A 56,874-nucleotide genomic window follows, 5' to 3' on the forward strand; every position below is an offset into this window, starting at 1 on the left:
CTGGGGCCATCCCCCGCGCAACAATAACCTGCGCCGAGGGAGCCCAAAGGAAAAATGACCATGCCGACCGGAACCGTTCGACTTCATCGGGTGTTGCGCACCAAACCGGAAAAAATCTACCGGGCGTTCTCGGACGCCGACGCCCTGGCCAAATGGCTCCCCCCTTACGGGTTTACTTGCAAAACCCACCATCTGGACCCCAAAGTGGGAGGCACGTTTAAGATGTCCTTTACGAACTTTTCGACGGGGAACAGCCATTCCTTTGGCGGCGAATTCCTGGAGCTCGTTCCGAACACGCTGATTCGCTACACCGACCGCTTCGACGACCCTCATTTGCCAGGCGAATTGCGGGTCACGGTGTCCCTCAAAGCGGTTTCCTGCGGCACGGACGTGACGATCGTTCAAGAGGGCATTCCGGAGGCCCTCCCCGTGGAGATGTGCTATTTGGGCTGGCAGGAGTCCCTCGCTCAATTGGCGAACTTGGTGGAACCGGAAATCCCAGGCTGAATGGAAGGGACGGCTTGAAAAAACCGTGGCTCGCTTTCACCTTGAGTTTCCTCCTGCCGGGGGCCGGACTGGCTTACCTCGGCCAATGGAAGTGGGCGGCGGTCAATTTGGGCTTCGTTCTCTCCATCGGCGTTTTGGCGGAATGTTTTTATCCGAAGACTTATCAAATCACTACGCCCGATTCATCGCCATTGGATTGGGGGCCGGCTCCGCCGGTTGGGCTCAATCCCTGGCCGATCAAATGAACAAAAAAATCAGAACCACCCAACAAAAACCCGCCGAACCACAACCCTGAATCCCCATCCAAAATCGCCGGAAAATGAAACTCTTTCTTAACCTCCATCATTCCCTGAAGGAAGTTGCTTCGATGGTCGGCAAAATCGCCCTGCCGGATTACCAACTTCAACAGCGGGAGGGCCTGAATTTGGGAGGCGGCGATTATTTTACTTTCACCAAGGAGGGCTCGACGGTCCTTCTTGTTTGCAACGACGACCGGCACGCTGAAGTTTATATCGAGTCCCAAAAGGCTTTTCCTTATTACCTTTACGTTTATAAGGGCGCGAACAACGTTCTTGAAAAAGCCCATGCGGCCCTTTCAATGAGTCGGGTTGAAGGTCGCCTTGAAAAAGAAGCGTTTTAGAGCCTTGGGCCCAACGGCGGCCGCGGCGAAAGGGCCCGGACGCGGGCCTTCGTTTTCAGCTATTCTTAATAAGCGGGAATCAAAGGGGGAGGGCCTGACGTGGATCTCGTCAGAAACTTAACGGCGGACAATAAAAAAAGACTCGAAGGCGACGTTTTCTTCCCTTTGTTCAACGGCTATATCCGATTGAGGGCCGAAGCCGCCGCGCCCCTGGATTACATCCATCGATGCGCGGAATATTTGAATTCCCTGAACCCGACCCTTATTGAGGAACTCTGTCGATCGTCCATCCGGTATTGCCACACCTTCCGAAACGCGGTGGGGGAACCGAAATGGGCTTTCCAACAACCGCGGGAGGTTCTCAAGCTCATCACGCCCCGACGCTTGCTTGTTCCATTGCCCATGAACGGACCCCAACCGGTCCTTCATATGGAACTGGACTGCGCCTGGGAAGAGGAGCACGGCCTGGAATGGATCGTCCGGGACGATCGGGTGATTTACACCGGAGGGTTCGGAAGCCACAATCCATGGCGGGACCACAAGGAATCCTGGAATTACGCTTAGACCCAGGGGGTTCGATCTCCACAACGCCGCTCCCCGTATTAAATGATCTGGAAAGATTTCGAGAACCGGATAAGCTTAAGGACAAAAACAACCCCGGAGGATCCCATGGACGTAAAAAGTCTTTTTGAAAACGACGACACCGTTGTGCCTTTTCGGGCCGGTTCCTCCATTTTCGAGGAAGGCAAAACCGGGACGGTGATGTACGTCGTCCTGGATGGCCAGGTGGAGATCCGAAAAGGGGCCAGGGTCATCGAGACGCTGGGCCCCGGGTCCATTTTGGGCGAGATGTCCCTGATCGCCGGGCCCAAACGAAGCGCCTCCGCCGTGGCCGCCTCCGACTGTCGGCTGGCTTCCGTGGACGAGCGGCGGTTTCTCGCCCTGGTTCGCGAATACCCCTTCTTCGCCCTGCACATCATGCGCGCCCTGGCCGAACGCTTGCGCCGGATGAACGACCTATTGACGTCGTAATCCCCGGGCGGAAGAAAAATCCGAATCTGAAGAAACCGTGAACTTTTCCCTGTCCATCAACGATTTCACGTTACGGGAAAAGAAGGTCGAGGTCCTCAAGTCCTGGGTGGATCCCGATTTTCTCCGTGAGCAAATGGCGGCGGGCAACGTCCGTCCCCCCAGAAAAGAATCCATCGTTCGACGAAGAATCGCCGCCTGGGTCTTTCACGGCCACTCCGTGGAGGTGTCCTTCGATCCGGAATCCAACGATGAAACCGACGCCCTCGAACGTATCAACGTCTTCTTAAACAGCCTGGAATCCGGCATCGGGGGGTTAAAGGGGGCTATCGCGGATCGGCTCCTCGACGCCCACAACACCGAATGGGCGGAGGGCCGACAGCGGTTGACCCGCGAGGAATTCCTGGGGACCTTGGGCCCATTGAAAAACATCGAATATTCAAAATCCCGCACCACGCTCCATTGGGACGACAACGGCCTGTTTGATGGGCACGCCATCGAAGTTCGGATGAAAAACGACAAGGTCAACGAAGTCTTGTTGTGCGGCTAAATGAGCCCGAGACATCCCATGAAACGTTTTCTGGCCCTGGGCCTTTTGTGTCTGCCCGCCACCGCCTTCGCGGAGATAACCCGTTACGTCCTGAGCGACGACGGGACCGGCTTGCGATACGAAACGTCCGACGGCAGGACCGTCTCCGTGGAGCCCCTGGTCGATCAAGTCGGTTTTACCCAGGCCCGGTTGTCCACGGATCGAAAACGCCTGGGGTGGGTGGCGCTGTTTCCGAATTGCTGTACCTCGTACCCCGCGCCTCTTAAACTTGTTATTACGTCCGAAAACGGTTCGATTGTTTCCTTTTCCGGATCCCAAGCCATTTTCAAATGGTGTTTTGCCAAAGGCTCAAAAGCGGTTGTTTATCGGCAAGAAGCCCTGCACGGCCCGGCGTTCGCCACCTACACCCTCGGTCGGCTGAAGGATGGAAAAATTCAGAAAACGTTCTTCAAGTCCCCGATGGAACCTTCGGACACCGCCCCCGCCGCGCCCCCGCCCCCGTGGACGGCTTGCGCTTCCGACCAACCCTGATTTTGAGACCCCGAAAGCGAGAAATCCATGAGTGAAAAAACGCCCCCAACGCCCGACAACACCGCCGTGCGGGTCGCCCTGTGGCGGGCGCTCCACGTGGAAGCCGATCCGCCCCCCCACGTGCTGGAGGACGTCGTGGGACTGCAATTGGCGGCCCCGCGCGCCGATTGGCGCAGCCGCCCGGACATGAGCCCCTTCACCCGCCCCTTCCGGGCTTCCATCCTGGCTCGCGCCCGATTTGTGGAGGACCTCGTGGCGGACCAAGCGGCCCGGGGCGTTGGGCAGTACGTCATTTTAGGCGCGGGGCTCGACACCTTCGCCCAACGTCGGAAGGATTTGGTTTCCGGTTTGACCGTCTTTGAGATCGATCGCCCGGGACCGCAAGCGTGGAAGCGACAGCGACTGAACGACTTGGGCTTCGGGGTTCCCCCCTTTCTGCGGCTGGTGCCGGTCGATTTCGAGGCCGGCGAATCCTGGGAGGAGAAGCTGGCGGCCGCGGGGTTTGATTCCCGGCGACCCGCCGTCCTGGCGTCCACCGGGGTGAGCATGTATCTCACCCGGGAGGCAAACCAAGCCACCCTGCGGCGGATCGCCGGCTTCGCCCCGGGATCCACTCTGGTCCTGTCTTTCATGCTCCCCATCGAAATGGCGGACCCCGAACTGCGCCCCGGGATGGAACGGGCGGCCGCGGGGGCCCGGGCCAACGGCACCCCCTTCCTGAGCTTTTTCACCCCACCGGACCTCTTGGCGCTGGCCCGCGACGCGGGTTTTAAAGAAGTCCGCCACGTTTCGGCCGCCGCCCTGGCCGAACAATATTTCAACGGTCGAACCGACGGTCTTCGCCCCCCGAACAACGCCGAAGAACTGCTGGTCGCGACGACCTGATTCGGCCCCCGCCCGCCAAAAGATTTGGCGGGCTTTCCCCCGGGGGGATGATAAAATGGGAAAACCGCCCAAAAGCAGCCGGCCGGCTGGATTTTAAGGAGCATCAATTCCATGGCTTTCCAGAATTCACGCAAAATCGCCGCTTCGCCCGAAAAAATCTTTGCCGCCTTCGCGGACGGCGCGCGCCTGGCCCGATGGTGGGGACCGGCCGGATTCACCAACACTTTCACGACCTTTGAATTCAAACCCGGCGGGAAGTGGTCCTTCACGATGCACGGGCCCGACGGAAAGAATTACCCCAATGAAATGGTCGTGACGATCATCGAGCGGCCCCGGAAAATCGTCCTCCATCACGTCTGCGCCCCGCTGTTTCTCCTGACGACGAGCCTGGAACCCACCGACGACGGGGGAACCATGGTGCACTGGAACCAGGAATTCGAAGACCCGGAATTCGGGCGCCGCATGGCGCACATTTTAGTCCCGGCCAATGAGCAAAACCTGGACCGGTTGGCGGCGGAAGTCATGGGCCCCCGTGGCGGTCGCTAACCCTCCCCGCCTTGCCGCCCCCGGTCAGGCGGTCCAACCCGAGGCGGCGCCTTGGCGGACCTGGGCGCTCGGCTTTTCCCCCCGTAAACCCGAAAGGCGCATTTGGTAAAACCATGGAAAAAATTGTTTTTGTGAAAACCCCCGCGGGCCCCCGGCCCCTCGTCGAATTCATCGCCACCCAGCCGCCCTGGGTTCGAAAACCCCTGGAGGCCGCGGCGCGGGAACTGGCCGCCACCCATCAAATCCAAAGCGTCCGCGCCCACGAGCACAAAAACGGCGAGTGGTCCGTCTGGTTGGAGGACGCCAAGGCCGACCGTCACAATTTTGTTCTTTATTTGAGCCCCTTGGCGCTCAAAAGTCCTCCCGAGCCCGTTTCCTCCGCCGGGAAAACTCCGCGGTTGGGCGTCTATCGGGAATACGGCCACGCCCAGGGGAGCGGCGTGGAATTCGTGGAGGCGGGCGACTTTATACGCGGCCAATTCACCGGCGACGTCCAGCGACGGCTGTTGGCCGCCCTCCAACGGGCCCGGGAAAAGCTCCCCGCTTTTGATGGATCCATTGAATGGACCCGAACCGGGGTCGTCCTCCGGGCGGTTAACGACAACCAGCAGGCCCGGGCCTTCGACGCCGAATTGCGCTTGGAATGGGAACAATGACGCCGACCGACGCCATCCGTTTTGAAGACGGAGCGGCCTACGAACGCTACATGGGAAAATGGAGCCAATCGGTGGCCGAACTCTTTCTCGACTGGCTGTCCCCGCCCCCGGCTTGGCATTGGCTGGACGTGGGTTGCGGCAATGGCGCCTTTACCGAAATCGTGAGGGAACGGTGCGCCCCGGCGACGCTGCACGGGATCGACCCCTCCGAAGCCCAGCTGGCCTTCGCCCGGACGCGGCCCGTGTCCCGTTTCGCCCAATTTACCGCCGGCGACGCCATGGCCCTTCCTTTCCCGAACGATCGCTTCGACGCGGCGGTGATGCCCTTGGTGATCTCTTTTCTCCCGAGGCCGGCCGCGGGGGTCGCTGAAATGGCCCGGGTGGTTCGCCCGGGGGGTCTGGTGGCGGCCTATATATGGGACATGGCGGGCGGCGGGTTCCCGTACGATTTGCTTCACAACGAGTTGCGGGCCCTGGGGGTGGCCGTTCCCGCGCCGCCCAGCCCCGACGCCGCGCGACGGAACGCCCTGGGCGCCTTATGGACGGAGGCGGGCCTCGCGGGCGTTGAAACCCGGGAGATCGAGGTCCAACGGACCTTCGACCATTTTGAAGATTATTGGAAAACGATTTTCGGGGCGCCCAGCGTGGGCTCGACACTTTCGGGGATGGGGGCCGAGGAACTCGCCCGGCTTAAAGGGCGTTTGCGAGAGAAACGGCCGGCCCGCCACGACGGTCGTTTGATTTTTAATGCCAAGGCCAACGCGGTTCGGGGGTACGTGCTCGGGGGATCGCCCTCCCGAGCGACCGGCGGGCCGTCCGTCGACTGAATTCCCCCCTTTCCAAAGTTGGTAACATTTTTTATCGGGCCGCCTCCCTTCGACAACAAAGGGGGCGGACGACGGCGGGGCAGGGGAAAACAAGACGGAGCGCGTTTTGAAAAATTTCCCGGCGTCCCTTCCGGAGCAAAGCGGACGAAGGGCGCCCGCGGCTATTTTTTAAAAATCCGCAATTCTGAGGTCTAAAACGGCGATGATGAAACGGGAGGTTCGGATCGTTCTTTCCACCGGTTGGATCGTCCCCCTCTTCCTGGGGGTTCAGGCGGTATTTTCTTTTCTTCGGAACGACGTGCTTCCGCGATTGTTCGGCCAAACGCCCCTCAACAGTTTCCTCGACCTCCCCTTCTCAAAACGCCGGGGGACCATCGGTTTTGACTGGTTGTTCCTGGTGGTCGTTTTTTGGGCCATGGCCTTGACCCGCCGCAACGGTCCGACGAGCGCGCGCCCCGTCGCTTCCGACACGGGCCAACGGCGGGCCTAAACCTTCCCCGTGCGAGAATCACCGACCATGAAGTTTTCCTGGAAAGCCCTGATCACGGCCCCTTTGCCCGTTCCTTTCCTCTGCGCGGCCTGGTTCGCGGCGTCCTCCCCGGGCCGAAACCCGCTCTTTTCTTTCCTGTTTTTCTTCGCTCTCGGGTGTGTTTTGAGTTACGCCGGGACTCTGGGTCTTTTTTTGCCGGTCCTTTTTTGGGCCTCCCGGCGAAACCGTCCCCTGACCGCCCGACGGACAGGCCTTCTGGGCGCGGCCTTGGGCGGCGTTGCGTGGCTCTGCGTCCTTTGGCCCTCCCATCGCTCCAGCGGAGCGAACTCCGGACCCCCCACGGAGCCTTTTTGGCGCTACGTCGGGCGGGAGGCCCTTGGTTTCGGCCCGTGGCTGTTCATCGCGGCCGGGACCACCACGGCGCTCTTGTATTGGATATTGGCCACCCGGGGTCCCCGGAGAACAACGGACAATTTGCTGAATCGCCCAGGAGATTGATATGAATCTTTCAATCCGGAAAACGCTGATCGCCGGGCTAAACGTTCTGTGGGCCTTTTCCCTTTTGGCCGCCCCGCAAAAATGTCCCTCGACCATCGAGGTGGAACAAAAGGTCCGGAAGGCACCCCCCGGGTGGACCGTCTCGCGAAACGCGGCGCCGGCCCGATTGACCCGGGTCGCCCTCTATGACGGGCCCCCCCGGGAAAAAGCCTCCCTCAAACCCGACAACGGCGACGCCGAGGAGGCGCCCACTTGGACCCTTTCGCCGGACAATCCTCGGGGGTATTGGCTGGTCTGTTACTACGACGACACGACGGTGGCCTTGTCCAAGCGCCTGCCGGCCGGGATTTCAAGTTGCCGGGGAATTCTGGATGCCTATTCCGCGATCGTGGACGTCGATTGCCGGCCTTAGGCCGAACCGATTGAAAACCGGGCCCCGGAGGATTTGCCCATGATCCCCAAAACCCGCCTCACCGCCACGATGGAGGGCGATTTCGTGGTTTTTCTCATCGGCATGCGGATCAACAAGCCGTGGTTGGTCCACCGATGGCTGTCGGTCGTTTTCGCCATGGGACGAATGCTTAAGGAATTAAAGTCCAAACCCGAACTGGGTTTTTTGCACACCGAATTCTGGTTCGGCCGGACGATCCTTTTAGTCCAATACTGGCGTTCCATGGATCATCTGATGAATTACGCCAAGGCCAAAGACGCCGAACACCTCCCCGCCTGGCGCCGATTCAACGAAGCGATCGGAACCGACGGTTCGGTGGGGCTGTGGCACGAAAGTTACCGGGTGTCCCCCGGTCAATACGAAAACGTCTACGTCAACATGCCCGCTTTCGGTTTGGGTCGCGCCGGCGTTCTGCGGGAAGCCGTGGACGGCCGGGCGTCGGCCGCGGGGCGGCTTCGGGCCAACGCCGGGAGCGAGCGGTAAAGCCCTCCGTTTTAACGGAAAGGAGACCCCCTGGAACCTTGGATTTCGGAAGGCAACGCCGGTAAGCAAACGCTGTTGGCCGTGGGTTGCGCCGCGGTCGGCCTTTACATGGCCCACGGTTTCCGCCACGGATTGTCGACGGGCGGAAACGCCCGGGCGGGATTTTTTTTGGGGATCCTCCTTTTGATCGTCGGCGCTTTCGCTTTTTTGGCGGGGGGCAAACAAACCATCACCGTGGACGGCGCCGCACGACGGATCGTCGTTGAAGACGAAACCCGGTGGGGCAAAAAAGCCCGGATCATCCCCTTCGGGGACGTGCTTCAAGTGAGCCTCGGCTACCTGGGGAAAAAATCAAATTACGTGGAATGGCATTACCTGGTGTTGCACCTCCGCGACGGCAAAGAATACCCCTTGTTCGCCCCGGGACGGTTTTTCGATGGTTCTTCCGATCGCAACACGGTGGAGGGCTGGCAGCGGCGCCTTCGGGAATACCTCGCCCACCGACCCACGATCTGATCGGCGCCGAGCGCCCCGGTGCCGAAAGGAAAAATGGGCTGTTTGAAAATCGCCTTCCCGACCCCACGAACCCTCGCGCGCGCTCTGGCCGTTGGCGCGGCGCATTTCATCGCCGGCGTGGGCGGTCTGTTGTGGAGCTTCACCGATTCCTCCCACGTTTTTGAGGGAGACCGGTTTCCTGGATTTCCCGTCGGTTCGCCACTCCCGTCCGAAGGGTCCCGGGGTTTCCCCTGGGCGCCCCGCGCCAAGGGGTGCCTGTAAAAGGAATCTGGGGGTATGGATGGACCGGCGCCAACAGCTTGCTTTGGGGATTCTTTTTGATTTATGGGCTTTCCAAAATCAGGAAAGCCGGCTCGAACCGCCTTCCGTACTCCGCGGACCGCGCGTTCAAAAGGTAAAATCCCGGTGGAGAATGCCCATGGCCAAATCGACCGCCCCCTATTGGAACCCGTTAAATCCCGTGAACAACGACCGTTGGACTCCCGTGAGGGGGATCGAATCGATGGCGGAGGAATTGACGCTCAGCGTCGACGATCAAACCCGGGAATACACCCGGCTGACCCGTTTTTTCCCCGGGGCCGACACCCGGCCCTTCGGCGGAAAAAGCCACCCGTACCCCGAAGAAGTTTTTATCGTGAGCGGACGCCTCTTCGACCACGCCTTCGGGCGCTGGCTGGAACCGGGCGACTACGCCAGCCGCCCGCCCGGCGAAGTCCACGGCCCTTTCACGACGGAGACGGGGTGCCTGGTGCTGGAGATTTCGTTTCCGTCCCGAATCCCCCCCGGGTGACCCTCGTGCGTTCCGGCCGCCGGACGTCGGCGTTATTTCACCGGCGACTCCTCCTGGGGGTCATTGTTCTCGCCGTGGGCGGGACGGCCGCCCAAGGCGGTCCCCGGCCCCGGAAGTGGGCCGTTCCCCTTCGGGCGCCGGGCTTTGAAAATCTTCACCGCGTTACCGGGGACCTTTATCGTTCGGCCCAGCCCTCCGCGGGCGGATTCGCGGCTCTCGCGGCCCAGCCCATTCTTCTTAAAGGCGATCGTCCCGTTAAAACCGTTCTGTCCCTTCGGGCGTTCAACGACGACGGGCCGTTGACCCCCGCCCACCCGCCCTTTCGGTTGGAACAAATTCGCTTCAAAACCTGGCACCCGGAAGACGAAGACGTGGTGAAATTCCTGCGAATCGCGACGTCGCCGGACCTCCGGCCCGTCCTGGTCCATTGCCAACACGGCTCGGACCGGACGGGCACCATGGTCGCGATCTACCGAATCGCCGTCCAGGGTTGGTCCAAGGATCAGGCTCTGGACGAGATGGTGAACGGCGGGTATGGTTTTCACCCGATGTGGGAAAATCTCCGGCGCTACATCCGGCGTTTGGACGTCGCCGCGGTCAAAGCCCAAGCCGCCCACGACGGGCCCTGGCGCTAGATCGTTTTTTCGGGAGGGGGCGGTCCTCGATGCCCACCGTGTGGAACCCGCTTTTTTTATTGGAGGAGGAACAAAAATGAAATTTCTTGGACGGTTTTCGGAACCGGCTTACGCTTTGCTTCGGGGGGCGACCGGGTTCCTGTTTTGTTTTCACGGCGCCCAAAAGATCCTGGGGGTTCTCTCCCATTTCCGCCCGGCGCCCTTCACCCAGCTATGGTACGGGGGTTTGATCGAATTGATCGGCGGACTTTTGGTCATGGCGGGGCTTCAAACCCGCGCCGCGGCGTTTCTTGGCAGCGGCACGATGGCGGTGGCTTATTTCCAATTCCATTGGAAAGGGCAGTGGGGGGCGCGGTTTTTCCCCGCCGTCAACGAAGGCGAGCTGGCGGCCCTTTATTGCGTCGTTCTATTCTTTATTGCGTGTCGGGGGGCGGGAAAATGGAGCTTGGGGAAGGGGGATTGACGTTTCAAACCGGCATTCCCCCGGAAGGCGCCCGGGCGGGTTGAATGGGATCGGATCGAAAGCGGGTGGGATTTAGGCGGCGGAGGCCAAATCGCGGAAACCGACGAGTTTTTTCCGGTCTTCGTCCCACAGGCTCAGGCGGATGCACTTGAGACTGCTCCACAGGGAGAGCCGCGTCACCTTCTGGAATTCCGGATTTTCGTCGTAGCACTTTTGCAAAAGATAGTTGGGAACGCGGCTGTTGTAATGGTGAATGTGGTGAAGGCCGATGCTTCCCGTGAACCACTGCAAGATTTTGGGCAGCACGTAGTAGGAGCTCCCCCGCACCGACGCGTCGAAATAATCCCAGGTGGCGTTCCGTTCCCAATAGGTGTTCTCGTATTGGTGCTGAATGTAAAAGAGCCAGGCGCCCAGGGAGCAGGCCAAATAGGAAACGGGGACCTGAACGAGAAGGAACGCCTTCAACCCGATGGTATTCGCCGCCAAAATCCCGATCGCCAGGAGGCCGAGGTTGTTGTACACCACGCTCCGCCATTCGACTTTCCAGGAAAAGGGAATGTTGTAGGGGAACCGGTGCTTGAAAACGAATTGAATAAAGGGCCCGACGATGAACATCGTGAGCGGGTGGCGATAGAGGCGGTAGCGCAGCTTTTCGAAGGAGGACAAGGTGCGGTATTCGGCCACGGTCAGGGTGTCGATGTCGCCAAACCCGCGCTTGTCCAGGTTTCCGGAGGTCGCGTGGTGGATGGCGTGGGTCCGTTGCCAGTAGCTGTAGGGGGTGAGCGTCAAGACGCCGATCAGGGAACCCACCCAATCGTTCGCTTTTTTGGAATTGAAAAAAGACCCGTGTCCGGCGTCGTGCTGAAAGATGAATAGCCGGACCAAAAACAACGCCGTGGGCACCGCCAACACCAAGGTCAGGACGTAGGAGACGGTCAGGCTTTTCAGCATGGCGTACCACATCAACCCGAAGGGAATCGCGGTGTTGACCAACTGAAAGAGGCTGGCCCCGACGGTGGGTTTCGCGTAGGAGGACAACTTGGAGACGCTCGGCGCGTTTTCTTTGCGAAACGCCTCGTTGTCCATGGTGGGGGTGAAGGAACGGGGAATGGCCATCGGCGGACCTCTTAATGTTTTAAAATTTTGGAATTGGTTTAATATTTTATCTTTAATTGGGCGAGGCCGCCAGTTTTTCTTGCGGTTGTCGTCGGACAAAATACCGAAGGACCGAGGAGACTTATGAATCCCCATGAAGGCTTGCCCCCCGAGGTTTTGGACGCCCTGAATCGCGGACAATTTGTGGAGGCCATAAAGCACTTGAGGTCGGCCCAGAATCTGGACTTGAAAGCCGCCAAAGATTCCCTGGACGCCTACGTCAAAAATCATCCCGAAATGATGGCCCGCCTCAAACTCCAGCAGGAAGAATGGATGGGCCAGGTCAAAAAGTGGCTGTGGATCGCGGGCGCGGTCGTCGCCGGGATCTGGCTGTGGCGGTTTTACCGCTAAAGCCCCGGTCAAAACGGAAGTCCGCCCGTTGACAGGGACGCCGTTCGGGATTATATAGTAGAGAGGCGTTTCCCGGAGCCGTTGTCCGGGGGAATTCAAACGGCGCGGGGCGCCGACAAAAAACGTACCGCCGCGAGGACCCAACGTGTCGATTTCCAATGCCGAATCCTCCGATCTTGAAGAATTGGTTCGATCCTCCCCCACGGTCGTGGTGGCCCGCCATCGCGGCGACATGGCCCAGGACATTCCCATCGAGAACGATTCCTCTTTTCCCCCCTTGAAAACTCTTTTGCGTCAATTCGATCGCGTCGAAGTTCTGCGGGACGAATCCGGAAGCGTCCCTCCGCGCTTCACCGTCGGCGACCCCAATTTGGGCACGCGCATGCGCCTTCAACAATTGGGCAAAGAGCACGCGCCGGGCCTTTTCCCTGTTTACGAGGGGACCCCGCCCCAGGACCCCGACGGGGTGATCCTGTTCCTGCGGCCCTCCCGGGAACACCCGGGGGCCAATTTTGTTTTGACCGTCGAAGGAGCCATTGAGCACCGCGCCCGCAAAACCGAAATCGAACACCTCCTCCAACAGTGCCCCTACAATCCGGAATCCGTTCCGCATTTCAAAAAGAAATCCGCCCCCGCGAAAGTCGCGGCGCCGACCCGCTACGTGGAGGAACCGCCGGTGACTTGCCACATTCAGGCGGAAGTCCGCTTCTTCGCCAAGGAGGCCACCGAATTGACGATTGACCTGGCCGTTTCCATGGACGGAAAGCCGCTTTTCCGCCGGGAAGTCCGGGCCGCCGGCGTGGACACCGCCGACCCCCGGTTCATGCCCTTTTCGTTCTCCCGGGGACGCCACCGCCTGTTGGTCCTTTCCCGGGAACGGAACCTCCGCTTTGAGAAAGAGATCAATCTCGCCAAATCCGCCTGGGTGGTCATCTCCTACAACCATTACGACAGCGACTCCACCCAGCGCTACAAAGAAGGCCTCTCCATCGAGGTTTACGATCACGAAGTTTTTCCGCGCTGAGCCCCTCTCGGCGTGAACGGACCAATTTCGAGGGGCCGTCAACGGGCCGGCGGGCTCGGCCTGCTGCTCCTGGGCTTGGCCGTGACCGGTTGGGAATGGAAAACGGCCCTGGGGGAAGGTTATTATTACCCCAAAGCCGCCGTGCTTTTCCCCGGCTTCGCCGTTCTGGGACTGGGACTTCTGCTTTTTCCGGGGTACCGGGAAGAACGATTGGCGCGGGGAGAAACACTGGAAGGCCTGGAGGGGGCCCGCCTTTTGACCGCGCGTTGGTGGGGCGTCCTCGGGGTCGCGCTCGCGGTCGGCTTTGCCCATGGGTGGCTCCTTTCCCGGGTTCCATTTAAGGCGCCCTGAATCCGGCGGCTCGTCAACGAAGGAAAGAGGAAATAAAATGGAAACGATGGAAATCGGAAAAACGACCTCCCGGCCCCGGCGACGACGGGCGTTCGGGGCTCTGGCCGGATTGGCCTTCGGAGTTCTCGCCGGATGCAACTACGATTTCCCTCTCACGGACCGCCCCACCGACCGCGTCCACAAGGAATTGCTGGGCGCCTGGACCGCCGAGGAGGGGAAGGAACACGTCGTGATCCGCGCTTTCGACGAAAAATCCTATTTGGTCGAGGACAACGGGCAATTTTACCGGATGATCCACACGGACCTCGGCGCCCTTCGGTTTCTGAGCATTCAGGAGCTCGAATCCGCCGAACGCCGGTACCTCTACGTGCGGTGGCGCCTCACGCCGGACGGGAAGGAACTTCACCTCAACGGGGTCAACAGCTCCGTGGTGCCCACGTCCCTTCCCTCGGCCCGGGCGGTGCGCCGCGTGATTGAGAAAAACAAATCCAACCCCGACCTCTTCACGGAGGAAGGCGTCTACACGCGGGAAGAAAGCCCCCCGGCCCGCTGATCGCCGGGCCCCGGGGACGGTTCGGCGTTTTGATTTGAAGGATTAGGACCGAAGGGCCCCCACCCGTTCCGTCAAGGGCGGGTGGGTGTAGTGCAGGAAGACGTAGAAGGGATGGGGCGTGAGATTGGACAGGCTGGAAGCCGAGAGTTTCTGGAGGCCGGTTTGTAAATCCACCCCGGAGCCCAGGTTCTCCTTGGCGTAGCGGTCGGCCTCGAACTCGTTCCGTCGGGAATAGGCCTTGAGGGGCAGCCCCAGGAGGAACGACGCCGGGGAAAACATAACCCCAAAAACCACCAACCCCGCGTGCACGCTCGGCGCGGACAACCCGAAGGCCTGAAACAAGGATCCCCACTCGAGGGCCAGGGACAACAAAAAGAACATTGCCCCCGTCTGGGCGACGCCCAGGCCGAACCCCTTCCACACGTGGCCTTTTTTGTAATGGCCGATTTCGTGGGCCAGGACGGCCACCAACTCCGGCACGGTGTTTTTTTCAACGAGGGTGTCGTACAAGGCGATGCGCTTGTTGCGGCCGAATCCGGTGAAAAACGCGTTCCCTTTGGCCGATCGCCGGGAACCGTCCATCACGAACACGTTGGTGAGCGGGAATTGAAGGCGGCGGGCCAAGGCGAAGATGGCTTCGCGCAACTCCCCGTCGGGCAAGGGCGTGAATTTGTTGAACAGGGGCAGAATCCAGGTGGGCGCGATAAACTGGACCAGAAGTGAAAATCCCGTCACGGCCGCCCAACCCCAGAGCCACGCGGCCCCCCCCAGCCGCCCGAAAAGCCAGAGCACCAGCGCCAGGATCGGCCCGCCCAGGACGACGGCCAATCCGTGGCCTTTCAGGCGGTCGGTTACGAAGGTTTTGAGGGTGGTTCGATTGAATCCGAATTTCTCTTCGATGACGAAGGACGAATAGAGGTCGAAGGGAATCGACAACACGTCCTTGGCCGCCGCCAGGCCCCCCACGTAAAGCAGACCCCGCGCCAATAGAGGCGTCACGGGCGACAACCAGCGGTCCAGAACCCCGAAACCGCCCAGAAACCAGAAGGCCGATAGCCCCGCCATTTCCAAGGACTGAACGACGAACCCGAATCGAATTCGGGCCCGGGTGTACTCCTGGCTCCGGGCGTAGCGGCCCGGGTCGTAGAGGTCCTTGAATATATCGGGAGGTCTCGGTGACAAGGCCCGCAGGTTTAAGGCGTCGCCGGTCCATTCCACGAATTGAACGAGGAGCAACGCCGCCAAAACGATGAGGCCCAGGGAAGTCACGGCTTCGTCAGGCTTCGGATTTTAACTCGCCCAACTCCCGCAGGGCGTCTTTCAAGTCCCGGTCGTGACGGTGGCTTTCCAGGCGCGCCATGAGGCTGTAAGCGCAGGGAACGACGAACAGGGTCAAAAAGGTCGACACCGTGACGCCGCCGATGATCACGAGCGCCATGGGGATCCGCGTTTCGGCGCCGGCGCCCAGCCCCAGGGCCGGCGGGATGGCCGCGGCGATGGTGGAAACCGACGTCATCACGATGGGTCGCAGGCGCACGGGGCAGGCGTCCAGGAGCGCCTCCCGGAGAGGCATGGACTTCCGACGCTCGTTGGTGAAATCCACGAGCATGATGGAGTTCTTTTTCACGATGCCCATCAGGAGAATGAGTCCGATAAAGCTGAACATGTTCAGCGACTGGTGCCCGAGCACCAGGGCCAGGAGCGCGCCCGTGACGCTGAAGGGCAGGGCGATCAAGACGAGCACGGGATGGATGAAGCTGTTGAATTGCGTCCCCAGAATCATGTACGCCACGACCACGCCCAGCAGGATCGCCAAGGCGAGCCCCTGGAAGGCCTCCTTGAAGGTTTCCGCGGCTCCGGAGAACACGAGTTTAATGCTCCCGGGGAGCGTCCGCCCGATCTCCTGCACTTTCGTCAAGGCGTCCCCCTGGGACTTGCCGGGGGCCACGTTGGCCGTGACCGTCACCGCGCGGGAGCGGTCCTGGCGGGTGATGCTTAAGAGGGTTTTTTTCTCCTGGACGGTGACGACGTCGCGGAGGGGAATCACCTGGCCGCGGTTGTTCCGGACCCAAATTTTGTCCACGTCGGAAGGCCGGCGGCGGTCTTCCTCCTTGAAACGAACGCGGACGTCGTAGCGCCGACCGCCCCGGGAAAACTTGCCGACCTTCATGCCTCCCAGGGTCGCGTTGATGGCGTTGCCGATGGCGGACACGCTGACCCCCCGAAGGGCCGCCGCCTCGCGGTTCGGTCGAATCTGAATCTCGGGCATGCCCAAATCGTAGTTGGTGTCCACGTCCACCATCAGGCCCGATTCTTCCATCTTCTTTTTCACTTCGTCGCTCACCCGGCCCAACTCGTCCCAGTCCCGCCCCCGCAGGGTGAACTCGATGGGGAAGCCCGAATCGGCCCCCATGCCGCCAACGGAGAAATCCTGGAGGATCACGGATTCGACGCCCGGCATGGGTTTCACCGCGTCGCGGAATTCCGTCATCAACTCCTGCTGTGAAAAAGGTTTCCGCCGACCGGGCGGAACGGGACGGTCCTTCGGGTCCTTCAGGGTGATGAACATGAACGCCGTGTTGATTTCGCCCCCCTCGAACCCGCCGACGGCGGCGTAGTAGCGGGACAACTCGCCCCGCTTCATGGCGAATTCCTCCACCTGTTTCAAGGTGTTATCGGTAAAGGCCAGGGAGGAGCCCACGGGTGTTTCAATGCGGAGAAAGAGCATGTTCTGGTCCTGGGGCGGCATCAGTTCCTTCTTGACGATTCCCCCCAGGGACAGGGACCCCACAAAAAGGGCCAGGGACGCCCCCACCACTTTCCAGCGGTGCCGAAGGCAAAACTCCAGGGCGCGGCGATAAGCGGCGGTGGATCGGGCCATGGCGCCGTCGACCCACCGAGCGACGGCGTTGGGGTGGCCGATTTCCAAAAACTGGGACGTCCGCATGGGGGCCAAGGTCAGGGCCTCCAGGAGGGAAAACATCACCGCCGCCGAAATGGTGATGCCGAACTGGAAGAAATACTTGCCGATGACGCCTTTGACGAACACGACGGGAATGAAAATGCCGAGAATCGCCACCGAGGCCGCCATGGCCGCGAAATAAATTTCCCGGGAACCCAAAATGGCGGCTTTGACCTTGGGCTCTCCCATCTCCCGGTGGCGGACGATATTTTCCAGTACCATGATGGCGTCGTCCACCACGATGCCGATCACGAGCGTCAACGCCAGAAGCGTGAAGGTGTTTTGGGTGAACCCGAGCAAATACAGGACGATGAAGGTCCCCAGGATGGAGGTGGGGATCGCCAAAATAATGTTGATGGCCGAGCTCCAGGACCCCAGGAACATCCAGCAAATGAAGGAGGTGAGCACCGCCGCCAGGATCAGATTAAAATTCAGTTCGTGGGTGGATTGCTCGACGAAAAACGTCCCGTCGAAATTCACTTCCAGCTTCATCCCGGGCGGCAAGGACGACTGAAGTTCCGCCACTTTCTTTTTGACCCGCTTTCCCACTTCCACCGTGTTGGCGTTCCGTTGTTTGCGGATCCCCAGACCGATGGCGCGTTTTCCGTCCACCCGGGAAACGGCCCGGGGGTCCGCCAAACCGTCTTCGATGGTGGCGACGTCTTTTAGCCGGAAGATCCGGGTCAACGGCGCGCCGCTCCGGGCCGGGATCACCAGGTTGCCGAAGTCTTCGACGCCCGCGGCCTCGCCCATCACCCGCAGGTTCCACTCTTGTTTGTCCGAGGTCAGATAGCCCGCCGGGCGTTCGGCGTGTTCGGTTTGAATGGCGGCCACCACGTCGTCCACCGTGAGTTCCACCGCCTTGAGGCGGACGGGGTCCAGCCAGACCCGGAGGGACGGCTCCACGTAGCCCCCCAGCATGACGTCGCCGACCCCGGGGATGGTCGTGAATTGGTTTTTGAGCTCGTCTTTGACGTACGCGTTCATTTCCCGCAGGGGCCGGTCGCCGGACAAGGACAACCACATAAACGGTTGATCCTCGGGGTTGAATTTGGCGATGGTCGGCGGCTCCATGTCCTTGGGGAGCGTGGCTTGGATTTGGGACAGCTTGCTCTGGGTTTCCTGGAGGGCCACGTCCACGTCGGTCTTGAGGTCGAATTCCATGATGACCATCGTCTGACCCTGGCGGCTGGTGGAAGTGATTTTTTTGAGCCCCTTGACCGAGGTGAGAGCGTCTTCGATCAAATCGACCACGTCGGTCTCGATGACTTCGGGGGAGGCCCCCTCCCAGCGGGTGGACACCATGATCACGGGGAAATCCACGTCGGGCAGCTGGCTTTTGCCGATGCCCGTGAACCCGATCCAACCGAAGAGAATCAGCCCCGCCATCAGCATCCAGGCGAAGACGGGGTTTTTGATGGCGATGTCGGACAGTCTCACGGCAGGCTCCCCACGGCGGCCCGAAGGTCCCAATAGGCCCGGCGGGCGTTCAACCGGGCGTCGTCCCAGGCCTTTTTCATGGCCAGACGGTCGTTGATCGCCTGCAGAACGTCGAGGTTGGTGACCAACCCGAGGCGGTATTCCTCTTCGTGGCGGCGAAAGCTTTTGTCCGCGGCTTCGAAGCCTTCGCGGTAGGCGCCCACTTCGTCCAACGCCGCGACCCACAGCGCGTGGCGTTGGGCCACGTCCGTTTGAGCCCAGCGGCGAAGGCGCGCCAACTCGTCTTCGGACTGGCGAAGCTGGGACACCGCCTCGGCGGTCCGGGCGCCCACCTCACCGCCTTGATAAATAGGCGCGGCCAAACTCAATTTGGCGTCCCAGTTGATCGCGTCGTAAAAAGCCGGCCGATCGGTGTAATAGTTGCCGTTAAAATTCAGGGTGGGCCAATAGCGGGCTTTCTCGTAGCGAACCCGGAGCCGACGTCCTTCCACGTCTTTTTGTTGGGCTTGAATATCGGGCCGGCGGTCCAACCGCGCCGTGAATTCCTCCAACGGGGCGGGGCGATCGGTGAGCGCCTCATCGTCCACCAGGCCGTCGGCCAGGACGTTGCGGCCCGTCACGTACGAAAGATTCTCCCGCGCCCAGCGCGTTTGACCGCCCAGATGGATCCACTGGGCCCGCAGGGCCGACACCTGGGATTCGGCGCTGAAAATCTCGCTTTCCCGGGCCTTGCCCAGCCGGTAGCGGCTCTGGAGCTCCCGGGTCCGTTTTTGGGCCAGGGCCATGGCTTCGGCCACGTTGTCCCGAAGGGTTTCGCTCGCCCGCACGCCGTAAAAAGACGCCACCACGGACTGGAAAATGTCCAGGGATTGCTGATCCAGGCGAAGAGCGTCCCGGTCTCTTTCTTTTAGGAAACCGGCCCGGGCCGAAAATTCCCGAAAACCGCCGAAGAGAGCTTGATCAACGGTAAACTTCGACACGTCCTGCCGCTTTAACGCGAAGCTGTTGCTGAACCCGGAGGGATCGTTGAACACCGGAAGGCCCTTGGTGTCCTGCCACGTTCGGTCCCAAGTCCATTGGACCGTGGGCAAGAGGCCGCCCAGGGCCGCCCGGGCCCGGGCCGCGGATTGGAGAATGTCCTCCCGGGAAACCCGGCGGGTTTCGCTGTTCTGAAGAGCCCAGGCGTGGCATTGGGACAAGGTCACGACGGCGTCCTCGGCGCGTGCCCAGCCCCCCCCCGCCAACATCAGCGCGGACATCGTCAACAATGTTTTATTCCTGAAAATCATTCCACCGCTTCCTTCAGTTCGCCCAATTCCTTGAGCGCTTCCTTCAAATCCCGGTCGTGGGCGTGGCTTTGAAGATTGGCCAGCAAACTGTAGGCGCTGGGAACGACAAAGAGGGTCAAAATCGTCGACACCAGCATGCCTCCGATCACAACCACGGCCATGGGCCGGGTCGTTTCCGCGCCGGGACCGAAGGCCAGGGCCGCCGGAATCGCCCCCACAATGGTCGAAACCGACGTCATCAAAATGGGCCGAAGCCGGACGGGGCAGGCGTCCATCAGAGCTTCCCGAACGCCGAGTCCGCGGACGCGGCGTTCGTTGGTGAAGTCCACGAGCAAAATGGAGTTTTTCTTCACAAGCCCCATCAGCAACAGCAAACCGATCAGACTGTAGACGTTTAGGGAGATGCCCGTCAATCGCAGGGCCAAAAAGGCCCCGGTGACGCTGAAGGGCAAGGCCAGGAGGACCGTGACCGGGTGAATGAAGCTGTTGAACTGGGCGCCCAAGACCATGTAAGCCACGAACAGACCCAACACCAAGGCGAACAAGAGGCTGGAGAAAGACTCCTTAAAGGTTTTGGCGCTTCCGGAAAGGACCAGGCGGTAGCCTTCGGGCAAAATTTCCCGCCCCAGGGCCGTCACGGCGTTGATCGCCTCCCCTTGGGATTTGCCGGCGGCCACGTTGGCGAAAAGGCCCACGGCCCGCTCCCGGTCCCGGCGATTGATGGTGAGAAGCGTGGGTTTTTCGTTGATCGACACGACTTGCGAGAGCGGGATCACTTCGCCCCGGTCGTTGCGCACGAAAATTTTCTGAATATCGTCGGGGCGCCGGCGTTCGTCGGCCACCAGGCGCAGTCGAATGTCGTAGCGTTTGCCGCCCTTGGTGTATTTCCCGGCCCGCACCCCGCCGATCATGGCGTTGATGGTGTTGGCGATGGATTCCACCGTGACCCCCCGGCCGGAGGACTTGTCCCGGTCCGGCACGACGCGGACTTCCGGCATGCCCACCCGGTAATCGGTGTCGGCGTCAATCATCAGGCCCGTGGCTTCCATGCGTTTTTCAAGAATTCCGGCCAGTTCGCCCAATTTGTCCCAATCGGGACCTCGAATGGTGAATTCGACGGGGAACCCGCGCTGAGCCGAGAATCCCTGCTGGGACAAATCCTGGACGGCCACGCGCTGCACCCCGGGAATGGCTTTAAATTGGCTTCGAATATATTCCATCACGTCGGCCTGGGTCACGGGACCCTTGTAGGGCGGCGTGATGGGCCGCTTGGCGGGATCCTTGAGCGTCAGGAACATCATGGCGGAGTTGACATCGCCCCCGCCAAACCCGCCGATGGCGCCGAAATACCGGTCCAGTTCGGGGCGCTGGGAAACGATGTCCTCCGCTTTTTTAAAAACGGCGTCGGTGGTTTCGATGGAGGAGCCCAAGGGGGTCTGAAGTCGAACCAAAAAGCGGCTTTGGTCTTGGGAGGGCACGAATTCCTTTTTAAGGCCGCCCACCAAAAACATCGAACCGGCGAAAATGAACGTCGCGGTTCCGCACACCCACCAACGCCAGCGCAGGCTCCAGGCCAACCCCGTCGAATACCATCGGGTCAACCGTTCCATAAGCGCGTCCATCGCGCGGCCCACCCGGGAGGAGTGGCCCACTTCCAAAAATTGGGAGCACCGCATGGGCGCCAGCGTGAGCGCCTCCAACAAGGACAACACCACCGCGACGGACAGCGTGACGCCGAATTGGAAGAAAAATTTTCCGATGATTCCCTTCATGAACACCACCGGAACGAAAATGGCGAGAATGGCGACGGTGGCGGCCATGGCCGCGAAAGTGATCTCCCGGGCCCCCACGATGGCGGCCTTGATGCGGGACAGGCCCTTTTCCCTGTAGCGGACGATGTTTTCCAGGACCATGATGGCGTCGTCCACCACAATGCCGATGCACAGCGAGAGACCCAAGAGCGTGAAGGTGTTAAGCGTGAACCCCATGAAGTACAAAATCAAAAAGGAACCGACGATGGAGGTGGGGATGGCCAAGATCACGTTCATGGCCGAGCTCCAGGACCCCAAAAAGAGCCAGCACACGGCGGAGGTGAGCAAGGCCGAGAGCCCCAGGGTCAGAAGAAGTTCGTGCGTGGATTCCTCGATGAACCGAGTCGTGTCGAAGTTCATGGCCAGGGTGAGTCCCGGGGGAAGGTCTTTTTGGGCCTGGGCCATTCGTTCCCGGACGGCCCGGGCCACCGCCACCGCGTTGGCTCCCCGCTGTTTTTTGATCCCCAATCCCACGGCCGATTCGCCCATGGCGCGGGAAATCCGCCGAACGTCGGCCAGCCCGTCCTCCACCTCGGCCACGTCCTTTAATCGGACCACCCGGTGCAAGGGCGAGCCGCCCCGGGCGGGAATAATTAAATTGGAAAAATCCGCCACGGTGGTTGCTTCGCCCATGACGCGCACGTTCAACTCCTGCCGTCCGGTTTCAATGCGGCCGGCGGGGACCTCGGCGTGCTGGGCGCCGATGGCGTGGAGCACGTCGTCCACCGTCAACTCGTAGGCGCGCAGTTTGTCCGCGTTCACCCACACGCGCAAATTGGGATCGACGTAGCCCCCCAGCGTGACTTCGCCCACGCCGGGCACCGTCGTGAATTTGTCCTTCAGTTGGTCCCGGGTGTATTCCATGAGGAAACGCCGGTCCCGGTTCCCCATCAGCGCCAGCCACATAATCGGTTGGTCCTCGGGGTTCGATTTGCGGATCACGGGCGGGTCCATTTCCCGGGGAAGACTGCGCTGGGCCTCGGCCACCTTGGCCTGGACTTCCTGCAGGGCCACGTCGATGTCTTTGTCGAGGTTGAATTCCAGGGTCAGCGACGTCGACCCCTGGCGGGAACTGGAGGAAATTTCCTTCAGGCCTTCGATGGAAATAAGGGCGTCTTCCAGGGTGTCCGTGATTTCCGTTTCCATCACCTCGGGGGCGGCCCCCTCCCAGGTGACGCTCACCGACAAGATGGGAAAATCCACGTCGGGCATTTGGCTGACGCCCATGCGGGAGAACCCGAACAGGCCGAAGACGATCATCCCGATCATCAGCATCCAGGCGAAAACGGGGTTCTTGATGGACAAATCCGACAGGGTCATGGCGCCGCCTCCGGAACGTCCCCGGCCGCCACGGCCACGCGAAGGGCTCCCAGCCGGGCGTCGAGCCGCCGACGGTCGTAGGAGAGTTTCGCCTCCTGGAAGGTGTCCATGGCGGTCAAGACGTCCAAATTGGTCACGAGCCCCAGGCCGTAGTCCCGCACTTGGGCGTTGTAGTTGGCTTCCGCCAGTTCCGCGGCCGACAAAAGGGCCTCGGTCTCCGAACGGGCCGACAGAAGCTCGGCGTAACGGGCGCGGAGCTCGGATTCCGCCGAACGGCGGTCCCGGGCCAGGCGCCACCGGGCCGCCTCGGCGTCGTCCGCCGCGACGCGCACCCCGTACCGCCACGCCCCGCCCCGGAAGAGGGGCAAATCCAAGGACAAGGTCGCGTCCCAGTCGATGGGCGCGTTTCCGCCGGACCGTTGGGTATAGTAATTGCCGGCCGCGACCAGACTGGGCCAGATTTCACGCCGTCGGGCCCGATAAAGGAACCGCGCCGCCTCGACCGACCGCTCCGAGGCGGCCAAGTCCGGGCGGGCGGGAAGTTTTTCCATCCAACGAGCCACGGGTTCCGGGGCGGGGAGGTCGCCGGGCTCTTCGGCCACGGCCAAAACCGTTTCGCCCACCAACACGCTTAAAACTTCCAGGGCGGAGGATCGAAGCCCCTCGGCCCGCCGACGCCGCGCTTCCAAAGTCGCCCGCTGGGAACGGACCGAAAGCCGTTCCCCCTCCCGGGACCGGCCGATGCGGACCCGGTGGGTCAAATCCGCGATCCGCTTGTCCGTCAAGTCGCCCAAGGTGGTGAGGGCCATCCGGTCCGCGTCGTAAGCCAGCACGGTGTAATAAACCTCGGCCACGTCGGCGTAGAGCAATTGGCGGGCCCGGGCCAAACCCCATTGACGGGAATCCCGGAGCGCCGATTGCGCCCGCATCCCGGCAAACTCGCGGAACCCGGCAAACAACGTTTGCCGTCCGTAAAACCCGGATTCGGACCGGCGGACCCGGGGCGGATTGCTCGAAGAATCGGAACGCCCGGAGGCGTCCTGCCAGGTTTCCGAGGCGCGAAAACCGACCTGGGGCAGCACCCCGGCCCGAACGAGAGCGTATTGGTTTTCCACCTGGCGGACGTCCGTTTCACCCAGGGCCAACGTTTCGCTTTTCTCGGCGGCCCGACGGAAACAGTCCCGAAGGGACAGGGCCGCGGGGGCTTCTTCGGCCCGGGACGTCGCCCCCCCCAGCAACAGTAAAACCGCCGCCCACCGCCTCACGGGCAGACCCCCCGGCTGAAGAGTTCCCAAACCGCCTCGGTCCGGGAAAGGAGCGACCCCGCCATGTCCCCCGCGATGTGGACGAAAACGAAACCCCGGATCAATCCGAACAATCCGATGGCGGCTTCCTCGGCGTGGCCCCGGCGGAAATGCCCGAGCCGGGCCCCTTCGTTGATGGCCTTCGCCATTTCGTTGATGAGGGACTTCACCAATTCCATGGGCCGGTGGGGGCCCCGCCACAGACAAGGCAGATTTCCCTGAAAGACCTGCAGGAACAACCCACGGTGGGTTTCAAAAAAAGCCAGTTGGGCCCGAATCAGACCGCGCACACGGTCCCGGCCGGGCGCGGTGGCGCCGAGCGTTTGGCAAAACGATTCGCCCAGGTCTCGGTGGACGGTTTCGGCCAATTCGCGAAAAAGGTCTTCCTTGGTTTTAAAGTGGAGATAAAGACTGCCCTTGGCGATGCCCGATCGACGGGCGATTTCGTCCATGGTCAAGGCGTGGTAATCCCGGGTTTCCAAGGCGCGGCCGGCGGCGGCCAGGATGGCCCCGCGGGTTTCGGCCGCCGGCCGGCGGACGTGCGGGCGGCGGCGGGAAAGGGACGCGGGGCGGGCGACGGGAATGGGAAGGCTCCTGGGCGGTCGCGGCCGGGGCCGCGGGAAATCAATTGACTGACCGGTCAGTCAATATTAGGGATTCGGGAGCGGGTTGTCAAACGACCGACGGGGGAGGGGGGCTAACGGGAAACGAGGGGTTTGGGAGACGACGGCAGGAGTTCGGTGGCGGTCCGGTCCCAAAGAGAAATGCCGCGGTCGTCTTCCAATTCCACGCGGTGGACTTCGGCCGTCTTGGGGTCGTATTTGCGGAGGACGTCGGAGGCCACTTCCTGCACGGCGGTTTCCAGGACGGCGTTTAAGGGAGAGTCGGTCGAAGCCTTGTCGCCGCGCTCCAGGGTTAAAATCAACCGCCCGCCCTCGACGCGGCCCCGGATGGAGCGGATTTGAAGCATGACGCTGACCAACGGATTGCCGCTCAGGCGCCGTTGAAGGCGGGAGGCCACCAGCCGCGCCATAAACTCGCCCAAATCCACGTCGTGCCAGGCGGCCGGCGAAGCCTCCGTGGTTTCGGCGTCGGACTCCAACACCATGCGGTCCTCAAAATCGGAGCGGGAGTAGCGCATGTAAATCAGGCCCTTGATGTCGGGGATGTAGCGAAGGATGGTGATGGAGGCCTTGAGGCGGGGGTCCGTGGCTTGGACCACCAGAAAATCCACCGGAGCGTCGGTGGACAGACTGGCCCGGGTGCCCGACAACATGAGGCCTTCAAAGGTCTCCAGGGTGTCCCGACGAAAATCCAGATCGTCCGTGACCAGGCCTTCCAGATCGCACGCGATGTAAAGGGTTTTCCCCACCAATTGGGCGCGGACGTCGATCTTTTGCTCTTTGAGGCAAAGTTCCCGGACCGCTTCGGGAAGGCGCGCGGCGGGAAAGGTCGCCTGTCCGCAGGCGGCGAGGAGGCTAAGCGCCAGGAGCGGCCGGAGGCGCATCGAGGGTAACGGTTTGAATGGGCACCTGTTCCCGGGCCTTGCCGTATTCGGCGAAGATGGCGTGAATGTCATCGTATTCCAATTCGCTTCGTTTGACCAATTCCTGGGCGAAGCGGTCCACCAGGGTCCACTCCCGACGAAGGAATTCCTCGACCTCTTTGGCGCATTGATGGAGGATGCCGTAGGTTTCCTGGTTCAATTTGGTCTTGATATCGTCGGAGAGCTGGTGTTCGGGAATGATCCCGTAATCGCCGAGATACCCGTTGGACCCCATGCCCAAACGCCACACCATGGTGTGGGCTTTTCCCATGGCGTTGGCGAAATCCGCCGCCACGCCGTTGGAGGTGACGCCGTACTTGATCTTTTCCCCCATGTAGCCTCCGAGGGACACCTTGATGTCCGCCAGGATTTGATCTTTGGTGGAGGAATGCAATTCTTCCCGGGGGGTGTGGTAAACGACGCCCAGGGCGCCGCCCCGGTGAATGATCGACGCTTTGAAGACGTCATCGGTCGGGTGCATGTTGTAAAGAACCAGCAAATGACCGGCCTCGTGGTAGGCGGTGGCCTCCCGTTCCTGGGCGTTCATGGAGAGCGGGTGGGCCACGCCCAGGTCGATCCGCTCGATGGCTTCGGAAATGTCCCGGTAGGTAATCTGGGCGCGTTTGTCTCGGGTCGCGATCAGGGCCGACTCTTTGCAGATGTTCATGATGTCCGCCGGCGATTTCTGAACGCAACGGCGGGCCAGGCGGCCGATGTCGATGGCGGGGTCGTGAACGATCTTGCGGAGATAATACCGGAAAAGGCCGACCCGCTCGTCCAGATTGGGAAGGTCGACAAAAATTTTTCGGTCGAACCGTCCGGGGCGGAGGAGGGCTTTGTCCAAGATGCCTTCGGCCGCGTTGGTGGCTCCGATCACGATCACGTTTTCCTGCTTTTCCCCCAATCCGTCCATTTCCACCAAAAGCTGATTTTGGGTGCTGTTGGTTTCTTCGCCGCCGCCGAAGGAATTAAAATGACGTCCCCGCCCGATGACGTCCAACTCGTCGAGGAACACGATGCAGGCCCCGTGAGCATAGGCCAATTGGCGCGCTTTCTTGAACAGCTTTCGCACGCGGCTGGCGCCCACCCCGACGAACACCTCCACAAACTCCGAGCCGGCGATGGAGAGAAAGGGAATCCCCGCCTCCGTCGCGATGGCCTTCGCCAAGAGAGTCTTCCCGGTTCCCGGGGGACCCACCATGAGGAGGCCTTTGATGATGCTGCCCCCGATGGCTTTGACCCGCGCCCGGTCTTTTAGAAGGGCCACGACTTCCATGGCCTCCTTTTTGGCGTTCTCCAGGCCGATCACATCTTTAAAGGTCACCTTGAAATCGTCGGCGTTGATCTGCATCTTCCGGCCCATTTTCCCGAAACCGCCCTGGAGCACGTGGGTGTAGAGGTAGACGAACACCAACGCGTTCATCACCGCCATGAGCAAGTTGAGCGGCAGGGTGGCCAGGGTGAGGGTACGGTAGAAGGATTCGAGGGCGAAGAGACCCCAAATGGAGAGCACCAGCAGGAGGATCAACGACACGATGATCGTGAGGTTGACCCAGTTGTTCATCCAGAATATTTTGAAACGGCGAAAAAAAGACATGGGAATCCTTTTGGTTCGGCTTTGAACGTCCGAGGGGTTAGACCCCCGCGGCGCCCAAAAGTTCCTTCACCCGGGCGGCAACGTCTTCCAGGTTGAAGGGTTTGGGGATGTAAACGTCCGCCCCGACGCTCATGCCCCGTTGGACGTTTTCCTGGTCCGCCAGGGAGGTGAGCATGATCACCTTGGGCATGGGGATGTCGTGCCGTTCGCTGGTGAGGGTGTTCACCAATTTAAAACCGTTCATGCGGGGCATCATGACGTCCGCGATCAACAGGTCCGGCTTGACTTGGGCGGCCATCTCCAACGCTTCCTGGCCGTCCCGCGCCAGGGACACTTCGTAACCCAACCCACTGAGGAATACGGACAACAGACCCAAAATGTTCGGATCGTCTTCGGCAATCAGGATTTTGGCGGGCATGGTCACCTCAAAAAGTCGCGCGCGATGCGATTCAGACGGAAATTCCTCGTCGAAAACGGGGAATCAATCAATTATAGACCCCGATCCCTCCCCCGTCAAGGCTTTCCCGAAATCGGAGCGGGGACCCGGACGTCGCGGGCAGGCCCTTGCCAAGGAACGCCGGGCGATCTACCCTATGGGACATGGCGGCCCCCAATCCCAAAGAACGGATCCTGGTGGTGGACGACGAACCCCACCTCCTGGACCTGATCGTGGACCTTTTGACCGACGACGGCTACACGGTGGACGGCGTGGCGAGCGGCACCGCCGCCATCCACGCCGCCCGCCAGCAGGAGTACCACGCCGCCCTCCTGGACTACAACCTGGGGGACATGACGGGACTGGCCCTGGCCAAGGAATTGCGCCGGCTGCAGGAGGATTTGAACGTCATCTTGATGACGGCCCACGCCTCCCTGGACATGGCGGTCAAGGCGATCCAGGCGGACGTGTACGACTATCTCATCAAGCCCATCGACTCCAACCACTTGAAACGTTCCCTGGCCAACGCCCTGGAAAAGAACCGGCTCTCCGTCGAGAACAAACGACTGGTGCAGACCCTCACCAAGGCCAACGACGGGTTGGAGCGGGCCAGCGAACTGAAATCCAAATTCCTTTCCATCGTCACACACGACCTGCGAACCCCCCTGGCCTCCATCCGGGGCTACGCCCAACTGCTTCAATTCCAGCGGGGGCTGTCGCCCGAGCAGGCGACCCAGTTCCTCAACATCATCATCGCCGAATCGGACCACATGGGGGATTTGGTGTCGGATTTGATGGACGTGGTGAGCATCGAGGCGGGCAAACTTCGGATCGAAAAGACGCCCATCGTTTTTAACGATCTCCTGCAACAGGTGGCCTCCCGGATGAAACCCCTGGCCGAGCAGAAGAAAATCGTCCTGACGACCTCCCTGGAAGCCGGGGAATTGCCGCCGCTGTCCCTCGACCGCCGGAGGATCGACCAGGTGCTGACCAATTTGATCGGCAACGCCTTTAAACACACCCCGGCCGGCGGACAGGTGGCGGTCACGGGCCGCCGCGGCGGCGAAACGCTTCGACTCGAGGTGACGGACACGGGCGAAGGGATCCCCAGGGAGGCGCTCGCCCGGGTGTTCGATCAGTTTTTCCAGGTGGAAGCCCACGCCTCCAAAAAAGAAGGGCTCGGGCTCGGCCTCACCATCGCCCGGGAAATCATCCACGCTCACGGCGGGGAGATCGGGGCCGAATCCGAGGGCGCCGGCCGCGGCGCCAAATTCTGGTTTACCCTGCCCCTGGCCCCGGCGCCCGCCCCGTCGGCCCCCGCCCCCGCCTAAAAAGTCGGCCCGATCGACAAGTAAAAAGTCCAAAAACGGGCGTCCGTCCGTTTGGCCGCCTGAACGTCCGCCCAGAGCGGAAAACTCTGAAACAAAAAAGCCGGAAACCCCACCCCGGCCCCCACCGATTGCCGGACGTCCGTCCATTTCTTGCGACGAAGCTCTCCGTGATGGTTCCAATCCAGCCCCGCATCGGCGAACAGCGTGCCGTAAATCGCCTTGACCGTCACCCCCGCCAGGACCGGCAAGGTCGCCCCCCGGAGGTACACCAGCGGCGTGCGCCACTCGGCGTTGACCAAAGCGAACCGGGTTGAACGGACGTCGTCGCCCCGCCGGGGATAGCCCCGGAGTCGGTCGGCCCCGCCCAGGCGCAGGCGTTCGGGCTCGCGCCCCACGCTGGCCCCCGCCCGCGTTCGAAAAGCGAAGGCGCTTTCCCCTCCGGTGGGCACGAAAACATGGTGTTCCATTCGATGGGTCCGGTAGCGCCGGTCGGTGCCCAACACCTCGGCGGTCCATTTTTCCTCCAGGGTCAGGCGCGAACCCCCGGTCACCCCCAGGTAGCGGCCCTGGGCCGTGTCCCGGGTCCAGGCGGTGGAAAAGGTGTTCTCGTCCTCCTGGAAATCCCGGCTGGGCGTCAGGGAAAAGGTGCGGTCGCGGTGAAGGAAAGAAACCGCGCCCTCCAGCCGGTGGAAACGGTCGAGGGGGTAGCGGGCACCGACGGTGCGAACGGATTCCCGCTCCCGGTCGGTCCGATCGATGTCGTTGTAAAAACTCTGCCCCGAAGCGGCGAGAAAGAATTCCGGACGGAAGCGGCGGTAGGCATATTCGGCGTTGTAGTCCAGCAAACGATCGCCGCTGGCGTACTGAAACACCAGGCGCAAATCGTGGTCGCCCAGCCACTCGGAGGATTGCCAGAGAGCCGCGGCGAAGAGTCCGCCTTCGGAAGAGTAATACACCACCGGGAAAAAAAGGTCGGTGGAGGCTTTGAAACGGTAGGGCCGCGGATCGCCCACCGGGGCCGGCGGCGGGGGCGGCGGGGCGGCCGCCGTCGGTAAAATCGGCGTTCCGGGGCGCGTCCACAGGGCGGGCGCCGCCCGATAGAGGTGCAGGGATTGATCCCGGTAGGCGGAGTAAAGCGACACCGCGCCGTCCCGGGAAAAGGCCGGGGAGAAATCCCCGCCAATCGCGTTGGTCAAACGGGACACGTCCCCGGAGGCCGGATCCCAACGATAGAGATTTCGGACGGCCGCGGTCCCCTCCCCCACAAAGAACACGGCGGTCCCTCCCGGGCCGAAGACCGGCTCCGTCTCCCGGCCGGGCAGGCGGGTTTCGTTGACGGCCGCGCCCGTATCCAAATCCCACAGCACCAATTGCCGATCCGGCGGCGCGTCGACCGCGCCGGGGACCTCTCGGGAAAAGACCAGACGCCGCCCGTCGGGGCTGTAGGCCGGGTGATCCTCGTCTTCGGGCGTCCGGGTGAGCCGGCGGAGGACGCGGCCTCCGGGGGAAATCTCATAAAGGTCCCGGCGGCCGTCCGCCAGCGCGGAAACCGCCAGCCGGGCGCCGTTCGGGGAAAAGACCGGGGACCGCATTTCCGCCAGGGGCGTGCGCGTTCGGCGGAGCCGTCGACGCTCGACGTCGTAAAGGTAAAGAAAGTCGCGCTGTTCCTTTTCCCCGAAAAAAGCGACCCAGCGGCCATCGGGCGAAAAAGCCAGGGCTCGGTTCTGGGACTGCAGATTCTCCGTTCGCCCGCCTTCGAGCCCCCCGATTCGGAATTCCTCCCCGGTGTCCAACCGACGCAAAACCACGTCGTGCCGCCCGTCCCGGTCGGTCACGTACGCCAGGCGGCGGCCGTCCGGCGATAGGGCCGGAGCGCTGTTGAAAACGGGCAGATCGTCCGGAACCGTGATTCGCTCTCCGTCGGCCTCGGGTTCCGCGGCCCCGGCGGCCTGGTCGGCGTAAAAATCCGTCAACCATTCCCGGTAGCGCGAGTCGAAACGGGCGAAATCCTGCCCCGTCAAATCCTGAAGGATGGAGTTTTCGTCGAAACGGTCCCGCATTAATCTTAGAAATTCGCCCGGTTTGTCCCGGCCGTATTCCTCCGCTAAAAACCGGACCGCCGCGCCCCCCTGTTTGTAACCGAGGGTCACTTGATGGGGTTTCAGGTGGCTGAACCCGTGAAGCTCGCTCAACGGATACAGGGCGCCCCGGGTGGCGGCGTCCCGCAAAACCATGTCTTCCTCGGCCCGGTCCACCTCGCCGCTTTCGTATTCGGACAGGCCTTCCATGAACCAGAGCGGGTAAAAGGGGGATTTAAGGAACCGCGCCGAGCGCCACAGCCCGCCGTAGAGGGCGTCGAATTCGACCACGTGGGTAAACTCGTGGGGCAGGACGTGGCGGAGCCAGGCGTCGGTCCCGTCGTTGAAAATCAGCAGGCGATTTTTGAAAGCCTCGGTGACGCCGCCGGTCCCTTCGCCGATGTCGACGACGTTGGTCTGTTCAAATTGGTTGTGCGTGGGGTAAAGGAACACCGGGGTGGGCCCGGGAGTGGGAACGCCCAAGTCGGTCGTGATCCGGGCGTGCGCCTCCTCCAAAATCTGGGCGACCCGGGGAAGGAGGGCGGACCCTTCGGGGGTCGCGTGAATTTCAAAATGCGGCGTTCGAACCACCCGCCATTCGAAGGCGTCGGCGCGGACCTTGTTTTGGCCGAAGGCGTGGAGGGCGGCGGGGATCGCGCCCAGGAAGAGGAGGAGGGGGAGCGGGCGGAGGGCCCGGATCACCGGGAAGCGCGCGCGAGGCGCTTTTTGAGCCGCCGCAGGCGGGTGCGGGCTTCGCGGTTCTTGGGGTCCAGCTGAGCGACGTGTTCCCATCGTTCCAGGGCCAATTCGTCCTGGCCCGCGTCTTGGTAGGCCTGGGCCATGGCCAGGGCCAACTCCGCGCTGTCGCCGGAAGCGTTACGCTCCAGGGCGTATTCCTCCAGAGCCTTGGGCAGGTCGCCCCGACCGCGGAAAAGGTCCCCCAGGAGTTTGTGCCCGCCGGTGGGCATCGCGCGCCCCCCCTCGGTGAAAGGTTTCAACGCGTCCAAGGCCTCGGGCCAGTTTTTACGGTCCCGAAGAACGAAGGCCAGGTTAAAGGAGACCAGCGCGTCCCCCGGCTTTTTGGCCAGAACCCGGCGATAGGAATCGATGCTTTTATCCAGTTCGTCCGTCCGGTAATAGAGGTTGCCCAAGCGAAGGCGGGTTTCCATGTCCTCGGGGTGGCGGCGGGCGTAGCGCTCCAGATCGGGCGCGGCGTATTCGGGGAGGTTTTCGCTTTCGTACATGACGCCCGCGAAATAGAACAGGCGCTCGTCCAAAGCGCCCAGTTCCCGGGCTTTTTCCAGACTTTTCAAGGCTTCTTTGTATTGGGAGGGGCCGCGCTCGTATTGGGCGATGGCGAGGTCCAACAGCGCCTCAACGTTTTCGGGGGTTTCGGCCAGGGTTTTTTCGGCCGTTTGAACGGCCGCGTCCAAAGCGGCGGGAGATCGGAAATCCGCCGGCTGGCGGGGGAACGGGCGGCGCGGCGCCGGTTGATAGACCGTGAACGTCCAAAAGACGGCGGCGGCCCCCAGCAGAACGATGACGGGAAAAAACGGATCGAAGGACGGCGCGGGGCGGACCGTCGGAGTCCCCGGTCGCGACACGGCCAACCCGGCCTCAGGCGTTCGGGGGGGTGGAATCGGAGGCGGGGGGCTCCTCGGCGGGCGGTTCGTCCGCGGAACCCCATTCGGTCACGTCGCCCAGGGTCACGCCTTCGCCGGAGGGGCGGTAGCGTTTGAGCAACTGCCGTTCTTCGCGCTGATCGTGCTTGCGGATGGACAATTCGATGCGGCGCGATTTGCGCTGGCCCTTGAGCACAAGCCCCGTCACGATTTCGCCTTCCTTCAACACTTCGCCGGCGTGGTTCAACCGGTGGTCGGAGGGGATCTCGCTGATGTGCACGAACCCCTCGATGTCGGGGGCCAGTTCCAAAAAAGCGCCTTGGTCCGTGAGGCGGACCACTTTGCCTTCCACGGTCGCCCCGGGGGCGAATTTGGCGATGGGGTCCTCGGTCAACTGCTTGAGGCCCAGGGCCATCTTTTCGGTGGTGGGGTTCACGTCGATCACCACGGCCTCGATTTCCTGGCCGACGGTTAAAACGTCCTTGGGATGGGCGGGGGCTTTGGTCCAGGACATGTCCTGGGTGCGGAGCAGGCCTTCGATGCCGCTCGGCAAGCGCACGAAGGCGCCCACGGGCAGCATGTGCGTCACCACGCCCTTCACGCGGGAACCGGCCGGGTATTCCCGGGCGGCTTCCACCCAGGGGTTTTCCCCGGCGCGTTTGAGGCTCAGGGCCATCTTTTCTTGTTCCTTGTTGATGGACAGGATGAACACGTACACCTCCTGGCCGACGGTCAGGAGTTCCTTGGGCTTCACGCCCCGTTCTTTCCAGGAAAATTCCGATTGGTGGACCAGCCCTTCCACGCCGGGCTCCAATTCCACGAACGCCCCGAAGTCCGTCAGGCTGGTCACTTTGCCCTTCTGGATGGAGTTGACCGGGAACTTGGCGTCCACGGTATCCCAGGGTTTGGCCAGGAGCTGTTTGCGCCCCAGGGCGATTTTGCCGCTCGCGGGATCAAATTTCAAAACCTTGACGTCGATCACGTCCCCGACCTTGAGCACGTCGGACAATTTACCAACCCAGCCCCAGGAGACGTCGGTGATGCGGAGCAAGCCTTCGATGCCGCCGATGTCCACGAAGGCGCCGAAGGCGGTGAGGCTGGTGACGGTGCCGTTGAAGATTTTGCCCACTTCCATGGTTTTGAGGGTGTCGGCGCGCTTTTGGGTGGCGTCTTTTTCGAGGAGTTTCCGACGGGAAACGACCACGTTGCCCTTGGCGGTGTCCATTTCCAAAACGGCCACGGGAAACTTCTGCCCGACCAGGGGGGTCAAATCTTTGACGGGACGGCGGTCCACTTGGGAGGCCGGGAGAAACGCCTCCATGCCCACGTCGACGATCAAGCCGCCCTTCACGGCGCGGATGACGGTGGCTTCCAGGGGCGTGCCGGCGTCGCGGGCTTGGATCACGTGGGTCCACTGGGAACGGTCGCGGGCTTCTTTGAAGGAGACCAGCGGGTGGCCTTCGGGGCCGGAAAGCCGTTTGATCAAGGCGGGGAAAGAGTCGCCCACTTTGGGCGGCTGGGCCTGGGAGCGAAACTCCGCTAAGGGAATCAAGCCTTCGACTTTCAAACCGACGTCCACCAAGACGCCCGCGGCGGTGACTTCCACCACGTGGGCGGTCACCAGGGAACCGGGCCGGCTTTGGGCTTCCGCCTCCGCCAGCAACTCCTCCATGCTCATATCGTCTTTCACGGGTGCCTCGCTCGTCACTGGAGCTCTCCTGAAGGGGAATAGGGGGCCCGGGGGGCTCTTTTTCCCAAATTTTCGTTTCCGAAGGGCTAAGGATACCATTATGGACGGTGGGTGACAAGTTGCGTCCGGGGGAACCAACTACTATTCTGACGTCCTATGCCGCAGGACTTCAAACACTGGCTGATGGCCCGGTGGCTCTCCAACATCGCCAAACAGCTTTTGTCCGTCGCCGTGGCCTGGCAGGTTTACGTTCGAACCAAGGATCCCCTGGCCCTCGGTTTGGTCGGTCTTTCCAGCGCGGTCCCATTTATTTTGACCTCCCTCTGGGCCGGGCACGTGGTGGACCGGAGCGAAAAGAGGGGCCTGTTGCTGGCCGCCCAGGGGGCGTTGGGGGCCTGCGCCGCGGCCCTCCTTCTCTCGACCTTTGGGCGGGCGCCCCTGGTTTTTCTCTACGGGGCCGTGGCGCTCAAGGGCGCTTCGGTCAGTTTTGAAATGATATCGGCGAGCGCCTTCGCCCAAACGATCATCCCCCGGGAAGGGTTTCCCCGGGCCGCGGCCTGGAACCTGATCACCTTTTCCACCGCCACCATCGCGGGCCCCCTGGCCGGCGGATGGATATTGAAGACCCATTCGGACCGGGTGGCGTACGGCCTCGCCATGGCCTTCTTTCTGGGCGCCTGGACCTTCGCCACCCGATTGCGCCGCCTGCCCCCCGCCCCCGGACAGGAAACGGAAACGCCGGGGGTCCGGGTGAAGGCGGGCCTTCGTTTCGTTAAAAATCAACCCCTGATTCTCGGCGCCATGTCCCTGGACATGGTCGCCGTCCTTTTCGGGGACGCGGTCGCGCTTTATCCGATTTTCGCCGATTTGCTCAGGGCCGGGCCCGTTGGGTTCGGTCTTCTTCGAGCGTCCCCCGCCGCCGGGGCCGCCCTGGTTTCGGCCCGCCAAGTGGCTCGCCCGTTTATATCCCCCTCCTGGCGTCAATTAAAGCGCGTGGTGACGGCCTTCGGCGTTTTCATGCTGGGGTTTGCCCTGGCTCCCAATCTAGTGTCGGCGGCCCTCTTTCTCTTTTTGGCGGGGATCGTGGACGGGGTCAGCGTGATCATTCGCCAAAGCCTTTACCAGGCCCACACGCCGGATCCCCTGCGGGGCCGGGTGGCGGCGGTGAGCGGTATTTTCATCAGCACGTCCAACGAAATCGGGGCCTTCGAATCGGGCCTCTCGGCCAAGTTCCTGGGTCCGGTGGGCTCGGTGCTGTTCGGCGTGGCGATGACTTTCGTTACGGTGGCCGGGATGGGGTGGTATTTTCGAGGGAAGATTCGCGAGGAATAAGGGGTCAAACCACCGTCGAACGGAAGCCCGCATCTGAATCAGGCAAAAGACTTCGTCTTTCGCTACGACCGCGCCCCGTCCGACCCCTTCCGACAAACGGGGGCCTGGCGTATTCGCCAAGCAAACCGGGACGTTGCCTAGCGGCAACGAACCAGTTCGAACCCCGAGATCTGCCCAAATTCAAAAGGCGCCCACGCGTGGGCGCCTTTTGTTGCACAGGGAAGGATGACGGCCTCAGGCCTACGTCGAGCGGAAGCCCGCTACTCAATCAGGCAAAAGACTTCGTCTTTCGCTACGACCGCGAACCAGTTCGAACCCCGAGATCTGCCCAAATTCAAAAGGCGCCCACGCGTGGGCGCCTTTTAAATTTGCACAGGGAAGGATTCGAACCTTCGTAGGGCGAGGCCCGCCAGATTTACAGTCTGGTGCATTTGACCGCTCTGCCACCTGTGCTTAAAGGGATCGACTTGAAATTCTCAGCGGCGGGGAACCCTGTTATATCACGCCTTCGATTCTCCCGTCAAGCGCGCAAAAAGTGGCGCGCCCTCCCCCCCGTCGACGGGGAGAGGGCGCGCCGTTGTGATCGTGGTGTCGATTAAGTCGGGCTCACCATTTATACTTGATTTTCGCGCTCACGATGTGCGCGCGGTAATCCATGATGGTGTCGGCCAGGAAGATGTTCGTTTGCCCCGCCGCCGATCCCGCGAGCATCGGGATATCGTCGGTGGCGTAATCCGACACATCGTAGCGCTCAAAGGTGTAGCCCAATTCGAGCGCCAGATCTTTCTTGGCTTGGTATTCGCCCCGAATCGAGTAGTCCTGCTTGGTTGTCACCGTTTCGGGCGGAGACAATTTGGCCGCCAAGGAGGTGCCCAGTTCGAGGAAATCCGTGGCTCCCCGCGAGCGGGCCAGGTCATATCCCAGGGACACGCGGAGTTTCGCGGTCAAGTCCGTGTCCACCCCGAGCCCCGCGGTGTCGTAACGATCGGTGGAGGCGGCCGTCCAGTCCTCCGCGGCGTTTTGCGTCGCGCTTCCGCCGGAAGAGGTGTTCGACCGCTGAACCCCCCGGACATGCTCATACTGGTAGAAACCGTAAACCCCCACCCGGTCGGACACGTCCAACGTGAGGTCCAGGCCCGCGCGGGCCGAACGGTTTTCCAAAAGCCCGTAAAGGAGCGGCAAGTTGTTCGTGGACACGAGGATAACGGTGGACGAACCCTGAAGGTCGCCGTTGCCCCCCCGGAACCGATCGTGCGTCAACCCGCCGGTGAGGGTGATTGACCAGGGACCGCGCCACCCTTGCACCGTTAGATCGCCGCTGTTTCGGTGACGGGAGGCAATGTCCACCCGGCGCATGCCGGGCAATTCAGCGTACGCCGTGCCGAGATAGTTCAAATAATCTTCGATCTCGAACTCTTCGGCTTTTCGATCCGCGTTTACCACCCGGGCCCGCACGGAGAAACCGAGGACGGGTCGGTAGGACACCTTGCCGGTGACGATGTCCTCGAGGGTCTCTCGGTATTCCCGGTGTTCTCGAATGGCTTTTTCCCGGGCGGCGTCCAAAGACAGGTTCCATTTCGACGACAAGGCGTAATCGGCGTTCGCCCCGAAGGTCAACTTACGGTAAGCGAACCGCACGGTGTTGGCCGCCGACGTCGCGCTGCTGGCCCACGTTTGGTCCACCGCCGAATGTCCGGCGAATTGAATCATATCCGAGCTGTTGCCCAGCTGCTCGGACCGCACCCGCGCCCCGAAATTCCACTTGCTGAACGTCTGGTTGGTCAGGTCGTAGTTTTGGACCACCAAGGTTTGCTCCGCGCCCACTTTGCTCTGCGGCAGGGACGAAGCCAAATGCGCGTCGAGGCCCACCGTGGCCGACGAAGCGTTGATGAGAGAATTGATGGTGTACGGCAACATTTCTTCGTTTTGGACCATTTTGGTGTAAGACACGTCGGCCCGGAACCGGCTTTGGGCCGGCAGGGCGACCCCGAAATTCATCGTCAAAGCGTGGGAAGCGTTGTCCGGCTGCATGGCGGCCCGTCCCTGGGCGCTGTCGTTGCCATCGGTGACGCCCGAACCGGTGAATCGATCGGTCGTCCGCTTGGAATTGTCCCACACCAGGGTTTCAATTTCGTTGTCGTAAAGCGATAAACCGTAACCCAGACCCCAGTTCGTCTTCTCGCCGACGTAATCCAGGGAGAGGTTCGACTCGTAGGCTGTTTCGTCCACGGGTTTCGCCAACTCAACGGAGTGATTGCGCCCAAAGGCAAAGGCCTGCAATTTATGGCCATCCTTCTTCTGCTGGGCGAACTGCGCCCGCGCGCCCAGCCGGTCCGACAAGGCGTAGTCCATCCGAATGCCCGTCTTGTCCTGGCGGGTTTCCAGATCCTGCGTGTGGGCCAAGCCGGCGTAGGTGCTCGTCATCAGATTGAACCAGTTGGTGCGCTGGGTGGCCGCGCTTCCGGTCCCGGCGCCGGTTTGAATCGCGCCCTGCATCCCGTCCGGAAGGCGAAGAACGCCGGGGCTTTCCTCCCGGTAAAGCGTTTGGGAAATCGACGACCAGCGATGGGGCGACTGGTCGTAGGCCAACCCCAGGGACAATTTGCCCACGCCCAGGCACAGGGCGGCGGATTGGTCCTCTTCGCGCAGGTTGTTCGCTTGGAAGTGGTAGTCCCACCCGTTGGATTCTCCGACCACCGCGTATTCCTCGATCACCGGGCCTTTGGAAACGTCCCGGTATTCCTCAAACTTGGCTTCGGGGTTGTTTTGATCCACCGACTGAACCCCAAGCACCAGTTCCTGAGACACGGAGGCGCCGAGGGGCGCGCCCGCCATTAAGAGAAGTCCGGCGAGGGCCTTGCGAAGATTTGTCTGGGTCGACATGGGGTTTCTCCTCCGCTTAGCGGGTAAACATCTTGCCCGACGGGTGGTTGGACCCGTGGATCGTGGAATGGCATTCCTGACAGGTCTGCCCGGCAATTTTGTTGTTGAATTGGTCGATGTTGGTGGCGTCGTACACCGTGCTCGGATGGCCGCCGCCCGTGTGGCATCGCTGGCACAAGAACGCCCGTTTGGCGACCAGCATCTTCTCGTGGTGCGAACCGTGGGGGTGGTGGCAGTTGAGGCAGTTCTCCCGCACGGGCGCGTGTTCCCACAAATGGGGTCCGCGTTTGTCCTGATGGCACTGGAAACAGAGCTGATTGACGTTGGCGGCCTTGAGCTGTTTCGGGGTGCCGGTGCCATGGGAATCGTGGCAGGAAGAACAGCTGAGCTTGTCTTCCTCGATGGCCATGTGCGCCGAACGGCGCATTTGCCCTTTCACGTCCTTGTGGCACTGATAGCAAGTCTCTCGCTGGGTGGCTTTGACCAGTTGGCCATGTTTGCCCGCGGCGTTGTGGACGCTGTGGCACGCGACGCAGGAGACGTTGGCTCGATCGTGGGCTCCGCCGCTCCAGTGAGTGCGACCGGCGTCGCGGTGGCACTGCAGGCAGGAGTCGGCGACGACCTTGGCTTTGGCTGTCTTAAAATTTTTGACCGTGGCAAACCCCGGATTCGCCTTGTCGCCCGCGGCGCCGGCGTGCAGCGACCCGGGTCCGTGGCAGGTTTCGCAGGATTTCTCGAAATCGACGCCCTTGCGCTTTTCCAAATATTCCCCGTGGTGCGTCGATTTAAAAGCTTCCCCTTGTTCCTGGTGGCAGGCGAGGCAGGCGGAGGCCCCGACCCACTCGGGCTTTTCCGCTTCCACCGCGGGCGCGGGAGCGGCCGCTTCGTCGGCGCGCGCCGACTTCCCCCCCGTGAACGCGAGGCCCAGGCCGCCCACGGCCAGGGCCATCCACAATTTCAACAAGAAACTTCGTTGGATTGGTCTCATGGTTATCCTCAAGAGTCCGGCCGATCGATGCGCGACCGGGGTCGGGGTTGCGGCCTGTCCCGCTTTCGCGGAACCTCCGAAATGACTTTCCGTCGGGGAAGAACGGTTTAAACCGCCCGTCTTCAAATGGATGGTTAAAAAAGCCGGGAACCCGACGCGATCCGCCGGCCGATTCACATCATGTATATATCAATTTGGCGAAACCCATACATGACAGCGATCATAATTTAAAAAAATATTTTAGGGCGCGGAGCCCTTTGACACGCCCGACCCCCCATCGTATACTTCCCGCAGAGACATCGACCCTCAAGGAAGAATCCCATGGCCCTCACGCCGTCCACCATGTTGCCCCTGGGCACCGCCGCCCCGACCTTTCAATTGCCGGAGGTGGTCTCGGGAATTACCGTTTCCCTGGAGGATTCGGCCGGAAAATCCGCCTTGCTGGTCATGTTCCTCTGCCGTCATTGCCCCTACGTAAAGCACGTGGAAAAGGAATTGTCCCGTTTGGGCCGGGACTACGCCTCGAAAGACGTCGCCCTGATCGCCATCAGCGCCAACGACGCCGGGGATTACCCCGAGGACGCTCCCGCGGGGCTTCGGGCCCAGGCCGCCGAGTCGGGATTTTCCTTCCCTTACCTTTACGACGAGTCCCAATCCGTCGCCAAAGCCTACGCCGCCGCCTGCACCCCGGACTTTTTTGTCTTCAACAAGGAACGGCGCCTCGTCTACCGGGGCCAGTTGGACGACAGCCGTCCGGGCAACGGCCGGCCCGTCACGGGCGCGGACCTGCGCGCCGCCCTGGACGCGGTTCTGGCCGGACGGCCCCCGCGGCCCGAGCAGAAACCCAGCGTCGGCTGCAACATCAAGTGGAAACGCTCCGGCGGCGCCGGGCGGTAACAAAAAGGAGAACCCCGTGCGATTCCCACTTACCGTTTTAGCGTCGACGCTCTTTCTGGCGCCCGCCCTTCGGGCCGGCGACACTCCCCCCCAACCCACGGACCGGGTCCGGCGCGCGTTCGCCTCCCCCATCGACGACGCCGCCCTGGAGGAGAGGAAAAAGACCCTGACCGAGGGGTTCGGCCGACGAGCGGCCCTGATTGAACAAAATTTCAAACGGCGTCAAGAATTTGAAACTCAATTCAAAGACGCCAAACTGTCCTTCGAAAAAATGCAGGTGGACGAACAAGTGGCCTTCATCGGCACGTTAAAAAGCCTCTCCCCCGCCGATCGCGGCTTCCTGCTGGACCGCCTGAACGAGAAACAAGCCGACGAACGGAAAGCCTTTCGGGCGCAATGGCGGGAACGCCTTCGAACTTCCCAGGAGCAAGCCCTCAAGGACCTGGAAAACTTCCGGGAGGAAGCCCGCAAATCCCGGGAATACGACCGGCCCGCCCCTCAAATCAGCGCCCCCCCCGCCAAATAGATTTTCACTTCCTTCGGCGCTCCCACAATTCGAACCCGGGGTCTCCGCGCTTTCTTCCCTTGTTTTCGCCCGCCCCGCGACTTAGTCTTAGGAGAGAGGGACGGGACGCCGCGTGACGAAGAAACCATTCAAAAACGATGGATTTACTCTCATTGAGCTGATGCTCGTGGTGGCGATCATCGGCCTCCTGGCCGCCATCGCCCTTCCACGATTTGCGGACCTCGTCATTAAAGCGAAGGAGGCGGCGGTCAAGGGGAAGTTGGGAACTTTTCGAAGCGCTTTAACCATCTATTACGCGGACAATGAAGGTCAATATCCATGGAATCTAGACAACAACGAAGTGACACAAACCCTGACAACCGGTGGAAAATATCTCGATGCTCCTTTGAAAATATCCGTTCCCACAGTCCTCGCCCATTTAGAAGACTCCAACGTCGGATATGGGCTTACCAGCTTGGACTGGTTCTATATCGCCGGCCCCCGAGCGGCCTATATATACTCTCAACTAAGCGGCCAAATCGTCGTGAATTGCGTTCACACCGATACCAGCGGGCGCCGCTGGAGCACGTGGTGAGATTGATCTCGGGGGGGGTGAACGGAAACCGCTAACGACTTTTCCATTTTAACGATTTTTGCTATCTGAGGCGACCTCGACGAATCATCCCTTGGATTGAATTAGGGGACATCCACCAATGGCCGGTCCAGGGAACGATAGCCGACCGCCTCGGCCACGTGTTCTTCCTTTAAGGCCGGCGAATCGGCCAGGTCGGCGATGGTCCGGGCGACTTTCAATATCCGATCGAAGGACCGGGCCGAGAGCCCCAACCGCGTCACCGCCGACTGAAGCAATTTTTTCGACCCTTCCCCCAGCTTGCAATGGGACCGAACGTCTTTTGACCCCATCCGAGCGTTGACCGCCGCCCCGCCCAAGCGCGCCGACTGGCGCTCCCGGGCCGCCAGAACCCGGAGGCGAACGGCGGCCGAATTTTCAGCGGCGGGGGCTTCTTCCGTCAATTCCGCCAATCGAAGGGCCGGAACCTCCACGTGCAGGTCGATCCGATCCAGGAGAGGTCCCGAGATTTTCGCCCGGTATTTTCGAACCTGAAAGGGCGTGCAGACGCATTCCCGCTCCGGGTGGCCCTGATAGCCGCAGGGGCAGGGGTTCATGGCGGCGACCAACGTGAACCCCGCCGGGAAGGTGACCGATTGGGCCGCCCGGGAGACCGTCACCGCGCCCTCCTCCAAGGGTTGACGCAGGACCTCCAGAACGTGCCGGTCGAACTCGGGCAACTCGTCCAAAAACAAGATGCCGTTGTGGGCCAGGGAGACTTCGCCGGGACGAGGGACGCTTCCCCCGCCCACCAGCGCCACGTCGGAAATGGTGTGGTGGGGACTACGAAAAGGACGCTCCCCCAGGAGAGCCCCCAAAGCCATTCCCGCCACGGAGTGAATCTTTCGGGTTTCGATGGCCTCTTCGAAGGAGAGCGGGGGCAGGAGGCCCGGGATCCGACGGGCCAGCATGGTCTTGCCGGAACCCGGCGGGCCGATCATTAATATATTGTGACCGCCGGCGGCCGCCACTTCCAAGGCGCGCTTGGCGAAAAGCTGTCCTTTTACATCCGAGAAATCGGGGCCGTTGGAGGCCTCCGAGGGTGTGGCGGCCGGGGCCGAAACGGGGCCCGGGGTCCACTCCCCCCGCAAGTAACCGACGGTGTCCGCCAGGGTCGAAGCGGGCACCAGGGGCAGGCCCGCGACCACCGACGCTTCGGCGGCGTTGGCGGCCGGAAGGACCAGGGCCTCAAAACCCAGTTTCTTCACGGCCAGCGCGATGGGCAAAACGCCCCGCACCGGTCGCAACCGCCCGTCCAGGGCCAATTCCCCGATCACCGCCACCCGGGCCAAACGATCGGCGGGAACGCGCTCCTCCGCCGCCAACACGCCCAGGGCGATGGGGAGGTCGAAGGCGGTGCCCTCTTTTTTGACGTCGGCCGGGGACAAATTGACCGTCACCCGCCGCACGGGAAAATCGAACCCGGAATTCCGAACGGCCGCCACCACGCGGTCCTTGGATTCCCGCACCGCGGCGTCGGGGAGCCCCACCGTGGAGAAAACCGGAAGGCCGGGAGACAGGTCCACCTCCACCTGAACGATGAACCCGTCGATGCCGGAGACCGCCGCGCTGGACACCTTGGCGAGCACGTTTATTCCTTGGAGAAGAATTTGAGGCCGAGGATCCCGGCCAAAATGAGCCCGATGGAAATCAGGCGGAGAGGGTGGCGCGATTCGCCGAAGAGGATCGCCCCGGCGACCGCCGTGCCGACGGCGCCGATGCCCGTCCAGACGGCGTAGCCCGTGCCCACGGGGATGACCCGAAGCGCCCGAGACAGAAACCAAACGCTCAGGACCATTCCCGCCACGGAAGCGACGGAGGGCCCCAAACGGGTGAACCCCTGGGCGTATTTCAAGCAAACGGCCCAGAACACTTCGAAGAAGCCCGCGATGGTGAGGTCCAGCCACGGCATGGGAAAAAGAATACTCCCCCCGAACCCGGGGAGCAAGGGGTCAGCGGAGGATTTCCGGGACCCGCCCCGACAACACCCGGGCCATCCGGGCGGCCCCGGCGTCGGAGGCGCTGTGCAGCCGCACGCGGCGGGGACGCCGCGCCTCGGGCAGGGCGGCGATGGTTTCGGCGACGGGCATGAAGGTGCCGCCCTCTCCGTCGCCGATGTAGTAATCCAGGCTTACTTCGTCCACGGTTTCCGTCTCCAGGACGGCCTGAGCCTCCGCCACGGTGCGGGCCAGGCGCCAACCGGCCGGAGGCGTTCGAACGTCGTCGACGTAAAGCTTCACGATTTGGCGCGCCGGGATCGGCGAGGACGCGAAGTTCGGCGCTTCGCCTCCGACGGCGCGCCCCCCCCGGGCCTGTCGGCGCCCCAGAGGCATCCCCGCCGATGAACCCGGGCATCGTCCTCCAGGGAAACGATCTGCTCTCGGAACCGCCCGTCCCGCCGCCAGGCTTTTCCCATTCCCGCCGCCACCAGGGCGGCGTCGATGGATTTCCCATCGGGGGTAAAGACATAGGCCAAGAGGCGGTGGTATTTGTCCTCCGTCCGCTCGTCAAAAGCCAAGCGGACAGCGCCGCCCGACAAGGCGCGGTTCATTTCCGTGCCTTCCCGGTAACAGGCCTGATCCCGCTCGGTCGTGTTGACCCCGTAATAACGCAATTTCGTGGGACGGTCGTTCCAGAGGATTTCAAGGGTGTCGCCGTCCACCACGGACAGCACGGGCACGGTGGGCAGGCGGTCGGGGTCGTCGGCGCTCAAACCCTCGCCCTGGGGAACCAGGGAGATATCGACGACGGCCGGGGGCGGAGGCGCGGCGGAGCGGCCCCGGGCCCACCAAACGCCTGAACCGAATCCGGCCAAAAAAACGGCGGCGACCGTCGCGGCGGAACCGCGACGGGAGAGGGGCAGGGGGTTCACGGAACCGGTCCCGTCGGGGATCAGGGTCTTTTTTCGAGGGGGAGGAACACGCGGTCCAGGGGACCGGTGTATTCGGAGCGGGGGCGGATCAATCGGTTGTCCCCGAGCTGTTCAAACACGTGGGCGCACCAGCCGGCCGCGCGGCCCACGGCGAAGACGGTGGTGAACAGGTCGATGGGAACGCCCAGAAGGTAAAGGACGGAGGCCGAGTAAAAATCCACGTTGGTATTGAGGCCCTTGAGGCGGTGCACGGTGTCGGCGACTTTGACGGAAATCTGATACCAGCGAGGCTCTTTTTTGATCTCGCCCATGCGCTCGGCCATTTTTTTGAGCAACGCGGAGCGCGGGTCCTCCACCTTGTACACCCGGTGGCCGAAGCCCATGATCTTGCGCTTTTCGGCGATGGCCTTCTCCACCCATTTTTCGGTTTTCGCGGGATCGCCGATTTCCAAAAACATCTCCATGGCTTTTTCGTTGGCGCCGCCGTGCAGGGGGCCCTTCAAGGCGCCGATGGCGCCCGCCAGGGCGGCGTGAATGTCGGACAAGGTGGAGACGATGACCCGGGCCGTAAAGGTGGAGGCGTTCAAATCGTGATCCGCCAAAAGCGATAAATAGAGGTCCATGGCCTGGACGCTCACCGGGTCGGGCTTCTCGCCCGTCACCATGTAAAGGTAATTGGCCGAATGGGAAAGGGTCGGGTCCGGGGCCAAGGGCGTCTTGCCGTTGCGAATGCGGTGCCAGGCGGCGGACAAGGTGGCCATGCGGGCCACGAGGCGCGCGGCCTTGCGGCGGTTGGCGGCGGGGCTGTTGTCCTGGGTGTCGGAATCGGTCATGGCCAAGAGGCACACCCCGGCCCGCAACACGTCCATGGGATGGGACTTCTTCGGGAACTGGCGCATGGTCGTCAAGACGTCCGGCGGCAGGGAACGCGCTTCGGCCAATTCCAACTTCAACGCGTCCAATTCGGTCCGGTTCGGGAGATCCCCGTGCCACAAAAGATGCACGATCTCCTCGAAAATGGTTTTGTCGGCGATCTGGATGACGTCGTAGCCGCGGTAAATCATGCGGCCCTTGAGACCGTCCAGAAAGGTAATGGCGGAGGGACCCGCGACGACGTCTTCGAGGCCCTTGGGGGCGTGGGAATCTTTGGCTTCGATTTTATCGGTCATAAAAGAACGCTGGGATTATACAAACGGAAGGGCCGGCGCTCAAGCGAATATCATCCGCGGGTGACTTTGGTCACCTGGTATTCCAGGGGACCGCCGGGGAGTCGGACAACGACTTTTTCCCCCTCTTTTCGCCCGAGCAGGGCCTGGGCCACCGGCGATTGAACGGAAATTTTTCCCTTGGAAAAATCGGCTTCGGCCACGTCAACCAGCGTGTAGGCGAAGGATTCGCCGCTTTTAACGTCTTTTAAGTGGGCCGTGGCCCCGATTCGAATTTCCCCCGTTTGAACGGCGGACTCTTCGATGATCCGGGCGGAGCGAAGTTTTTCCTCCAGCTCGTTGATGCGCTGCTGCACCTTGGCCTGCTCTTCCTTGGCCGCGTGGTACTCGGCGTTTTCCTTCAAATCGCCCTTTTCGCGGGCCTCGCCGATGTCTCCGCTCAATTGGCCGCGGCGCTCCTTGAGCTTCGCCAGGTCCTGGCGCAACTTTTCATATCCCTGCCGCGTGAGAAACGATTCGCCCGCCATGCCGACACCTCACTAAATAGACGAACCCACGCGGGGCGTGGGCTCCAAGGGAATTCTACAAAAAATCACCGCCTCCGCCAGCGGTCCGCCGCCAAACTCAAAAGTTGCCGGGCGAAGGACCACGCCACGCCCGGGCTCAGCTTGCTGTACCCTTGGCGGCGGTCTTTAAACACGTACGGGAATTCCCGGACCCGCTCGGCGGGGACCCGGGCCCGAACCAGGATCTCCAACAATATTTTGTACCCCCGGGGACGAAGGCGGGAGCGGCTTTTTTCAAACACGTCCCGGCGAAGGGCGAAGAAACCGCTCATGGGGTCCTTGAGAGCCACGCCGAGCAGGGCCCGGGAAACCCCGGTGGCCAGGGAACTGGTCCATTGACGATACCAGGGCCATTTGTCGGCGCCCCCCCCGGGCACCCGGCGGGACCCCACCGCCACCCAGCTGTCCCGGCTGACGGATTCGATCAGGCGGGGGAGCAAGGTTTCGTCGTGGGAACGGTCGGCGTCCAGCACGGCCAACAACCGCCCGGTGGACCATTGAAAGGCTTCGACCACGGCGGGGCTCAACCCCCGGTCCCGGGTCCGGCGAAGCAAACGCAATCGTCCATCAAACAATCGATCTTTGCGCAGTTGGTTCACCAACCCCGCCGTTCCGTCGGGCGAATTGTCGTCCACCACGATGATTTCATAATCCCAGGGCGCCAGGAGCGGCGCCAGGGCCCGAAGGAGGCCGCCGATGTTCGCGCTCTCGTTGAAAGTTGGAATAACGACGGAAAGAAATCTCACGCACGCCCCCCCGCGCCGAACGCCGCCAACCGACGTCCCAAAATCCACAGGCCCGCGGTCGCCCCCGCGATCGTAAAAATCAGGCCCCAAAGAAACGGCGCCGGCCGGTAACGCCACCAAATCCGCTCCGGGCCGAGTTCCCCCGTTCCGACCGCCTGGGCCACGCCGTTTAAGTTTTGGATTTGAATTTCCCCCGTGCGGGTCCACGCCCGCCACCCCGGGTCGGAGGTTTCCGCCCAGACGGCACGACTTCCGGGGTTGTCCGAGCGCCATCGGCAGGTCATTTTCTCGGCCCGACGACGGTAATACGCGAGGAGCTCCCCGCCGGTCACCGTGAGAAGCGGTCGCCGGGCGGGGTTTTCATACACCCGCAGGGCGCCGGCGGTCCACACCACCGGCCAATCGATTTTCAGCGATTCCGCCGTGACAAAATAGCGGAGCCCCAGCCGGGTCAGGAGCGGGGCGTCGGGACGCTCGACCTCGAGGCCCGTGGTCGGCTGCTCCACCCCGGGTTGGGTTTCGGCGATTTCCCTCCAGGGCGCCGCGGGGACAAGGGCCTCATAGCCGTTCAAATTGGGCAACCCGGCCAATAAACTTTTGTTATGCCCCCCGACGGACTGGGACGTGAAAACCCGCCCCTGGGAAAGGCCCGTGGGCCCCAGGAGCCGCTCCTGAAACCACGCCAGCAATTCCGTGCGGGTGAGCCGGGAACCCGGGTCCTCGGTGCGAAGAAAGGGCCGTCCAACGATCAACAACTCCCCCGCCACCAAGGCGAAAAGCCCAACGCCCCAGGCCCGACGGCGGGAGATCACGGACCAACCCCGGGCGGCCGCCGCGGCCAAAGCCACGTGAACCCCCAAGTAAAAACGAGCCGGAACCCGCAGGGATGCCAAGGCCCGCCAAACCAGCGGATAGACGGGCCCGTTTTTCCCGAGGGCCAATAAAAGCGCGACACCCGCCAGGGCGGGCAGGCGCCAACGCCGGCGGCGGAGCAGGGCGATCAAACCCGCGACCGCCAAGGCAAGGCCGGTCCATCCCAGGAAAACGGCCGCGGTTTCAAAATACACCGAGGGCGGGTCTGGGAAATGCGCGGGTTTCGGCAACGCGCCCCAAGCCCAGGGCGTCGTCCATCCCCGCCAAAGGCGTTCCAGGTCCAAGGAGTAAGACGTCGCAAAGGCGTACCGGTCCCGGTCGGTCAACACCCCGCGAAGCCCCCGGGTGGTGTGGGGAAGGAAATCCGCCGTGGGGAGCGCCTGCACCGCCGCCAGGAGCGCGCCGAAAAGGCCGGCGGCCCCGACGGACCGGGCGACCCGGCGGTCGATCAAGCGCGGGCCGGCCACCAGGGCCGCCAAGACCAAATGAGTCACCAGCCAAACCTGTAAATGCCCCGTCAGGAATTGGAGGGTGGACGCCGCCGCCGCGCCCCAGGGCAACCACCGGTTTTCCGGTCGACGCGTCACGGATTCGCCCAGGAGAAAAACGTACGGCGTCCAAGCGAAGCCCGTCAAATGAATGGCGTGACCCGCCGCCACCTTGGCGATGGTGAAAAGGGAAAACGTGGCGAGGAGGGCGCCCAAGGCCGCCCCACCCCAACGCTCCCCCCGGGATCGCAACCACAGCCAATAGCCGAACCCCATCAAAAGCAAATGAAGGACGATGGCGATTCGGAAAGCCCCGGCCAAGCCGGTGGAAACCAGCGCGGCGTTCCCCGGGTAAAAAAGGGCCGACTGGGAGGAGGCCAAAAAAGGCGTGCCGCCGAAAATCCAGGGGTTCCAGAGGGGAAGGCGGCCGCTTTCCAGCTCCCGATTTCCCCACGCCCGGAAGGGGGCGGCGTAATCGTATACGTCCCCCGCGTTGGCCACAAAACCGTGTCCGACGATCAGCGGAGCGGCGAAGAAACCCGTGAGGGCCGCGAACAACAGGAAGGCGCGCTTCACCGGACGGCCCCCGCCCGGCGGAAGGCAATGGCCAGCGCCGCGGTCCACCCCGCGAGCGCGAACAGAATCCCCCAACGGAAACTGGCGGGCGCGAACCTCATCCAAAATCGGTTCAACGGTTCGTCCCAGCGAACCGCCGCGACGCCCTCGCGGGCAAAAACCTCCAACCGGCGGCGGCCGTTTCCGGCGATCCAATCCTTTTGCCAAAGATCCCGGGTCACCAGAGTCGCGCTTTCGACGGCGTCTCCCGACCAGAAGTCGCGGCCCAAACCCCGGCGCCGCTTCGCCCAGGGGGCGGTGCCAGAACCGGAAAGGACCGCGCCTTCGCCCGACGGACGGGGACGTTCGTAAAGTCGCCAGGGGTCGTCCCGAATCAAACGCCACCCCGAAACCTCGAGGGCTTCGGGCGCCGCCACCCATTGCACGTCCAAGCGGTCGAGGTCCGCCTCCGCGGCGGCCGGCGTCGGATGGGCGTAAAGCGCCATCAGCGCCCGGTCGTTCCCGGCGGGATTGAGGGAAAACCCGGAGGGATTCAAATTGGCCACCCGATAGGGCAACGTGCCCAGATCCAACAACCGATGGCGAAGAAGGGTCCAGGTCTCCTCCAGGGTCCGCCCGTGGGCCGACATGCGGTCCGCCGCGCGGGGCGTCAAAAATAATTTTCCCGGGCTCGATTGAACCATGGAAATCCAAGAGGGCCGGGATTGAAAATAGTTTCCCGGCAGGGTCGGGGAAAGGCCCGCGCCCCAAAACATCAATTCGGCGGCGACGATCCCGACGGCCGTCCAGCGAAGCCAACGCCGCCGAAAATCGCCCCCCCCGGCCACGGCCAAAAGGGCCAAAGCGGAGATCACCATCCAATAGGCGTATTGGGCCGGAAACCGAACGCCCCGCAGCCCCGGGACATGATTCACGGCCCAAGCATAGACGGGGGTGGCGTTCCCGACGGAAAACAACGCCCCCAGCGCGAAAAGCGCGGCCCAGGCCCCCCGGGCCCGGAGGGAGGAGCGCCAAAACCCGCGCCCCGCCGCCCACAGGGCCAACGCGCCGATGTAAAAGCAGCCGAGCCAGAAAAATCGCTCCCCGGTGTAACGATCCGAAGGGAAATCGCCGAACCGCGGCGCGAGGAGGCCCGCCCAACGGGCGACGGTCAACGAGTGAAGTCCGGCCACGGACGGCGCCACGCCCGATTGAACGCGGGTCGATTGACCCAGGAGATCCAGGCCCGGAAACAATTGGACCGCCGCGAGAACCGCCGCGCCCGCGCCCGCCGACAGGGCCACGACCCCCCGTCCTCGGCCGCCCGACGCCGCCCACAACGCGAGGAGCGCCGCGCCCATCCACGCCGCGTGGGGCCAATGGCCGCCCAGCAAGGCGAACGTCAACGACAACGCCATACCCAGCCCGGCGGTCCAGCCGGGTTTGGCCCCGAGAAAGAGAAGGGCCCACGGGGTCCAGGTCAACGTGTTGAGGAGCGGCGGGAACTCGACCCGCGCGCGCCAAAACCCGTTTAAGCTCCAGAGAAGCGCGGAGGACAACGCGGCCCAACGGGCCCCGCGGTTCGCCCGCACCCAGAGATACCCGCCGAGACCCGACAAAAAGAAATGAAGGGCTTGAAAAAGTTTAAACCCCGGCACGAAGGGAAAAATCCAAAAAGGGAGATTCCCGGGGGAAAACACGCCGGTCTGCGGTTGGCCCAGCCAATACACCCCGCCGGAAACGTAGGGATTCCACGCCGGCATTTCGCCGGACTGGAGCGCTTGGGCCGTGAACGCGTGCATGGGATGGAACAGGTAGGTCAAGTCCCGGGCGAAAAAAGTCCGGCCGGTGAACCAGGTTCCGGAAAACGCCGCGGCGAGGGCGAGGGCGAACACGCCCAGGGCGATCCAATCTTTCCGTGTCATGGGCGGGAAAAGGTCCCGCGGGGGCGGCGCATGGACGATATATTACAATAGCGTCTCATGACGGTCTTGCGAAAATTCCATCGGGAAACGGCCGCCGCCCTGGGGTGCCTGGCCCTCGTGTTCGCCGTTTACGGGCGGGGACTGTTCTATTCCTTTGTATACGACGATCGTTGGACCGTCGTGGAGAACAACGCCGTTCAGCAACCGACCCCTTTGGCCCGATTTTTTCTCGACCGGAACACCGTGGCCGCTCCCGCCACCGGCATGGGCGATTCGATTTACCGCCCTCTGCCCACGCTGACCTTCGCCCTGGACCGCGCCTTGGGGGCCCGCGACCCCTGGCGTTTCCGTCTGGAAAACGTCCTACTCCACGCCCTGAACGGCTTTCTTCTCTGGCTGCTTTTCCGCTCCGTAGGATTTTCCTTTGGAGCGTCCTTAGCGGGATCCGCCGCTTTCCTGCTCCACCCCGCCCAGGTCGAAACCGTTCAATGGGTCACCCAACGGTCGAATCTCCTCTGCCTGGGCGGTCTGCTGGGATCGGTGTGGGCCCTCCGGCGTCGGTCCCCCTGGAGCCTCGTCGGATTGGCCGTCGCCCTTCTTTCGAAAGAAACGGCGGTCATGGCCCTTTGCCTTTGGCCGTTGTTTCTGCGGGTTTATTGCCCCGAAGAAAAATTCTGGGAAAGCGGGCCCGCGCGGGTGCGCGTGCTGGCGGGAGCGACCCTGGTGGCCGCCTATTTGTTCCTTCGGTCGGCGGTGGTGGGATCTTTCGCCCAAAGGGAATTCCGGGGCGGCGGATGGGGGGGGAGCGTGCTCTTGGGCACGGTGTCCTGGTGGGAGTATCTCAAACTGCTCCTCGCGCCCCTGGGGCTCCGCGTGAGCCGACGCCAATACCTCGATAATCCCTGGACCAGCCCCTGGGCCTTGGTGGGTCTGGCGGCCGTCGCCCTCGCGGCCGTCGGTCTGGTATTTTTGTGGCGGCGGAATCGCCGGGCGGCCTTTTGGGCGGGATGGATCCCCGCCACCCTCTTGCCCGTCCTCGGCCTGGCTCCAACGGACACTTTTGTGGCGGAACGTTTCCTTTACGTTCCCCTCGTTGGACTCGGGGGCGTTGCGGCGATTTTTTGGGATCGAATTTCGTCGGAGGGCGCGCGCGCCCGGCGATGGGTTCGCGGGGGGACATGGGGGGTTCTGGCCCTTTGGGGCGGACTTTCCTGCGCGCAGGTCGGGGTCTGGCGAAACGATCTTTCTCTTTGGACGGCGACGGCCGCTCGGGACCCCGAACACGGTTTTTCATGGCTCTGCCGGGCCCAGGCTCTGAACGAAAACAAGCGTTGGTCCGAAGCGGAGTCGGAATACCTTCACGCCCTGCGCGTGGGACTCTCCCGGGGGCACGCCGCGGGAGCGCTCACCAATCTATCGGACCTCCGCCTGCGCGCGGGCGACCCGGGGGGCGCGCTGGCTTGGGCCGACAAAGCCCTCGTCGCCGCCCCAGCGTCCCCCCAGGCGCTCACCCACCGCGCCGTTGCGCTCGTTGGTCTCGGTCGAAAAAACGAGGCGCTGGCCGTGGTGGGACAATTGGAATCGATCCGACCGGGGGCCGACGAGGGGCGACGTCTTCGCCGCTGGGTGGAAAGCGCTCCGAGATTTCGCCGGGGGAGTTAACCGCCGGCGCCGTCCAAGGTCATGCCCGGCTCGGTCATGGCCCGGGCGTCCAAGAGGGTCGCCAACTCCTTTTCCGGCAGCATTTTTTTCTCCAACACCACCTGCCGCACGGTTTTCCCGGTCGCGTAGGCTTCTTTGGCGACCTCGGCGGCTTTGTCGTAGCCGAGCTTCGGGGCCAGCGCCGTGCACATGGCGAGGCTCTTTTCGATGAACCCCTCGGCGATTTCGCGATTGGCGTTGATCCCCTTCACGCATTTCTCCGTGAACAGACGAACCACGTTGGCCACGATGGACAGCGCGCTTAAGAGGTTGTGGGCGATGACGGGCTTCATGACGTTCAATTCGAAATTGCCCGACAGACCGCCGACCGTGATGGCGGCGTCGGCCCCGATCACCTGGGCGGCCGCCATGGCCACGGCTTCGGGGATCACCGGGTTGACCTTGCCCGGCATGATGGAGCTTCCGGGCTGAAGCGACGGGATTTCGATTTCGCCAATGCCGCACCGGGGGCCCGAAGACAGCCAGCGAATGTCGTTGGCGATCTTCATTAAAGACACGGCGACGGTTTTAAGGGCGCCGCTGGCTTCCACGGCCGCGTCCCGGGCCGCCAGGGCCTCGAACCGGCTGGGCGCTCCCACGAAAGGCAGGCCCAGAACCTCCGCCAAACGCCGGATCACGCCGTCGATGAACTCCGGGTCGGCGTTGAGACCCGTCCCCACGGCCGTCCCGCCCAGGGCCAGTTCCGCCAGATGAGCGCGCGCGTTCCGCAGGCGCTGAATCCCGTGGGCGATTTGGCTGGCGTACCCGCCGAATTCCTGGCCCAACCGCATGGGCACGGCGTCTTGCAAATGGGTCCGTCCGATTTTCAACACGTCGTCGAAAGCCTTGGCTTTTTCCTCCAGGGCGGCGCGCAGGCCTTCCAGGGCGGGGATCGTGTCGCGCTCGATGGCTTCCAAGGCGGCCACGTGGATCGTGGTCGGAATCACGTCGTTGGACGATTGGCCTTTGTTCACGTGGTCGTTGGGATGGACCGGCGACTTGGCCCCCCGTTGGCCGCCCAACAGTTCGTTGGCCCGGCTGGCGATGACCTCGTTGGCGTTCATGTTGGTGGAAGTGCCGGAACCGGTTTGAAATATGTCCACGGGGAATTGGTCGTCCCATTTCCCCTCGGCGACTTCCCCGGCGGCTTGGACGATGGCGCCGCCCACCCGGGCGTCCAGGGCGCCGCGCTTTAAGTTGACCTCGGCGGCGGATTTTTTTATCAGGGCCAGAGCCCGAATGAAGGAGCGGGAAAAACGCCAACCGCTCACGGGAAAATTTTCGACGGCGCGCAGGGTTTGAATACCGTAGAGCGCGTCGGCGGGAACTTCTTTGGTGCCCAAGGAATCTTTTTCGGTGCGGGTTTTCATGGCGGCTTCCTCCTGAGGAACGGCGAGGGGCCATTTTAACAATTCAAGAGACGCGATTGGTTTTTTGACAGGTTCGTCGAGGAAGAGATATCATGGGCCCATGACGACCCCCGGCGGACGCTCCCGCGTTTTGGAAGTGGCCATGGAATTGGCTTTGACCCCGGAACTCCTCCAGGCCATCGAAGACCAATTCGGCCTGGAAGCCGCCCAAGCCGCCGCCATGTCGACCTCCGTCGGCGGCATCGGCCCCCTTTTGCGGGAGCGCGTGATCGCCCAATCCGAACAGGCCGTGGACGTGGTCGGCGTTTCCCTTCTTTACAACAGCGTGTGGAACCAGGGCTGGCACGCCTGGAACCACCTCACCCTGGACCGCCGGCCGGTGGCCGCCTTCTTGAGGGCGGTCCTGGAGGACACGGGGATCGTGCTCCCCCTGCCGCTCTTCGACGGTTCCACGGTCGAGGTGAAAGTCTGGCGGGCGCCCTACGGCCAATCCTTCGTGTATTTCCTGGACTGCCCCTCCGTCGCCGACGTGGTGTACCCCGGCGCCGAGGACGCGCCCCCCAAAACGGCCGACACCGGCGCCTGGACCGAACGCCAGCGGCTCAAACACAGCTGGGTGGTCGGCCGCGGGGCCCTGGCCCTGGCCAAGGCCCTGAATTTTTCCCCGGACGTCGTCGTGCTGAGCGAGACGCCGACCCTCTTCGCCCACCCAACCCTCGTGGCGGACGATTTGGCCCGGGACCCGCTTTTCGCCCAAACCCGCACGGTGTTCAACGACCACACCCCCCTGGAATACGCGCACCCCATCTGGCCCGAGGACATGATGCGCCTCGCCCGCATGAACGCGGCGCTTTACGGCCCCTTCGTCCGGAACGGCCGCGTGGACATCACGCAACTGCTGGTCGCCTGCTCCGACGGTGTTTTCGGGGTCGCGCGGAAACACGCCGACGTGATGCGCGCCATGCCGTCCCTGTCGGCCTACGCCGCCAAAATTCAGTACATCACCAACGGGGTGAGCCGGGCCCTGTGGCAGCACCCGGTGTTCCGCCTGGCGGACAAAATCGGCGACGCCGAGCTTTTGGCGGCCAAGGACAAGCTTCGGGAGGAGTTCCTGGAGTGGCTGTGGCGCCGGGCGCTCCTCTGGCCCCATTGGGCCCGGGCCGTCCGGGGCCGCCCCATCGTTCTCTGGACGCGGCGGATCACCAGTTACAAACGCCTCGACATGTTGGACAAGATCTTCCATCGGCCCGACTGGCGCCGGCGGTTCTTGGACAGCGGGGTTGTGCTGGTGGTCGGCGGCCGCGTTTACCAACGGGACAACGTGTCGGAAAAGATGGTTTACAATTTGGTGGAGGATTTAAATCAGGACGGGGAACTGGGCGAGCGGGTGGTCTTCCTTCACAACTACAACGTGTGGGAGGCCCCCCGGCTTTTCTGGGGCGGCGACGCCTCCATCATGCTGTCGGACGACGGCCGAGAGGCTTCGGCCACGGGTTTCATGAAAGCCCAAATGAACGGAGCGGCGGTGATCGCCAACCCGGACGGCGCCGTGCCGGAATTCGTTTTCGGCGACCCGAGCGCCGGGAGACCCGTCAACGGCTTCACCGTGAGTTACCGGGACGGGCAACCCGATCCCGAATCATTCCTGAGCGCCCTCCAGGCCTTCGGCCAGGCTTTCGGCGATCCCCGGCGGCGCGCCGCGCTGGTGCGGGGGGCTCTGGCCGTGACCCCGGACGTGAGCGTCGATCGCACGGCCCGGGAAATGGCCGCTTTTTTCAAGGCCCTGCCCGCCCGCTCCGGGGTTCCCGCCTAGCTTTTTTCCGCCAGTCCCTTTCGGACGCGGTGGCGGACCCAAAGAATCCCGCCGACCACTCCGGCCACGATCACGCCCGAAAAAAGCGTTTCATACCGGTCCACGCCCTTGGCGAAGAAGAGCGCCTTGGCCCCCATCTGCCAGCCCAGCACGCCCAACAAATAACAACGCGGAATGGTGCCCAGCACCGACCACCGGACGAAGAGCCGGGGCGGAATCTCAAGAACCCCGGACACCACCGAGATCAAGGACAGGGGCACGATGGGGGCCGCCCGAAGAAGGAAAAGGGACGTCGCCTCCCCCCGGCGGCTGAAATGGGCGCTCAGGCTTTCCACGTCCTTCCAGTTGAAACCCAGGAACCGGTCGAACCGATCGACGAAGGCTTTCCCCCCGTAGCGCCCGACCGCGTAGGTGCCGATGGCGCCCAAGGTGGAGGCCGCAACCCCCGGGAGGACGATCTGAAGGGACGTCGTCCCGAGGGCCGACGCCCAGGTCGCGGCGGCGGGGATCAACAGGAAGCCCGCCCCCATGATGATCGCGGGAGACGGGATGGGAACGACGATTTGCTCGATCAACACGCCCACGAAAACGCTCCATCCCCCGTGGGTCCGAAGGGCGTCCAAAATCCATTGCGTGAGGTGTCCGATCACGCGATCCCCCGCCCCATTGTTTCCCGGCCCGGGAAGCCCTGATATATAATGGTCATCATGTCTCGCCGTTCCTCCATCGTTGCCCTCGGGATCGCCGGGTTCTTTTTGACGGGGTGCCCCAAGGTGCCCGTCACCGGCCGCCACTCGTTGATTCTCCTGCCGGAATCGGAGGAGTTGACCCTGGGGATGGACTCCTACCGGCAGGTGTTGACCCAGGCCAACCTCTCCAAAGATCCGGCCGCCGTGGCCCTGATCCGGCGGGTGGGCGAGCGCATCGCGAAAATTTCCGACCGCCCCGATTTCGCCTGGGAGTACAATTTGATCGACGAGCCCAAAACCGTCAACGCCTTTTGTCTGCCCGGGGGCAAAGTGGCCGTTTACACCGGCATCCTCCCGGTCACCCGAACGGACGCCGGGTTGGCCGTGGTGCTGGGCCACGAGATCGCCCACGCCATCGCCAAGCACGGGGCCGAACGCCTGTCCCAGGGCCTGCTGCTGCAGTTGGGCCAGGAATCCCTGGCCGTGGCCCTGAAGAACCGCCCGGGCGAAACCCGGG

General features: G+C 62.6%; 56 protein-coding genes and 1 tRNA gene (1 of these 57 cut by a window edge). 29 read left to right on the forward strand and 28 right to left on the reverse strand.

The window, feature by feature from the left end; all coding sequences use genetic code 11:
• Window positions 1–60 precede the first annotated feature (60 nt).
• Complete coding sequence (locus tag IPP68_07590) at window positions 61–507, forward strand: SRPBCC family protein (protein ID MBL0350220.1); 447 nt, start codon at window positions 61–63, stop codon at window positions 505–507.
• A gap of 163 nt (window positions 508–670) precedes the next feature.
• Here the strand turns inward: IPP68_07590 and IPP68_07595 are convergent, their stop codons facing one another.
• Window positions 671–1,093 carry a hypothetical protein gene (locus IPP68_07595; GenBank protein ID MBL0350221.1) on the reverse strand — a complete coding sequence of 141 codons (423 nt, stop codon included), beginning with the start codon at window positions 1,091–1,093 and terminating at the stop codon, window positions 671–673.
• A 153-nt stretch (window positions 1,094–1,246) separates the two neighbouring features.
• Here IPP68_07595 and IPP68_07600 point away from each other — a divergent pair, with 153 nt between their 5' ends.
• From IPP68_07600 to IPP68_07675, 16 genes are all read left to right on the forward strand, one after another.
• Window positions 1,247–1,711, forward strand: a complete 465-nt coding sequence (locus IPP68_07600; protein ID MBL0350222.1) for a hypothetical protein — start codon at window positions 1,247–1,249, stop codon at window positions 1,709–1,711.
• A gap of 105 nt (window positions 1,712–1,816) precedes the next feature.
• Window positions 1,817–2,179, forward strand: coding sequence for a cyclic nucleotide-binding domain-containing protein (locus tag IPP68_07605; GenBank protein MBL0350223.1), 363 nt, complete (start codon window positions 1,817–1,819; stop codon window positions 2,177–2,179).
• A 37-nt stretch (window positions 2,180–2,216) separates the two neighbouring features.
• Window positions 2,217–2,726: a hypothetical protein gene (locus IPP68_07610; GenBank protein MBL0350224.1), complete on the forward strand. Its 510-nt coding sequence runs from the start codon at window positions 2,217–2,219 to the stop codon at window positions 2,724–2,726.
• Between the two features lie 18 nt (window positions 2,727–2,744).
• Entirely contained in the window at window positions 2,745–3,257 is a 513-nt protein-coding gene (locus IPP68_07615; GenBank protein MBL0350225.1) for a hypothetical protein, read from the forward strand.
• Window positions 3,258–3,284: 27 nt separating this feature from the next.
• The gene (locus IPP68_07620) at window positions 3,285–4,142 is read left to right on the forward strand and encodes a class I SAM-dependent methyltransferase (protein ID MBL0350226.1); all 858 of its coding nucleotides are present in this window, start codon (window positions 3,285–3,287) and stop codon (window positions 4,140–4,142) included.
• A 111-nt stretch (window positions 4,143–4,253) separates the two neighbouring features.
• Complete coding sequence (locus tag IPP68_07625; GenBank protein ID MBL0350227.1) at window positions 4,254–4,688, forward strand: SRPBCC domain-containing protein; 435 nt, start codon at window positions 4,254–4,256, stop codon at window positions 4,686–4,688.
• A 113-nt stretch (window positions 4,689–4,801) separates the two neighbouring features.
• Entirely contained in the window at window positions 4,802–5,344 is a 543-nt protein-coding gene (locus tag IPP68_07630) for a hypothetical protein (protein MBL0350228.1), read from the forward strand.
• On the forward strand, window positions 5,341–6,171 hold the full coding sequence (locus tag IPP68_07635) for a methyltransferase domain-containing protein (protein MBL0350229.1): 831 nt from the start codon (window positions 5,341–5,343) through the stop codon (window positions 6,169–6,171). Before IPP68_07630 ends, IPP68_07635 begins: the two co-directional genes overlap by 4 nt.
• A gap of 202 nt (window positions 6,172–6,373) precedes the next feature.
• The gene (locus IPP68_07640) at window positions 6,374–6,661 is read left to right on the forward strand and encodes a hypothetical protein (GenBank protein ID MBL0350230.1); all 288 of its coding nucleotides are present in this window, start codon (window positions 6,374–6,376) and stop codon (window positions 6,659–6,661) included.
• A 27-nt stretch (window positions 6,662–6,688) separates the two neighbouring features.
• The gene (locus IPP68_07645) at window positions 6,689–7,159 is read left to right on the forward strand and encodes a hypothetical protein (protein ID MBL0350231.1); all 471 of its coding nucleotides are present in this window, start codon (window positions 6,689–6,691) and stop codon (window positions 7,157–7,159) included.
• 28 nt (window positions 7,160–7,187) lie between these two features.
• On the forward strand, window positions 7,188–7,571 hold the full coding sequence (locus tag IPP68_07650) for a hypothetical protein (GenBank protein ID MBL0350232.1): 384 nt from the start codon (window positions 7,188–7,190) through the stop codon (window positions 7,569–7,571).
• Between the two features lie 39 nt (window positions 7,572–7,610).
• On the forward strand, window positions 7,611–8,093 hold the full coding sequence (locus tag IPP68_07655; protein MBL0350233.1) for a DUF4188 domain-containing protein: 483 nt from the start codon (window positions 7,611–7,613) through the stop codon (window positions 8,091–8,093).
• A gap of 81 nt (window positions 8,094–8,174) precedes the next feature.
• Complete coding sequence (locus IPP68_07660) at window positions 8,175–8,609, forward strand: hypothetical protein (GenBank protein MBL0350234.1); 435 nt, start codon at window positions 8,175–8,177, stop codon at window positions 8,607–8,609.
• Window positions 8,610–9,027: 418 nt separating this feature from the next.
• A complete protein-coding gene (locus IPP68_07665) occupies window positions 9,028–9,399 on the forward strand; it encodes a cupin domain-containing protein (GenBank protein ID MBL0350235.1) in 372 nt (123 codons plus the stop codon).
• A gap of 53 nt (window positions 9,400–9,452) precedes the next feature.
• Complete coding sequence (locus tag IPP68_07670; GenBank protein MBL0350236.1) at window positions 9,453–10,034, forward strand: dual specificity protein phosphatase family protein; 582 nt, start codon at window positions 9,453–9,455, stop codon at window positions 10,032–10,034.
• A gap of 76 nt (window positions 10,035–10,110) precedes the next feature.
• Window positions 10,111–10,497 carry a DoxX family protein gene (locus tag IPP68_07675; protein MBL0350237.1) on the forward strand — a complete coding sequence of 129 codons (387 nt, stop codon included), beginning with the start codon at window positions 10,111–10,113 and terminating at the stop codon, window positions 10,495–10,497.
• 72 nt (window positions 10,498–10,569) lie between these two features.
• Here the strand turns inward: IPP68_07675 and IPP68_07680 are convergent, their stop codons facing one another.
• Window positions 10,570–11,583 (reverse strand): fatty acid desaturase, encoded by a 1,014-nt coding sequence (locus tag IPP68_07680; protein ID MBL0350238.1) that lies wholly within the window; start codon window positions 11,581–11,583, stop codon window positions 10,570–10,572.
• Between the two features lie 153 nt (window positions 11,584–11,736).
• Here IPP68_07680 and IPP68_07685 point away from each other — a divergent pair, with 153 nt between their 5' ends.
• From IPP68_07685 to IPP68_07700, 4 genes are all read left to right on the forward strand, one after another.
• On the forward strand, window positions 11,737–12,003 hold the full coding sequence (locus IPP68_07685) for a 50S ribosomal protein L7/L12 (protein MBL0350239.1): 267 nt from the start codon (window positions 11,737–11,739) through the stop codon (window positions 12,001–12,003).
• A 145-nt stretch (window positions 12,004–12,148) separates the two neighbouring features.
• Window positions 12,149–13,027, forward strand: a complete 879-nt coding sequence (locus tag IPP68_07690) for a hypothetical protein (protein ID MBL0350240.1) — start codon at window positions 12,149–12,151, stop codon at window positions 13,025–13,027.
• A gap of 12 nt (window positions 13,028–13,039) precedes the next feature.
• A complete protein-coding gene (locus tag IPP68_07695) occupies window positions 13,040–13,378 on the forward strand; it encodes a hypothetical protein (protein MBL0350241.1) in 339 nt (112 codons plus the stop codon).
• Between the two features lie 37 nt (window positions 13,379–13,415).
• Window positions 13,416–13,931 carry a hypothetical protein gene (locus IPP68_07700; GenBank protein MBL0350242.1) on the forward strand — a complete coding sequence of 172 codons (516 nt, stop codon included), beginning with the start codon at window positions 13,416–13,418 and terminating at the stop codon, window positions 13,929–13,931.
• A gap of 42 nt (window positions 13,932–13,973) precedes the next feature.
• Here IPP68_07700 and IPP68_07705 read toward each other — a convergent pair whose 3' ends face one another.
• The 9 genes from IPP68_07705 to IPP68_07745 form a co-directional block, all read right to left on the reverse strand.
• A complete protein-coding gene (locus IPP68_07705; protein ID MBL0350243.1) occupies window positions 13,974–15,200 on the reverse strand; it encodes a M48 family metallopeptidase in 1,227 nt (408 codons plus the stop codon).
• A 7-nt stretch (window positions 15,201–15,207) separates the two neighbouring features.
• The gene (locus tag IPP68_07710; GenBank protein MBL0350244.1) at window positions 15,208–18,333 is read right to left on the reverse strand and encodes an efflux RND transporter permease subunit; all 3,126 of its coding nucleotides are present in this window, start codon (window positions 18,331–18,333) and stop codon (window positions 15,208–15,210) included.
• A complete protein-coding gene (locus IPP68_07715; protein ID MBL0350245.1) occupies window positions 18,330–19,601 on the reverse strand; it encodes a TolC family protein in 1,272 nt (423 codons plus the stop codon). The genes IPP68_07710 and IPP68_07715 overlap by 4 nt, the downstream gene beginning before the upstream one ends.
• A 17-nt stretch (window positions 19,602–19,618) precedes the next feature.
• Complete coding sequence (locus tag IPP68_07720) at window positions 19,619–22,753, reverse strand: efflux RND transporter permease subunit (protein ID MBL0350246.1); 3,135 nt, start codon at window positions 22,751–22,753, stop codon at window positions 19,619–19,621.
• On the reverse strand, window positions 22,750–24,018 hold the full coding sequence (locus IPP68_07725; protein MBL0350247.1) for a TolC family protein: 1,269 nt from the start codon (window positions 24,016–24,018) through the stop codon (window positions 22,750–22,752). The genes IPP68_07720 and IPP68_07725 overlap by 4 nt, the downstream gene beginning before the upstream one ends.
• On the reverse strand, window positions 24,015–24,539 hold the full coding sequence (locus tag IPP68_07730; protein ID MBL0350248.1) for a helix-turn-helix transcriptional regulator: 525 nt from the start codon (window positions 24,537–24,539) through the stop codon (window positions 24,015–24,017). Before IPP68_07730 ends, IPP68_07725 begins: the two co-directional genes overlap by 4 nt.
• A gap of 215 nt (window positions 24,540–24,754) precedes the next feature.
• Window positions 24,755–25,564, reverse strand: coding sequence for a hypothetical protein (locus tag IPP68_07735; GenBank protein MBL0350249.1), 810 nt, complete (start codon window positions 25,562–25,564; stop codon window positions 24,755–24,757).
• Window positions 25,536–27,200, reverse strand: coding sequence for an AAA family ATPase (locus IPP68_07740; protein MBL0350250.1), 1,665 nt, complete (start codon window positions 27,198–27,200; stop codon window positions 25,536–25,538). Before IPP68_07740 ends, IPP68_07735 begins: the two co-directional genes overlap by 29 nt.
• 37 nt (window positions 27,201–27,237) lie before the next feature.
• Entirely contained in the window at window positions 27,238–27,618 is a 381-nt protein-coding gene (locus IPP68_07745) for a response regulator (GenBank protein ID MBL0350251.1), read from the reverse strand.
• 182 nt (window positions 27,619–27,800) lie between these two features.
• Here IPP68_07745 and IPP68_07750 point away from each other — a divergent pair, with 182 nt between their 5' ends.
• Window positions 27,801–28,967 (forward strand): response regulator, encoded by a 1,167-nt coding sequence (locus IPP68_07750; GenBank protein ID MBL0350252.1) that lies wholly within the window; start codon window positions 27,801–27,803, stop codon window positions 28,965–28,967.
• Here the strand turns inward: IPP68_07750 and IPP68_07755 are convergent.
• The 3 genes from IPP68_07755 to IPP68_07765 are packed head-to-tail and all read right to left on the reverse strand — an operon-like array spanning window position 28,964 to window position 34,375.
• Window positions 28,964–31,747, reverse strand: coding sequence for a PD40 domain-containing protein (locus IPP68_07755; GenBank protein MBL0350253.1), 2,784 nt, complete (start codon window positions 31,745–31,747; stop codon window positions 28,964–28,966). The genes IPP68_07750 and IPP68_07755 overlap by 4 nt on opposite strands.
• Window positions 31,744–32,655, reverse strand: a complete 912-nt coding sequence (locus IPP68_07760; GenBank protein ID MBL0350254.1) for a tetratricopeptide repeat protein — start codon at window positions 32,653–32,655, stop codon at window positions 31,744–31,746. Before IPP68_07760 ends, IPP68_07755 begins: the two co-directional genes overlap by 4 nt.
• 7 nt (window positions 32,656–32,662) lie before the next feature.
• Window positions 32,663–34,375 (reverse strand): 30S ribosomal protein S1, encoded by a 1,713-nt coding sequence (locus IPP68_07765; protein ID MBL0350255.1) that lies wholly within the window; start codon window positions 34,373–34,375, stop codon window positions 32,663–32,665.
• Between the two features lie 138 nt (window positions 34,376–34,513).
• On the opposite strand from IPP68_07765, the gene IPP68_07770 reads away from it, so the two are divergent.
• Window positions 34,514–35,689 (forward strand): MFS transporter, encoded by a 1,176-nt coding sequence (locus IPP68_07770; GenBank protein MBL0350256.1) that lies wholly within the window; start codon window positions 34,514–34,516, stop codon window positions 35,687–35,689.
• Window positions 35,690–36,058: 369 nt separating this feature from the next.
• Here the strand turns inward: IPP68_07770 and IPP68_07775 are convergent.
• The 3 genes from IPP68_07775 to IPP68_07785 form a co-directional block, all read right to left on the reverse strand.
• A tRNA-Tyr gene (locus IPP68_07775) sits at window positions 36,059–36,142 on the reverse strand.
• Window positions 36,143–36,295: 153 nt separating this feature from the next.
• On the reverse strand, window positions 36,296–38,572 hold the full coding sequence (locus tag IPP68_07780) for an MtrB/PioB family outer membrane beta-barrel protein (protein ID MBL0350257.1): 2,277 nt from the start codon (window positions 38,570–38,572) through the stop codon (window positions 36,296–36,298).
• 16 nt (window positions 38,573–38,588) lie between these two features.
• Window positions 38,589–39,560, reverse strand: a complete 972-nt coding sequence (locus IPP68_07785) for a DmsE family decaheme c-type cytochrome (protein ID MBL0350258.1) — start codon at window positions 39,558–39,560, stop codon at window positions 38,589–38,591.
• A gap of 321 nt (window positions 39,561–39,881) precedes the next feature.
• On the opposite strand from IPP68_07785, the gene IPP68_07790 reads away from it, so the two are divergent.
• From IPP68_07790 to IPP68_07800, 3 genes are all read left to right on the forward strand, one after another.
• Window positions 39,882–40,457, forward strand: coding sequence for a thioredoxin family protein (locus IPP68_07790; protein ID MBL0350259.1), 576 nt, complete (start codon window positions 39,882–39,884; stop codon window positions 40,455–40,457).
• 16 nt (window positions 40,458–40,473) lie between these two features.
• Window positions 40,474–40,983, forward strand: a complete 510-nt coding sequence (locus IPP68_07795) for a hypothetical protein (protein MBL0350260.1) — start codon at window positions 40,474–40,476, stop codon at window positions 40,981–40,983.
• Between the two features lie 160 nt (window positions 40,984–41,143).
• A complete protein-coding gene (locus tag IPP68_07800) occupies window positions 41,144–41,557 on the forward strand; it encodes a hypothetical protein (GenBank protein MBL0350261.1) in 414 nt (137 codons plus the stop codon).
• A 101-nt stretch (window positions 41,558–41,658) separates the two neighbouring features.
• On the opposite strand, the gene IPP68_07805 is transcribed toward IPP68_07800, so the two are convergent.
• The 9 genes from IPP68_07805 to IPP68_07845 all read right to left on the reverse strand — a co-directional run bounded on the left by IPP68_07805 (window position 41,659) and on the right by IPP68_07845 (window position 50,784).
• Window positions 41,659–43,182 carry a YifB family Mg chelatase-like AAA ATPase gene (locus IPP68_07805; GenBank protein ID MBL0350262.1) on the reverse strand — a complete coding sequence of 508 codons (1,524 nt, stop codon included), beginning with the start codon at window positions 43,180–43,182 and terminating at the stop codon, window positions 41,659–41,661.
• 2 nt (window positions 43,183–43,184) lie between these two features.
• Window positions 43,185–43,505: a quaternary ammonium compound efflux SMR transporter SugE gene (sugE, locus tag IPP68_07810; GenBank protein ID MBL0350263.1), complete on the reverse strand. Its 321-nt coding sequence runs from the start codon at window positions 43,503–43,505 to the stop codon at window positions 43,185–43,187.
• Between the two features lie 40 nt (window positions 43,506–43,545).
• Window positions 43,546–43,833, reverse strand: coding sequence for a hypothetical protein (locus IPP68_07815; GenBank protein MBL0350264.1), 288 nt, complete (start codon window positions 43,831–43,833; stop codon window positions 43,546–43,548).
• A complete protein-coding gene (locus tag IPP68_07820) occupies window positions 43,830–44,465 on the reverse strand; it encodes a thermonuclease family protein (GenBank protein ID MBL0350265.1) in 636 nt (211 codons plus the stop codon). The genes IPP68_07815 and IPP68_07820 overlap by 4 nt, the downstream gene beginning before the upstream one ends.
• A gap of 20 nt (window positions 44,466–44,485) precedes the next feature.
• Entirely contained in the window at window positions 44,486–45,634 is a 1,149-nt protein-coding gene (locus IPP68_07825; GenBank protein ID MBL0350266.1) for a citrate synthase, read from the reverse strand.
• Window positions 45,635–45,684: 50 nt separating this feature from the next.
• Window positions 45,685–46,158, reverse strand: coding sequence for a transcription elongation factor GreA (gene greA / locus IPP68_07830; GenBank protein ID MBL0350267.1), 474 nt, complete (start codon window positions 46,156–46,158; stop codon window positions 45,685–45,687).
• 65 nt (window positions 46,159–46,223) lie between these two features.
• Window positions 46,224–46,943, reverse strand: coding sequence for a polyprenol monophosphomannose synthase (locus IPP68_07835; GenBank protein ID MBL0350268.1), 720 nt, complete (start codon window positions 46,941–46,943; stop codon window positions 46,224–46,226).
• Window positions 46,940–48,880: a hypothetical protein gene (locus IPP68_07840; GenBank protein MBL0350269.1), complete on the reverse strand. Its 1,941-nt coding sequence runs from the start codon at window positions 48,878–48,880 to the stop codon at window positions 46,940–46,942. Before IPP68_07840 ends, IPP68_07835 begins: the two co-directional genes overlap by 4 nt.
• Window positions 48,877–50,784 (reverse strand): hypothetical protein, encoded by a 1,908-nt coding sequence (locus IPP68_07845; GenBank protein ID MBL0350270.1) that lies wholly within the window; start codon window positions 50,782–50,784, stop codon window positions 48,877–48,879. Before IPP68_07845 ends, IPP68_07840 begins: the two co-directional genes overlap by 4 nt.
• A 57-nt stretch (window positions 50,785–50,841) precedes the next feature.
• Between IPP68_07845 and IPP68_07850 the strand changes: the two genes are divergently transcribed.
• Window positions 50,842–52,446 carry a hypothetical protein gene (locus IPP68_07850; GenBank protein ID MBL0350271.1) on the forward strand — a complete coding sequence of 535 codons (1,605 nt, stop codon included), beginning with the start codon at window positions 50,842–50,844 and terminating at the stop codon, window positions 52,444–52,446.
• Here the strand turns inward: IPP68_07850 and IPP68_07855 are convergent.
• On the reverse strand, window positions 52,443–53,855 hold the full coding sequence (locus IPP68_07855) for a class II fumarate hydratase (protein MBL0350272.1): 1,413 nt from the start codon (window positions 53,853–53,855) through the stop codon (window positions 52,443–52,445). The genes IPP68_07850 and IPP68_07855 overlap by 4 nt on opposite strands.
• 100 nt (window positions 53,856–53,955) lie before the next feature.
• Here IPP68_07855 and IPP68_07860 point away from each other — a divergent pair, with 100 nt between their 5' ends.
• On the forward strand, window positions 53,956–55,668 hold the full coding sequence (locus IPP68_07860; protein ID MBL0350273.1) for a glycogen/starch/alpha-glucan phosphorylase: 1,713 nt from the start codon (window positions 53,956–53,958) through the stop codon (window positions 55,666–55,668).
• Here IPP68_07860 and IPP68_07865 read toward each other — a convergent pair.
• Window positions 55,665–56,318 carry a VTT domain-containing protein gene (locus IPP68_07865; protein MBL0350274.1) on the reverse strand — a complete coding sequence of 218 codons (654 nt, stop codon included), beginning with the start codon at window positions 56,316–56,318 and terminating at the stop codon, window positions 55,665–55,667. The two genes, IPP68_07860 and IPP68_07865, sit on opposite strands and share 4 nt — an antisense overlap.
• A gap of 57 nt (window positions 56,319–56,375) precedes the next feature.
• Between IPP68_07865 and IPP68_07870 the strand changes: the two genes are divergently transcribed.
• Window positions 56,376–56,874 carry the 5' portion of a M48 family metallopeptidase gene (locus IPP68_07870; GenBank protein MBL0350275.1) on the forward strand. It continues 284 nt past the right edge of the window, so 499 of the gene's 783 nt are visible here — the first part of the coding sequence; it begins with the start codon at window positions 56,376–56,378; its stop codon lies off the right edge, out of view.

Source organism: Elusimicrobiota bacterium, assembly GCA_016722575.1.
In the GTDB taxonomy this organism is placed as follows: Bacteria; Elusimicrobiota; Elusimicrobia; order FEN-1173; family FEN-1173; genus JADKIY01.

What these genes read in the sequence shown, in the direction of transcription:
- IPP68_07785 (MBL0350258.1), bottom strand. Translation starts at nt 39,560, where the DNA reads ATGAGACCAATCCAACGAAGTTTCTTGTTGAAATTGTGGATGGCCCTG.
- IPP68_07770 (MBL0350256.1), top strand. Translation starts at nt 34,514, where the DNA reads ATGCCGCAGGACTTCAAACACTGGCTGATGGCCCGGTGGCTCTCCAAC.
- IPP68_07685 (MBL0350239.1), top strand. Translation starts at nt 11,737, where the DNA reads ATGAATCCCCATGAAGGCTTGCCCCCCGAGGTTTTGGACGCCCTGAAT.
- IPP68_07735 (MBL0350249.1), bottom strand. Translation starts at nt 25,564, where the DNA reads ATGCGCCTCCGGCCGCTCCTGGCGCTTAGCCTCCTCGCCGCCTGCGGA.
- IPP68_07680 (MBL0350238.1), bottom strand. Translation starts at nt 11,583, where the DNA reads ATGGACAACGAGGCGTTTCGCAAAGAAAACGCGCCGAGCGTCTCCAAG.
- IPP68_07790 (MBL0350259.1), top strand. Translation starts at nt 39,882, where the DNA reads ATGGCCCTCACGCCGTCCACCATGTTGCCCCTGGGCACCGCCGCCCCG.
- IPP68_07605 (MBL0350223.1), top strand. Translation starts at nt 1,817, where the DNA reads ATGGACGTAAAAAGTCTTTTTGAAAACGACGACACCGTTGTGCCTTTT.
- IPP68_07700 (MBL0350242.1), top strand. Translation starts at nt 13,416, where the DNA reads ATGGAAACGATGGAAATCGGAAAAACGACCTCCCGGCCCCGGCGACGA.
- IPP68_07740 (MBL0350250.1), bottom strand. Translation starts at nt 27,200, where the DNA reads ATGTCTTTTTTTCGCCGTTTCAAAATATTCTGGATGAACAACTGGGTC.
- IPP68_07745 (MBL0350251.1), bottom strand. Translation starts at nt 27,618, where the DNA reads ATGCCCGCCAAAATCCTGATTGCCGAAGACGATCCGAACATTTTGGGT.
- IPP68_07780 (MBL0350257.1), bottom strand. Translation starts at nt 38,572, where the DNA reads ATGTCGACCCAGACAAATCTTCGCAAGGCCCTCGCCGGACTTCTCTTA.
- IPP68_07625 (MBL0350227.1), top strand. Translation starts at nt 4,254, where the DNA reads ATGGCTTTCCAGAATTCACGCAAAATCGCCGCTTCGCCCGAAAAAATC.
- IPP68_07590 (MBL0350220.1), top strand. Translation starts at nt 61, where the DNA reads ATGCCGACCGGAACCGTTCGACTTCATCGGGTGTTGCGCACCAAACCG.
- IPP68_07640 (MBL0350230.1), top strand. Translation starts at nt 6,374, where the DNA reads ATGATGAAACGGGAGGTTCGGATCGTTCTTTCCACCGGTTGGATCGTC.
- IPP68_07850 (MBL0350271.1), top strand. Translation starts at nt 50,842, where the DNA reads ATGACGGTCTTGCGAAAATTCCATCGGGAAACGGCCGCCGCCCTGGGG.
- IPP68_07595 (MBL0350221.1), bottom strand. Translation starts at nt 1,093, where the DNA reads ATGGGCTTTTTCAAGAACGTTGTTCGCGCCCTTATAAACGTAAAGGTA.
- IPP68_07860 (MBL0350273.1), top strand. Translation starts at nt 53,956, where the DNA reads ATGACGACCCCCGGCGGACGCTCCCGCGTTTTGGAAGTGGCCATGGAA.
- greA (MBL0350267.1), bottom strand. Translation starts at nt 46,158, where the DNA reads ATGGCGGGCGAATCGTTTCTCACGCGGCAGGGATATGAAAAGTTGCGC.
- IPP68_07750 (MBL0350252.1), top strand. Translation starts at nt 27,801, where the DNA reads ATGGCGGCCCCCAATCCCAAAGAACGGATCCTGGTGGTGGACGACGAA.
- IPP68_07630 (MBL0350228.1), top strand. Translation starts at nt 4,802, where the DNA reads ATGGAAAAAATTGTTTTTGTGAAAACCCCCGCGGGCCCCCGGCCCCTC.
- IPP68_07635 (MBL0350229.1), top strand. Translation starts at nt 5,341, where the DNA reads ATGACGCCGACCGACGCCATCCGTTTTGAAGACGGAGCGGCCTACGAA.
- IPP68_07645 (MBL0350231.1), top strand. Translation starts at nt 6,689, where the DNA reads ATGAAGTTTTCCTGGAAAGCCCTGATCACGGCCCCTTTGCCCGTTCCT.
- IPP68_07720 (MBL0350246.1), bottom strand. Translation starts at nt 22,753, where the DNA reads ATGACCCTGTCGGATTTGTCCATCAAGAACCCCGTTTTCGCCTGGATG.
- IPP68_07855 (MBL0350272.1), bottom strand. Translation starts at nt 53,855, where the DNA reads ATGAAAACCCGCACCGAAAAAGATTCCTTGGGCACCAAAGAAGTTCCC.
- IPP68_07800 (MBL0350261.1), top strand. Translation starts at nt 41,144, where the DNA reads ATGCTCGTGGTGGCGATCATCGGCCTCCTGGCCGCCATCGCCCTTCCA.
- IPP68_07620 (MBL0350226.1), top strand. Translation starts at nt 3,285, where the DNA reads ATGAGTGAAAAAACGCCCCCAACGCCCGACAACACCGCCGTGCGGGTC.
- IPP68_07845 (MBL0350270.1), bottom strand. Translation starts at nt 50,784, where the DNA reads ATGACACGGAAAGATTGGATCGCCCTGGGCGTGTTCGCCCTCGCCCTC.
- IPP68_07615 (MBL0350225.1), top strand. Translation starts at nt 2,745, where the DNA reads ATGAAACGTTTTCTGGCCCTGGGCCTTTTGTGTCTGCCCGCCACCGCC.
- IPP68_07675 (MBL0350237.1), top strand. Translation starts at nt 10,111, where the DNA reads ATGAAATTTCTTGGACGGTTTTCGGAACCGGCTTACGCTTTGCTTCGG.
- IPP68_07665 (MBL0350235.1), top strand. Translation starts at nt 9,028, where the DNA reads ATGGCCAAATCGACCGCCCCCTATTGGAACCCGTTAAATCCCGTGAAC.
- sugE (MBL0350263.1), bottom strand. Translation starts at nt 43,505, where the DNA reads ATGCCGTGGCTGGACCTCACCATCGCGGGCTTCTTCGAAGTGTTCTGG.
- IPP68_07655 (MBL0350233.1), top strand. Translation starts at nt 7,611, where the DNA reads ATGATCCCCAAAACCCGCCTCACCGCCACGATGGAGGGCGATTTCGTG.
- IPP68_07825 (MBL0350266.1), bottom strand. Translation starts at nt 45,634, where the DNA reads ATGACCGATAAAATCGAAGCCAAAGATTCCCACGCCCCCAAGGGCCTC.